Source organism: Corynebacterium testudinoris, from assembly GCF_001021045.1.
In the GTDB taxonomy this organism is placed as follows: Bacteria; Actinomycetota; Actinomycetes; order Mycobacteriales; family Mycobacteriaceae; genus Corynebacterium; species Corynebacterium testudinoris.
This window is the reverse complement of the sequence record NZ_CP011545.1, coordinates 2113988-2170904: the sequence shown is the minus strand read 5'-3', so window position 1 is coordinate 2170904 and position 56917 is coordinate 2113988. Positions and strand designations below refer to the sequence as shown.

Sequence of the window (56917 nt, the reverse complement as noted above, 5' to 3'; positions counted from 1 at the left end):
CCACTGCCGTCGGCGCGGGCACCAGTCGAATCCGGGTGGGTACAGCGGGAATCATGCTTCCGGCGCACCAGCCGCTCATTGTTGCTGAGCAAATCGCCACCCTGGAGGCTCTGTACCCAGGGCGAGTCGACGCCGGCATCGGCTCCTCTGTCGGCTTTACCGCCGACGTGCGGGCTGCGCTGCGCCAGGGGGATCCTGCCGAACTGAAGAAAGCCTACCCTGCGGACCTGCGGGAAATGCTCGGACACCTGGACACCGCCACTCCCATATGGCTGCTCGCAGGCTTCCGCTCTGTGCACCTCGCCGCTGAGCTCGGCCTCGGGGTTATCCTCGGCGGCCCAAACCAAGTAGATGCAGCCGACCTCTACCGCCGCGCCTTCCGTCCCGGGCTTATCGACGCCCCGCAGGTCATTCACTCCCTCAACGTCGCCGTCGCCGACACGACGGACGCGGCCCGCGACCTACTCCTTCCGGAGGCGTGGGCGCAGGCCCGCGCCCGCAGCACCGGAGTGTTTGAAGCCCTCCTTCCGGTGGATGAGCTCCCCGTGCCAAGCGACGCCGAAAGGCGCCGGATGGCGCAAACCTTGGAGATGGCGGTGTGGGGGACCCCGCGGGAAGTGGAGAAGCAACTGCGGGTAATGGGGGAGGTGCTGGTAACCGGCGGGATGAGTGACCTTGCTGGACGGGCCCGGTCGGAGGAGCAGCTGGCGGAGATGATGGACGCTTGATGCCGTGAGGACGCGTGTGAAAGGAGACTGCATGCAGTGCTTAGTGCGATTGTTTCAGGTGTGTGGGGACTCCGCTGGGAGCTGCAGAAACGCCACGCCAACGGACGCAGCCAACTGGTAATCCTGACTTAGGTCATTTGTGTGAGGCGTAAATTATATTGGCGCCTGCTGCGGGGGATATAGATCGCGTGTGAGGAATATTCCTGACTAAGCGGGTAGTAATGGGAGTGGTTGTAGGCTGTTGGCTATGTCTCTGCCACGGATCCGGACGGTGCCCACTGCGGGTGGCCGACGGACACCAATTGGGGGACATTTTCAATTAGTCTTGTGATTTGCAAGCTGAGCTCTAAGGAGAGGAATAGCCAGTCATCAAGAATGCGCCTTTCTCCTGGAATTGAAACCCATAGAAGACTTGCCATCTACGGATAGGACTGTACGTTGATCGAGTCACGCCAACTTCTGTATTTCTTAGCTGTTGCACGCGCTAAAAACTTCAGTCGCGCAGCGGAGGCACTAGAAATTTCCCAACCACCACTATCAAGGCAAATTAAATCACTTGAAGATCGCCTCGACACCACACTCTTCTACCGCTCGAGCCAGGGTGTCGAGCTCACGTCCGCTGGGGAATTCTTGGCCGAGCAAGCACCGGCATTGATCAATGAAATGAGAGATCTTGAACGAGATGTCCATGCTATAGGATCAGGCCGAGCCGGTGTGCTGCGCCTAGGGTTCGTGGGAACAGCAACCTTTCAGCTAATGCCGAAGCTTCTAGTAGAAATTAAGGACCGGCTCCCAAACATAGAAGTTCGCGTGAGCGGCGAGAAATTGACCCCGGAATTAGAGAATTTACTTTTAAAGCGAAAAATTGACGCCGCGATTCTACGACCACCTGTCTCATCTCACGAAATTGTGTTGGAGAGCTTTGGAATAGATGATTTTTCCTTAGCTGTTGGACCACACCATCCACTGTTAAAAATAGACGGGCCCGTGCCCTTCTCGTTGCTCGCCGAACACACAATTGTCGCTTTCCAAGAAGGTTCTGCGGCTGAGCAGATCACTCGACGGGCCGCAAATCGGGCTGGTTTTAACCTTCAGATTGCACAACACGCCCCGGAGACGTCGACAGTCCTGGCATTGGTTGCCTCAGGAATCGGTGTAGCAATCGTGCCTCGAGGTTCAATTCCAGAACCGATGGGTGTTTTGCGTATGCTTGATTTATCAGACGGTCCGAAGATCGGGCTTTCGATGGCCTGGCTGAAAGACAATCGGTCACCCATTCTGAGAAGGCTATTGCCCATGATCAAGGTTGCGGCACTAGAATCTCGCAAAGCAAAAATGCCATAAAGAGTCGGCGGCGAGGTAGACAAATTGGAGTATCACTATGCCACGAGGACCGATGTGAGCTAGCGGGGAGCTAGTGGACTGTCCGACTCAGTGGCGACTCACGAGGCACCATGGGAGGAAGATCGAGACACATCTACAACCGACCCCAATTCCACCCTTCCGTCCCCCCGTTCGTCGAAATACGCATCCTCAGCTTCCTTGGTGATACCACGCTTGACCTGCCATCGGGAGACGAATGCGACGAGGAACGGAGTGATGAAGGCGGTCACAACTACTGCCGCAGCAATCTGGGCCGTTGCCTCTCCCTGAATGACGGAAAATGAAGGGTCAATCGCAGAAATTGCCGCAGGAGTAGCGATTGCATTGCCCGCGACGGCGCTCTCTGCGATACCAGAAATAATGTTTCGAGCTGGTTTGGGCGTCCTGCGAGCTCTATGCCATAGATGAACACCAAGGATAGCAAAACCCCCAGAGAGAACCACCGTTACTAAACCAAGTACAATTCCTGCTAATCCTGAGGTAAGTAACACGCTAAAGTCAATGGATGCACCTATTGCGAAAGCGACGAACGGAATAATTAGGCTCTGACCTGGAGCCAAGAACGATCGTGCAATGGATGAAAAATTTCCTAGGACGAAGCCAAGTATCATGGGAAATATTGCCGCAAAGAGTGCAGTCACAGGAAACTGAGCTACTCCGGCCACTCCCAAGGCAATCATGGTAAGAAACGGACCATCATTGATTGACAGAACAGAAATTGCACCCTTATCGGTTTTCGATCCAAATTGCTGCATCAGCGCACTATAAAGAGAACCGTTAGAGTTAGACATTGCCGCTATGATCGCCAGAGGTAGAAGTCCCCATAACTCACCATTTGGGGCAAAAAATGCAACGGAGAGACCGACAATGGCCGCAACGCTAAACTTAGCAATGAGGAGTACTAGGCCCTTTTCCAGAGATGGTGCCGCAGTCTTTAGGCTAATCTGAGATCCCACCGCAAGGAAGAAAATTCCTATCAGCACTGCAGTTCCGTCACGAAAGAGTGCAGTTGTGAAGCTGCCAATACCAAGAATGCTAGGTATAAAGGTATTAATTATCGCACCAAAGAAGAGCGGGACAATCATCAGTGCACCTGGAATCCGACTAATAACGCGGAAGATAGAATCCAACATGGTTTCCCTTTCTTGCCATTGCCAAGGTGCACGCTTCTTGCGACCTTGACGCTAGCTGTAGGCTGTACGGAGCAAATCTTTTGATCTGTCTCATATATTGACGCCAAAAGGAAGAAATTGGAAATACTCAAACTGCATAGGGATCTCTGTTTTAGGTATTTACGCACTCCATGGCCCATTCTAGTGGGGGTAGAAAGGGGTGAATCTCTGAACAGCTTCATCGTGTCCCGGAAATGCAGCTTAGGATTAAAGCTAATGAGTTTGGCCTTGGTGATCGAACTGGCCTATTTATCGCGTCACCAAGTGTGCGAGTGGAGTCTCGAAGTTTCGCTTGAAATAGAGGCGTGGGGTCCCCAGGAGCCGGCATGAGCGAGAGGGACAGATTGAATTCCTTTACCCATCATTGACGCGACTTAGACCATTTGGGTGTAGCGCAGCTACTATTGATGCCCGGTGCGGGGGATACAGATCGCGTGTGATGCGCACTCCTGGCTAGGCGGGTTGTCAAGCTCGGGGTTCTCCACCCGACTCCACGTGCGGATACCTCGATTTAGCTGCACGAATGAGTCGTGTCCGAGGAAAATCTTTCAGGCGTCCTTGCGCTGCGCGGATAACGGATCCAAGCTCACCCACCGAGTAACCCGATGGATCCTTCAACGACTAGCGATTGACCGAATGAGTATCGCTGCGACAGCCACAGCACTCGGTGTGGGCTGGGAGCTGGTCAACCAGGTCGCCCTTAATGCCTGCCGCCAGCTTGTCTACGACAACCCCCACCACCTAGACGGTGTGCGGATCTTGGGGGTTGATGAGCACGTCTGGAAACACACCCGACAGCCAGGCCAACCATCATCGTTGGTCACCATCCTCGTTGACCTGCCCCCACTAGTCGATGGGCGTGGCCCTGCCCGACTGCTGGTCATCCGCCCCGGGCGCAGTGCTGAGGTTTTATGTAGCTGGTTGCAGGAACGAAGCGAAAGTTTCCGGCAGCAGGTGCAGGTGGTGACGATGGATGGGTTCACCGGCTATGCCAGTGTTGTCGACGAGGTCCTCCCAGAAGCGGTCAAGGTGATGGATCCTTTTCATGTGGTGCATTTGGCTGCGGACAAGCTCACCGGGTGTCGGCAGCGACTCCAGCGTGAGACTACTGGGCGTCGCGGGCGCTCAGACGATCCGTTGTACAAGCATCGCCGTACCTTGTTGACCAGGACGGATTTCCTGACGCAGCGGCAACGATACCACCTGGAGATGTTGTGGGCGGCTGATGATGAGTACGTGGCATTGGAAGTGACGTGGCTGTTTTATCAGGACTTGATTGCCGCGTATGGGCATCCGAAGAAGTCTGAGGGTAGGAAGCTGATGGAACGGGTCATCAACACGATCCGCAAGGGCGTGCCGGCGGGTCTAGAAGAGCTTGCTCAGTTGGGGCGGACGTTGTGGCGTCGGCGTGTGGATGTGTTGGCGTATTTCGGTGTTGGGGGGTCGAATGGGCCGGTGGAGGCGATCAACGGCCGGTTAGAGCATCTACGTGGGATTGCGTTGGGGTTTAGGAACCTGGACCACTACATCTTGCGGTGCCTGATTCATTCTGGGCAGCTACAGGGACGGATCAACGCACTCTAAATCGTGAAGAGCCTGTTTCGGACGCATAGGGTTATCGCTGATGGCTGCAGAAACACCACGCTACCGGACGCATCCAACTGGCACTGCTAAGGCTTCATTGATGCTCTTTCTTTCTGCAACTGGCGATGTTCGTCGTGGCCGTAAAAAACAGTCTATGGCGGCGATGGTTGTGTTCACGCAGATCCTGTCCCTCCCGGTCCTAGTTTCCATTGGCTTCTTTCTTTCGAACGGACGCTAAGTGGGCCTCTTCGTAGCCGGCGTAAGAAAGCTCCCACTGGGGCTCAGGATGTGTTGAGACGCGGCTATTCCTGGTCGATCGCAACGACGGTGTCATAAAGGCCATAGTGGAGAAGTCCCTTGTGGGACTCGATGCCGGTGTAGGATAGGGAAGAATCCTCGTAGCGGCGGAATGCGAAGACAGCCTGGTTCATGTGGGTGGCATTGAAAACTCCGAGGTTGACTAATGAGTTGAAGTCAGCCACGGTTAGGCCGGTGACGGCCTTGAACAGGTCGGGCTCCAACTTTGTGATTACATCTTGGAGGGTGTTCTCGCGGAAGTCCGTGAGATACATGAACGCGGGGATACGCGTCGCGAACTTGATGAGTTTCTCTTGGATTTGTTTGCGCTTCGACTTGTAGTCCTTTTCTTCCGCCGACAGCTCCCTTTTCTCCCTCGTGGTCAATTCTGCGCCGCGTTCCTTCTTTGTTGCCTTGACCTGTTCGGACTTGTTGACCACGGTCTCAAAGATTGCGGACCCGAGGGCGCGGAAGCCCTCGATGTTCATGACGGCGTTCATGGCATCCTCATTTCCCATGATGCGGCGTAGCGTATCGTTGTCCACGTTGACGAGGATCGCGGACTCCCATTTACGTGCCAATAGGGTGGCAGAGGTGCCGGACATCGCAATGTCGAGAATGCCGCCAGCATCGACCTGGGTCATGTTCGATCCGTCGTAGGCCAATACTGGGAGGAATTTCACTAACTCCTCGACCGCGTGCTCCGGGTTAGGTGCTTCGGGGGACAGGCCGATCCCATAGTCCGAGATCTGGCGTAAGGCCCTCGTGGGGGCGAAGTCGAAGACGAAGCAGGCGGGCTTAAGGATCAGCTCCTCACTCGGATCAACCCCATCGGGGTTCTTGATTGACCACGGGGACTGAACACGAAACGCCGCCTGGAAGTAAGTCTCAGGAGAGTTGAGATTGCGAAGCATGAGGATCGCCGACCACTGCTTGACCGTCACACCGGTCGTCAACTTCCCGCATGACAGGGTGATAGTCTTCGTCGTATGTCCATCCTTGATCGCTTCGCGCACCGGTGGCAATGCGCTTAGTCCGATACCCGCATCAGGACCGGCGACGGTGAGCACCTGGTAGTCACGCCAGAATACGTTTTGCTGCTCAGCGAGGAGGTTTTCCATGGCATGGCAGGCGGCTACGGTTGGCAGGAACCAGAACGAGTGCTGAAGATACGGGAGTAGCCGAGCATCCGAGTACGGGAACGGCGGACGGGTGCCCATACGCATGGCATCCAGCTGAGTGGGAATGTGGGCACCACGGATGATGTCCAGCCACTTTTGCACGTCCGTCTTGTGGGCGAACGCAGCCATCTTGCCAGCGCCGGATGCTTTAAAAAAGGCGTTTAAGTCGAACTCATCGAACTCACCCTGGCTGGCCACCGATACAAGTTCGTCGGGCATCTGGTAGGTGAACAGTCGCATCTCCGGCAACGCGCCATACGGGTTCCACTTTTCTGGATGGTCCGATGAGTACTGGGCTTTAGCACGTTGCTCGTCTGTGTAGGTCCAGTTGAAGATCTGTTCCTCAATGAACTCACCAGTCGCAAGGGCCTTGAACGGTGTACCCGATAGGTACAGGTACGCTCGGGTCGTGATGGGGAGGAAGTTATCTTCGTCGTTTCCCAACTCATCAAGTTCTTCATCGAAGGTGACCAGCCCATCGTGATACTCGGCGGCAATTTCCTTCTTGGCAACATTCTCATCCTCGCCTTCGAAGAGTTCTTTCGCAGACTCCCGCCAGGCCCCGAAGTGGTATTCGTCGAAGATCACCAGGTCCCACGGCGTGGTATGGACCCATTCGTTCTTAGGTTTGATAAGTCCGGTCTTCTTTTCCCTCCCAAGCAGGTCCTGGAACGATCCGAAGTACACGAGGGGACGATCGTGGTCCATTTGGTCAGGAGTGCCGCCTGTAGTCTGGGAGAGGTACTGCCACCCGTCGAAGTCTGCATGAGATTCGAGGTCCGTTTGCCAGGCGTCTTCTACTGCAGGCTTGAAGGTCACGACTAGGATCCGTCGGGCTTCCATTTTCTTGGCCAGCTGGTAGGAGGCGAAGGTTTTGCCGAACCGCATTTTGGCGTTCCACAAAAAGCGCGGGATATTTGTTGGGTCCTCAGCCCAAATCGATTCGTAATACTCGGTTGTTTTCTCTACGGCTTCTTTCTGTTCGGGACGCATGGCAAAGGTCTCGTGGTGTGTCCCGGACAGCTGGACTCCGGTGCGAAGCTCAGTGATCGTCGTGCGTACGTCGTCGGGTGTGCAGCGTATCCACTCGCGCGACGAACCGAAAACTGGGTTCTCAAAGCCTTTTGCTACTAGGCGACGTCGCACCTCCGTGTCGCGGAAGACCGAGCCATCTTCCCGTTCGGCGGGTTCATCAACGTGAAGGGTATAAGGATGTTGCATTTGACCTTGGGACTCGCGGATACGATCGTTGACATCTGATTTCTTCGTCTGCCCAACCTTGATGAGCCCCGCATAGTCGGTGGGTGGATTGTGAGGAGTCCAAGCATAGATCCGCAGCCGGGCCACCGGCTTCTGGGGAAATAGCTCCTCGTCTGGTCTACTCATCGTTCAATTCCATCGGCCGAATTCTTGACTCGATGTAGCTGGTCTCGCTGTCCGTCAGCCCGTACTTTTCGTAGAGTTCAGCGTCGGTCCACTCGCGATCCCATGCCTGTAGTGGCACCCATTGGTAGGTGGAGTGGGTAGCATCCTGTGTGATCTTCCGCAAGGAGACAAGGTAACGGAAGAATTTCGTCGCGTAGTACGAGCGTATGCTGCGGATCTCACTCTCCGTTTGTGCGTAAAAGAACAAAAATGACTGTGTGCAGACTGACGGGGATGGAGCAATTTGTGAAGGGCCCAGTACTAGGTCCACGCCAGACTTCTCGCGCTCTCGACCGGAGCCGGTCTTCGGGACGAGCAGCTTCCACGTGTCAATGAGCTCGGGACTTTTCGTCACCTCATTCTTTGCTATGTACCCCGTCCTGCGCTTCTTGGGCCCGGAGTCCCCGTTCTTGCCTTTCTTGGTGCCGATGTAGTAGAGGGCAACATCTCCTGATTTTTCAGATGAATGGAAACCAGTGAAGTTCGAAGTCCATCCGAACTCTTTGTCGTGTGCCAGAATTGTGTTGACCGAAGGCTCGGCTTGGGCGATTACCTTGCGGAGAATAGGAAGTGCTCTTGCGTCACGGATGAGAATGTCGAATTCATTGAGCTGACGTGACTCCGGACCGGTCGTCTCTCCACCCCATATGCTCGTTACGTTGCAGCGCCCTTCGTAGTTGAAGTCCCATAAAAAGTAGCATGCCCCTCCGTTTATACCCACTTCGGGAAAGACCTCGGCAGCATTAGGGTAGTCGATTAGATCCCTGATGCGAGTGTCGTTCAGCATCGATTTCCGGAATTCAGTCAGCCCGAGCCCGGTTGCCATCCATCTGGAGGGAATGACCATCGTGAGGAATCGGGGTTCAAGTCTCTTGGCTTGTTCCACGAAGTGCTGGTAGATTGGGACATCGCGTGTGTGATCGTCTGAGCCTAGCTGGTAGGGCGGGTTGCCGATGATCACGTCGAACTGCATGTTGTCTCCGAACAGCTCATTGATGCGAGCTTTGATGTCGTCTGTGTGGATGAATGCGTAAGCGTAAGTCTCTAGCTTCACGCCTCGGTTATACGAGTTTTCCTTGGCCCCGCAATACTGGCATTTGCGGTTTGTGTTGACGGCCTTTTGGTGACTAGTTAGGGGGTCGGTGCGGTACTCACGTTTGCCACCCGTCCATGTGTGTTCGGTCCTTTGGAACCAGATGTTCCCGTCCGGATTTTCGAAGGACGTCGCGATGGAGTGTGGACCGTTGGCGAACTTGGAGCAGTACACAGACCTGCGAGCCAGGAGGGCAGTGAGTTGAGTAATGCCAATACCGTAAACCTGGCGCTGGAGAATGTGGTTCACGCGCTCGGTCCTGTCCGGGATCTCGCGGTGTAGTCCGTCAGTGAGGCGGCGGGTGATCTCTCGTAGGAATACACCTGATTTGGTGAACGGGTCGAGGAACTTCACGCGTGGGTCGGCCCAAATATCAGCGCCGCCGTGAGAGTCGGACCACCGCTGTGCCAGGAGGTCGAGCATGGCGTTAGCCATTTCGGGTGGTGTGAAGACTTCATCATTCGATAGGTTTGCAATACAGGTCAGCACGTCTGGGTTGTGTCCGCGCAGTGCGAACGGGGCCCGAGTTAGACTCATTCGGAGTCCACCTGCCCCGCCAGGTCCGCTACCGTCATCGTTGGATAGGTCGTCTGCGGTGCGAAGAGGTCGGCTCCCATGTCCTCGAACAGAGATCCTTCAGACTCCCACGTGGAGCGCTTCGTCAGCTCATCGTAGCGGAAGTCGCGGCGCTGGAACTTTCCCTTGCCCAGGTAACCCCATTCGGCGAACATGATTCTAGCCCCATTGGGCGTCGTCATGGTGAGCGCGTCACCCCGTACGATATTGACCGCGAGGATGGCTCGGGCTGCTCGGGCCCACTCGTCGTCCGTATCGATGCCAAGAAAGGTATTGAACAAGGTCATTAGGTTGTCCCGGCACTCCTGAGCGTTGTCAGGCAGCAATTCAATTCCATAGATACACATCAATGCGAACAGGGCGTAGTGACGCTTTTCGAAGTCGTTTTTGCCATGCTTATTTGCCACGGTTAAGAGTTTGCGGGTGAGGACAGGAACCAAGAAGTTTCCCGATCCGCAGGCGGGTTCCAGAACTCGCGAGTCGATGCGCTCAGTTTCCTCCTGGACCAGGTCGAGCATGTCCTCAACCATCCACGTGGGGGTGAAGACTTCGCCGTGGTCGACAACGCGCTGCTTGGACTTGACCAAGCGTTCTGTCTCGCTGTTACTCATTGCTTTGCATCCTTTCTTTTGCAATAGTCACGGAAGGAACCCTCGCTTGCGCGGGAAGCGTCGCTGACTGCCGCTCCGATTCGGGCCCAGCAGTCGGCGGCCTCCATGGTTGACAGTTCCGCAAACAGCCGATCTTGTGGGCGCGCGGGCCCATGTCTGCGATCCGTGCGTTAACGGTGTGGTTGGTGAAACCAAGATACGTTGCGATCGCATCTGTGGAAAGGTATGGCAAACTCATGGTTCGCTCCTCCGGTGGGCCAGGCAGATGCCTTCATCTAAAATAAGAATACGGGTTGAGTGTGGCATGACCCTGATCTAGCTGGAAACGATAGTTATTGAGTGGCCCCGCTGCCGATCTGGAGCGAGACGATGGCTCAATAGTGCGAATCCTTCTTGCGACGGGGCAACTGACAGAAATCGCGTGTCCGGGCCGGCTAATCTTGAAGCGCAGGTTCCAGCAGCAAGCCCAAGTGAGGCTAAGAGTCCACTGCTAGGTCCGGTGTTGAGCTCTTCTCAATTGCGGCCGGATCATGCCCTGCACGGGATGCCCTGCCGGACAGAACTGAAACCAAGTTCTCGATGTCCTCGGTGTTCGCATCGTCGGGGAACATCCAGTGCAGGTCACCCTTCTCTGTAAGAACGTCGATCTGGCGACGGGCGCTGCTTTCCTGCTGGGTATGGCCTCGCACATATTGAACTGCGTCCAATGGGTAAACTGAGCTAAGGTCACCAAGTTTCAAGAGGTTCTCCGGGATAGCGGTAATGATTCGCCTGTCGGTAACCGCCACAAAGGTGCTCGATGCGACCTTTTCCTTGATCGGGCGGGCTAAACCGGGTGTGAGTGCGTCCCAGGAAGCATCGACTCTTCTATCGAGAATTTTTGAGGTTACACCAGCGGAGTTAGATTTACCTACTTCATACGGGAAGGCCACGCTGAGAAGTGTCTCTCCGTCTTCAAGAGAGAAACTTAGAGCATGCAGATATGGGCCGAGATCGAAGTCCTCTGGTGCGCACACGGCATCAGGGGCAGCTGGTATTTGGGCCTCCGGCTGGAGAATAGCAGCCAACGGGCCAATTGTATCTAGGAGCTCTTGACAGGTTAGCTTGGAAATCTTGGCTCCCTTCCGCTTTTTCGTGAGTGGAAGAGTTGCGCGACCGGGAAGTTCGGCGATCTTTCGTAGCTCGCGGACTAATGAATTTGTAAGTTGTCGGATTTCCTGGAGGGACTCTTCGATCTCGGCTGGAAGTTCCCGAGTGATCATTTCCAAGAGCTTTACTTCACTCTCGTCATTGATAATTCTCTTTTTTGTCATCGCAGCTCGGAGGGCCTGGTACTCCGCATAGACTTTTAGCGTTCTGAGCAGGGCGTAGGTGTCAAAAAAGATAGCTTCCGCATTATACTGGAGGTACTCGCTGCGAGCGTGGTCGCCAAGTTTTCCTAGCTCCTCGATGTGATCTTTAACATTCTTGCGGTACAGGTCTACTTGTTGGTCGATTTCAGATCCAATGGAGGCGATGGGCTCCCATACTGAATTGGTCACGGCATCGAGCTCGCAAGCTTCCTTCATGGCCCGATTTACGGACTTGACTAGACCTTCTAACTCCGCCCACTGCTTGTTTCGCATAGTTTTAAGCGTCTTGGCTGTCAGCTGGATATTAGATTGAACGAGGCTGGAAACCTCGCTGATCTGCATTTGGACTGCAATCATTGCCACAGCTGGTCCTATGGCTGCTAGGGCAGCAGCAGGAGTTAACGCGACTGGAATGAAACGGGCTTGTGCAACAATCTCTCCATTTCGGAGGATCGCCCCAAGCTTGGCGCCATCTTTCGCCGCCATTTCTCCGCCACTCTTCAGCAGAGTCAAAGTCGCATCGTTGACGCGAAACAGACCTTGTGCTCCAACTGCAGCTTCTCCAAGGTTTCCAGCAATTGTGACAGAATTCCCGAGGGAACCCAGAGCAGTAGATAGCTGGGATCGGTCGATAAAAGGAATCATGTCGAGGCTAATGAGTTCAAGGCCAGGGGGAATCTCGCCGAAAACCACTGCTACGCCGGGTGAGACCTCGATGAGGGTGGTGGAAGTTGGAAGATCAATCGCGTCGGAGTTGCTCTGACTGCCTTCCTCAGCTTCCGCGCCAAAGGTTTCATCCTTATCGGGCACGTCGCGTGCATCATCCATGGGGCTCTCCTTCTCGCCGGTGTGGTCGCCTGGTGCATCCTTTCGGCGGCGAGACTGAGCTTAACAGCCGCCCATGACATTGCCTTGGGTTTCGCTGGGCACCCTCCCAAATTGAGGTAGCTGGGAAGCGGGATTTGCTGCACTTTTGGTTCGATCCAGGTGGCGTGGTGACCATGGATGACACACATTTTCGATCGTCTGGAATGGTACCAACGGGAGTCGAAAGCCCGACGTCAGGAAGCGAAAACTCTTCCTGCGTGGCTAAACACGCCCCCGCTTCCAAGCAACCACGGAAGCAACCGATCCCACCACGAAAATGACAGTCCAGATAATCGTGCTGAGCAGGCTCGCAAAGCTGTAGCCGACTGGATCGGTCAGTGGGGCGTACATCGTCCACCCGAAGTCGGATTGCATTGGTGCCTGCGGAACTAGGCGGAAAACAGTCACGAGGGCTGCGAAGACGGTCACGGGGAAGGTGACCCAGAACCATGGAAACGTGGTGCTTTCCTGATTTCCTCGCCGCGGAAGGACGGACCGATACACTCCAACAACGATCAACACGGTGAGGACCAGCGCAGCAAAGAGGATGAGGTTGTCAAAGATCATGACGCCCATCTTGCCCCACAACCCCCAGATCCCACCGAAGAAACAACGAAGCAGTCCGCGGCAAGTTAAATGAATAACGAACCGCGGACTGCTCCTACTTTTGGGTGGCTGACGGGGCTCGAACCCGCGACACCCAGGATCACAACCTGGTGCTCTACCAGCTGAACTACAGCCACCATCGCTGCGCAATTGCAGCGTGATCAAGATTAACGCACAGAGCTGATTTTACAAAAACTGCTGGTAGGACTCGGTAGCGGCGTTGGCTTCGGTGGAGGCTTCGTCGGAGGTGGGGCCGGGGAGGTCGACGAAGATGGAGCGTCGGTAGTAGTCGAGTTCGCGGATGGATTCGACGATGTCGGCAAGCGCGCGGTGGGCGAGGCCCTTGGTGGGCTGGTTGAAGTAGGCCTTGGGGTACCAGCGGCGGGCGAGTTCTTTGATGGAGGAAACGTCGACCATGCGGTAGTGGAGGGCGGCGTCGAGACGCGGCATTTGTTCGCGGATGAACATGCGGTCGGTGGCGATGGAATTGCCGGCCAGCGGGGCGGGATGTTCGGGGGAGCAGTGGGTCGCGATGAGGTCGAGGACCGCGTCCTCGGCCTCTTTCATGGTGACGGTCGACTCGCGGATTTGGGCGGTGAGGCCGGAGTTGTTGTGCATGGTGGTGACGAAATCATCCATGTGCGCCAGCTCTTCCTCGGTGGCGTGGACGACGAGATCGACGCCTTCGCCGAGTATGTTGAGGTCGGCGTCGGTGACCAGCGCTGCGACTTCGACGATGACGTGGCGATGCACGTCGAGGCCCGTCATCTCCAGATCGACCCAGACGAGGCGGTCATTCTTGGCGGGTGTGGTCATGTCAGTTTCCCATCTTTGCGTAGAAATGCCCCATGAGCGGCGCGAGCAGCCCCGTCGGCGCTACCTTGGAGACAGCGTTCATCGCCTTGCTCAGCGGGCCGGGCACGACGCGCCGCTGGTTCTTCGACATCGCTTCGAGGGTCTCACGCGAGCACGATTCGTAAGTCGTCCACAGAAAATCCGGAACAACCTTATCGACGATCGATTTTTCCTCATCAGGCACCACAGCCTCCCGGACTGGCCCAGGGGCCAGCAGAGTGCAATGAATGCCCAATGGCTTCAACTCGTAGTGCAGGGCTTCGGTGAAGGCGTTGACGCCCGCCTTCGTGAAAACGTAGGTGGCATTGTTCGGGATCGGCACGTTGCCTGCCGCAGACCCGACGTTGCAGATCGCGCCATCCTTACGCTCCGCCATCCCCTTGAGCACCGCATGCGTCAGGCGGTGGACTGCCGTCGCATTGAGGTTGAACTGATCGACCTCGTAGTTCCAATCCTGCTTTAGCAGGGGCCCGAACGACGCAATGCCGGCGGAATTGATGAGGATGGAGACCTCGCGGGCGTCGATAAGCTCAATGAGGCGAGTGACCTCATGGTGCTTGCTCAAGTCGCACGCAACGACCTCCACCGTGACGCCGTGGCGGTTCTCCAACTCGGCGGCGAGTTCACGCAGCACCGCGTCGCGGCGGGCGACGATGATCAAGCTGTGACCCATCGATGCCAGGTCACGCGCCATCGCCTTGCCGATGCCCTGGCTGGCGCCGGTCACGAGCGCGCGGGATGTCGAGCTAGGGGAGGGGAGGGGCATACGAATTCCTGTCTGTCTAACACTGCTCACCAATGGCGATTTCTTGGTAGCCAGCTTAGGTGCTCGGCCCAACTTCGTCCGTGGCGCCCTCACCGAGTGCCGCAACCTTGTCCAGCACGCGGTTGGCTTTCGCGATCTCGTCGTCGCACCACTCGTCGGGGTTGGTGAGCACTTTGCGAGCGTTCTCGATGACGTCGTGTGGGACAGGAGTGACTTGCTTGCGGTCGAACATGTCTAGCAGGTCTTCCACGCCGTTTCGGTACTCGCCGTATCCCATGCTGATAGAGGCACGGTAAGCCCAGTCCGCATCGTCGGCATGGCGGAGCAGGGCGGCCTCGGCCGCGGCGTAGCGGTCTATTCCAGGAAGTAGCTCGTTGTTCATTACCACCGAGGTTAGGGTGCCGCACAGACATTGCCCGCTGTTCTTAGCTCGGCCGTTCGACGGGATGACGAAGAAATGACGAAAATTACCCCTACGCCCTAACCCTCCGGATCAAAAGCGCACCGTGGGGGCGGCCTGGTTTTATAGTGAGTCGCATGAATGCCGTCCTCATAGCCGTCCTCGTGATGCTCATCCTCGCTGTGTCCAGGGTCCATGTGGTCCTGGCCCTGTTCATCGGTGCCCTCGTGGGTGGCCTCCTGGGCGGTCTGGGCCTGGAGGGGACGATGGTCGCTTTCCAGGACGGGCTGTCGGGCGGTGCACAGATTGCGCTGAGTTACGCCCTGCTGGGTGCCTTCGCGATGGCGGTGGCGAGTTCCGGGCTACCAGCGCTGTTGGCCAATTGGTTGATTAATAAGCTTGATGTCAGTTCGGAGTCGGGGAAGAAGTCCCTGGTGGCGATGACGAAGTGGGGCATGGTCGCCGGTATTTTGGCGATGTCGATCATGAGCCAGAATCTTATCCCGGTGCATATTGCGTTTATTCCGCTGATCATTCCGCCGCTGCTGGCGATCTTTAATCGGTTGAAGATTGACCGTCGTCTCATTGCTTGCGTGCTGACGTTTGGCCTGGTCACTACGTACATGTGGATTCCGGTGGGCTTCGGCAATATCTTCCTCAATGATATTTTGCTTGGCAATATTGAGCGCGCGGGCATGGATACCAGCGGAATTAACATCATTTCCACGATGGCTATCCCGGCGATGGGCATGATTGTGGGTCTGCTCATCGCGGTGTTTTTCACGTACCGCAAGCCGCGCATCTACGCCGACAAGCCGATCATTGGCGGCACGGAGACCCACGAGGAGGAGATTTCTCGCTACCGGGTGACGGTTGCGATTATCGCGATCATCGCCACCTTCGTTATCCAGGTGGTCATGCAGGTCAGCGGCTCGGAGGCGAATTCGCTGCTCATCGGCGCCCTGACCGGCCTGGCTATCTTCATGGGAACCGGCGCAGTGCGGTGGAATCAGGCGGATGACATCTTCACCTCCGGAATGCGGATGATGGCGCTCATCGGCTTCATCATGATCACTGCACAGGGCTTCGCCGCTGTTATGAGCGCCACCGGAGAAGTGGAGTCCCTGGTCAATACCTCGGCGGAGATGTTCGCCGGGAACAAGGCAGCCGCGGCGATGGCGATGCTCATCGTCGGGCTCATCGTCACCATGGGTATTGGTTCCAGCTTCTCGACGCTCCCGATCATCGCCACCATCTACGTCCCGCTCTGCCTGGCCCTGGGTTTCTCACCCGTTGCGACGGTCGCCATCATCGGCACCGCCGGCGCCCTCGGCGATGCCGGTTCCCCGGCATCGGACTCCACGTTGGGCCCGACATCGGGCCTCAACGCCGACGGCCAGCACGATCACATCCGGGATTCGGTCATCCCGACGTTCATCCACTTCAACATCCCGCTGCTCATCTCCGGTTTCATCGCAGCGATGGTGCTTTAGCCTTCGACGCTGACGATCTGGAAGGTGCCACCTTGGGGGTCCGCGACCGTCGCCACGCGACCGAAGGGAGAGTCCATCGGACCGTCCAGGACCGCACCACCGAGCTCAACGATCTGGGCGGCCGTGGCATCGGTGTCTGAGACACCGATGTACGCGCGCCAGTAGCTGGGAACCTCGGCCGGGAGGAAGCTGTCGGCCTCGCAGAGCCCCGCCGAAGCCTCCTCACCTGCGCCGTTGGTGGCGTAGCGGATGCCTGAGGTCGGGGGCGAGTCAACCGGCTGACCATCCTCACCCATGTAGGCGAGGTTCCACCCGAGAGCCTCCTGATAGAAATCCGCAGCAGCCTGGAAGTCCTTGCTCATCTGCTCAAACCACACGGGCGTGCCCGGCTGGCCGTTGAAGGCAAGGCCGGGGAATTCCTTGGCCTCCCAGAACCCCACCCCGGCGCCGGCAGGATCGAAGAGAATGGCCATCGATCCCAGCTCACCGACCTCCATCGCCGGAACAACGACGGTCGCACCGGCCTTCTCCGCAGCCGCCACAGCTGCCGCGCAATCCTCCACCGCCAGGTAGACGGTCCACGCGGTCGGGTACTCCGGCTCCTCGAGCGGGCCATCGGGACCCATGAGCGAACTCATCATGCCGCCGACGGGAACGCCATTCTTGGTAGCGATGCGATATCCACCGAACTCCGCCGCACCCTCGGGAACATCCCAGCCGAACACTTGTGAATAGAAGGAGACGGACCCATCGATGTCGTGGGTACCAAGGTCAATCCAGATGGGGCTGCCGGTGCGTGCCATGGTCGAAGGCTCCTAGCTTGAGGGATCGGGGACCTTCGGGAGCGAAGGCCCACGCGATTCTACGCCCGGAAATGTGTGCTGTGCCACAGGGCCAGATCGCGGGGTTCGGGTTCCGGTCGTGATCAGGAAGTCGCGATCTACATGGATTCTCTAGGATGTAAAAACCAATTTGCTGCGACCTGCGGAAACGCGAAAGGGCCTGACGTATTCTAGAGAATCCTTGTAGGTAGGCCATGGCGGCTTTGAGCGCCCCCAGCAGTGTCTGATTCCCTAACACCGTTCCACCCACCACGAACTCGCAGTGGGGACGAAACTCGAGGGACGCCACGGAAGCGTCGAGGTCAGTCGATAGCAGTCTTACAGCTCGGATCAGCAAGGTGAAGAACGGTGAAGAACACTGCCATTGGCAGCTCCGATGGCTGGGGTAGTCGGGAGGCAGCATGACTCGGCCGTGGGGGAGTTCCGTTGCTCCCGCCGCATCGACCAGATTCGACCCACGTGAACCCGCACAAAAAAGGTTATGCCCCGAGCCATAGTAGGAACTATGTCTCGAGACATGACATGGTGCCCCCAGCAGGACTCGAACCCGCGACCAGCCGGGTAGAAACCGGATGCTCTAATCCACTGAGCTATGGGGGCTGTGCGGAAAAGAGTTTAGCGCACGATCCGCCGGAAGCAGAAAAGTTCCCAGCTAGTGACCAGTTTCACGCTGGCTATGACTTAGGTCATAAGGTGATTAGGGTAGGTCGCATGGCAGATCAGGATGTGGTGGGGAACGGGCGGGCGCAAATAACGCAAATAGGCAGCGCAACGAAGGCTGCAAAGGCGCGGCCGACGTGGCCGCTCTACCTGCTTTTCTTTGCGGTGGCCGGTGCGGTGGGCGCGACGATTTCCTATGGTTTCCTCGCGGGCTCGCTCGCGGCGCTGGGTATTCCGGATCCGGGGCGGATCACGACGGTGGGGCTGCCGTTTTTCCGGGCGGTGGGGTGGATGCTGGCGGCGCTGTCGGTGGGCTCCTTCATGTTCTCGTCGTTTTATATGGCGCCGTCCATTCCGGGCAACGATAATTCGCAGCTTGTGCGGGCGAAGCTCTCGGTTGATGGGCACTTGGCGGCGCGGACGGGCGCGGTGTCGGCGTTGTGTTTCGGCCTCGTTGCACTGCTGATGATCCCGTTGGTGCTTTCCGATGTTTCCGGTACCCCCTTCGCCAGAACCCTCGACGTGGCCAGCTGGTCGTTGGCCATCGAGCAGGTCGCGACTGCCCGCGCTTGGGCAGTTGTCGCAGCGATTGCGCTGGTTGTGGGCGTGGCGGGGTTGTTCTTCCGTTCGTGGGTCAGCCAATTGCCGTTGTTTATGGGCGCGATTGTCATGGTCGTTCCGCTGGGCCTGGAGGGGCATTCGGCGTCCGGCGGTGACCATGATTGGGGCACGAACTCCTACCTGTGGCACCTCGTGTTCATGATGGTGTGGGTCGGTGGGCTCATGGCGCTCATCGCGCACGGCCGCCGCCTCGGCCCGTACTTGGGCACGGGGCTGCGCCGCTATTCCAATGTGGCGTTCATGTCGGTCATCGTTATGGCGGTGTCGGGCCTTATCAATGCCGCGATTCGGGTGGAATGGTCGGATTGGCTGACTTCGACGTATGGCACGATTCTCATCGTCAAGACTATCGGCGTCGTGGTCCTCGGGCTGTTCGGTTGGGTGCACCGCCGGGTGACCATCCCGCAGCTGGATAGCAAGCCCGCGTTGTTCATGCGCTTCGCCATTGTCGAGATGATTGTTATGGCCGCGATCACCGGCGTGGCCATCACGATGGGCCGCACCCCGCCGCCCCCGCCGCGCAATCCCAATCTGTCGAACATGGCGACGCAGCTCGGTTTTGATCTCTACGAGAAGCCGTCCTTCTTCAATGTGTTCACGATGTGGCGTTTTGATGTCATGTTCGGCACCATCGCGATCCTGCTCACCGCCGGTTACCTCTACGGCGTGTGGCGGGTGCGCTGCGCGGGCGGATCGTGGAGCACCACCCGCACCGTGTTTTGGCTGCTGGGCACGTTGACGCTGCTGGTGACCATGAGTTCCGGGCTGGGCATGAACATGGGCGCGGCGTATTCCATCCACATGATCGTGCACATGATCTTGTCCATGGTTGTGCCGCTCTTCCTGGCGCTCGGCTGCCCGCTCACCCTGATCATGAAGGCCTACGCCTCCGGGGAGCCTGGCCAGCCCAGCGCGCACGACATCGTCTACGCCTACACGCAATCGCCGCTGCTGCGATTTGTCAGCCACCCAGTGGTCAACCTCGCGCAGTTCCTTTTCTTCTTCTACATCCTCTACCTCATCATCCCGCTGTATGAGGTGATGATTTCCGAGCACGCCGGCCACCTCATCATGAACTGGGTCTTCCTGATTTCCGGCTACCTCTACTTCTGGGAGGTCGTGGGCAAGGACCCGCTGCCGGTCCAGCGCCCCGCCGCGATCCGTCTCGCGTGGCTGGTGGGTTCCATGCCGTTCCACCTGTTCGCCGGCATTTATCTCATGCAGTTGACCACCATCATGGGCTATGACTTTTACATGTCCTTGGGCCTGCCGTGGGAGCTCAATCTGCTGGAGGATCAGCGCGTGGGCGGCGGTATTGGCTGGGCGTCGGGGTCCTTCCCCCTCGGCCTGGTGTTCCTCATTCTCTTCTTCGAATGGCGCCGCGAGGATCGGGTCATTGAGACTGAGTATGATCGGCGGGTTGACGCTGGTGAGGACGATGATTTCGAGGCCTACAACGAGATGCTCGCCCAGATGAACACCGGCCGCTACGCCACCGACGATGAGCTGCGCAAGCCCCCATCGCCTTAGGAGCGAATTCTGTGGATAACTCCACCCGGCCCGGAGCGGTTATCCACAGCTTATCGACGCCCCCGTGGTCACCGTCCTCCCGTCCTGTCACCCTGGGAGGTGCCAGGACAAACACACCACCAAGGGGGACCATTCACCATGGCTCATACGACCACCACCATCATCGGCAACCTCACCCACGACCCCAAATTGCAACGCTTCGAGCGCTCCGGCGCCCAGAAATGCAGCCTCCGCATCGCCTCTAGTCGCCGCGTGCAGGACAAAGACAACAACTGGATCGACATTGACCAGATGTACCTGAGCGTTGATGCCTGGGGACCACTGGCCATCAACTGCAAAAAGTCCCTGGCCAAGGGCATGCCCGTCATCGTTCACGGCATGTTGATCACTGACCAGTGGGTAGATGAGCACAACCAGAAGCGCTCCAAGACCCTCATGCGCGCCATCAGCGTGGGCCTGGATCTCAACAAGTACATCATCGGCTCCATGAAGGTGGACAATGCGGAGAAGAACCTCATCAACGTAGGTTTGCCTGACGCCAAGACTGCGGACACGCTCTATGACGCCATCGTGGCCGATCAGGGAGATACCACCGAGCAGCCGGCCAACCCTCCCGCGGAAGCGCCGCCGACCCCGCCGACCCCGGCGGCCGCTTCGGTGGGCGACGGCACGGAGGAAGGAACGGGTGAGCCTCCCTTCTAGCCGGGCCGGGGAGGTCATGTACCCTTGTGCGTGACGTCTGAGCATTGCGCGCCAGCAGTGCCAACAAGCAACACATAAGGGGAACAATGTCCGAGTTCATCTACACGATGAAGAACGTGCGCAAGGCCATCGGTGACAAGGTCATCTTGGACAATGTCACGATGGCCTTCTACCCGGGCGCCAAGATCGGTGTCGTCGGCCCGAACGGTGCCGGTAAATCCTCGATCCTGAAGATCATGGCCGGTCTGGATCAGCCCTCCAACGGCGAGGCTTTCCTCGACCCGGGTGCCACCGTGGGCATCCTCATGCAGGAGCCGCCGCTCAATGAGGAAAAGACCGTCCGCGAGAACGTGGAAGAGGGCCTGGGCGATATCTTCGAGAAGAAGAAGCGCTTCGAGGAGATCGCCGAGGAAATGGCGACCAACTACACCGACGAGCTCATGGATGAAATGGGCAAGCTCCAGGAAGACCTGGATGCCGCCGATGCGTGGGAGGTTGACTCCAAGATTGAGCAGGCCATGGAGGCTCTGCGCTGCCCGCCGTCGGATGAGCCGGTCACCCATCTTTCCGGTGGTGAGCGCCGCCGCGTCGCCCTGGCTAAGCTGCTGCTCTCCGAGCCTGATCTGCTCCTGCTCGATGAGCCGACCAACCACCTTGACGCCGAGTCGGTGCTGTGGCTGGAGAAGCACCTGGCTGATTACAAGGGCGCCGTCCTTGCCGTCACCCACGATCGTTACTTCCTCGATCACGTTGCCGGCTGGATCTGTGAGGTCGACCGCGGCAAGCTCTACCCCTACGAGGGTAACTACTCCACCTACCTGGAGAAGAAGGCCGAGCGCCTCGAGGTGTCCGGCAAGAAGGACCAGAAGCTGCAGAAGCGCCTCAAGGAGGAGCTCGCCTGGGTTCGTTCGTCCCCGAAGGCCCGCCAGTCGAAGAACAAGGCTCGCCTGGAGCGCTACGAGGAGATGGCTGCTGAGGCCGAGAAGTACAAGAAGCTCGACTTCGAAGAGATCCAGATCCCGACCCCGCCGCGTCTGGGCAACAAGGTCGTGGAGGTTAAGGAGCTGGAGAAGGGCTTTGATGGCCGCGTGCTCATCAAGGACCTGTCTTTCACTTTGCCGCGCAACGGCATCGTCGGCGTCATCGGCCCGAACGGCGTGGGTAAGTCGACGCTGTTTAAGACGATCGTTGGTTTGGAACAGCCCGATGCCGGTGCCGTCGAGGTCGGCGAGACCGTCAAGCTGTCCTACGTTGACCAGAACCGCGAGAACCTCGACCCGGAGAAGACGGTCTGGGAGATCGTGTCCGATGGGCTCGATTACATCATCGTCGGACAGAACGAAATGCCGTCCCGTGCCTACCTCTCCGCCTTCGGTTTCAAGGGCCCGGACCAGCAGAAGCCGTCCAAGGTTCTCTCCGGTGGTGAGCGCAACCGCCTCAACCTGGCGCTGACGCTCAAGCAGGGCGGCAACCTCATCCTCCTCGATGAGCCGACCAACGACCTCGACGTGGAAACGCTCGGTTCTTTGGAAAACGCTCTGCAGAAGTTCCCGGGCTGCGCCGTGGTCATTTCCCACGACCGTTGGTTCCTGGATCGCACCTGTACTCACATCCTCGCCTGGGAAGGCAATGTGGCTGAGGGGCAGTGGTTCTGGTTCGAGGGCAACTTCGGTGACTACGAGAAGAACAAGGTCGAGCGCCTCGGTGCCGACGCTGCTCGTCCGTCGCGCGTGACCCACCGAAAGCTGACTCGCTAAGCGCCGCTATGTGCCGGAACGCGGGCGAGAGGTATAGATTGGACGAGGACAAACACGGACAATTCGCTGCACTGACCCCGTGTACGCCAGAAAGGAACGAGCGCCCGTATGTACGGAATGACCGCTGACGATAACTCTCCACTTCATATCACTACGGTTCCGGTCCGGTGGTCTGATTTCGACCGCTACGGTCACATCATGAACGCGAACTACGTGGAGGTCGCCCAGGAGGCGCGCCTAAAGTTCGCCGAGGATGAATTCACGGCGCGGGGGCATGACTTCGCGGTTTTCGTCCGCCACTTGGATGTTGATTACTTGCGCCCGGTCTTGCCGGACACCACGGAGCTGGTCATTGAGACCCAGGTGGTGGAGATCGGTAACACGTCTTTCACCACTCGCCAGGAGATCAAGGACCGCCAGGGTCGCGTCGCCTGCATCGTGGAATGCGTGCAGGTTGCGGTTGATATGAACACTGAGCGTCCGCGGTCGATCACGGAGAAGGAAGTCAAGATCCTCACTCGTTCGCCCGATGTGGATCAGCTCGAACCGGGTGAATCCGACAAGTGACAACGGAGTCGTTGCAGGTTGTCGATGGTCGGCCGGGGTTGCGGTCACTCGTTGATCGCGCCGTCGGCCTCGACGCCTCCGCCTCCGCCCGCTTCCGTCAGCTCGATGAGCAGTCGGTCGATGTCTTCATCACCACTCCTTTCCAGGTCGTTGCGTCTAGGCGCATCACTGGTAGAGCCTCGCGCGATGGCGCGGTCGTCGCTGCGACGGACTTGCTCGATGCCCTTCACGCCGATTCCGAGACGATTGGTCCCGCCAGGGACCCGAACTGGCCTGGCGCGTTGCCGCCGGCGTCGGGTTTCGCGATCGTCGATACGCTTCCGGTGCAGGTGGTGCGTGAATTGGCCGACAAAGGCCAAGCTCTCGCCCGCCAGTTTTCCGGCCCCCTCGGGCCGCCCGCCAGCCTGCTCGACCAGGCGGTGATCACCCTCGACGGTACCGTCGACATTCCCATGCGGATGATCTTCGCCTGCACCTCGCTTGGCCTCATTCCGGGCTTTTCCGCCCCGATCGATATTCCCCGCCACCTGCGGGTATCCACCACTGGGCGGTGGGTGCGTATCGACGCCCCCTTTGGATCCGTCTACCGGTCCACCTCACTGTCGCTGTTCTAAAGCAGGGCAGCGCCCGCCAGCGCCGCTCCCGCGGCTACCAGCCACGGCGGGAGCTTCCACACCGCCAATCCCAACCAGCAGCCAGCGGCGATGGCAAGGCTCGCGGTGCCAGTGATGCCGTGGGTGATCACCGGGTCCCACAGTGCGGCACCGAGCAGGCCAACGACGGCGGCATTGATGGCGCCGACAGCCTTGCGGACACCGTTGAGGTGGCGCATGCGACCCCAGAAGTGCATCCCGCCGATCATGAGCAGTGCTGTCGGGGCGAAAATGGCAACCGTCGCCACGACGGCTCCCGCGACCCCGCGATCGACCGCCCCCAGGTAGGCCGCGAAGGTGAACAGCGGCCCCGGCACCGCCTGCGCTGCCGAGTACCCGGCGAGGAATTCTGCCTGGTCAATCCACCCGGTAGCCACCGTCAACCGTTCCAACAGGGGTAGGACGACGTGGCCGCCGCCGAACACCAGGGAACCGGCGTGGAAGTAGGCGGCGGCGCGGCCACCGAGAGACGCAGCGGCGGCGAACAGAGCGATGAACAGGCCGAGGGCGACGGCGGCGGCGCGTAGGCTCACCGGCCGTAGCCCCATGTCCTCGGAGTCCGTGGCGGGATCAGCGGGCAGCACCAGCACGCCGAGGAGCCCCGCGCCGATGATCACCACCAGGTGAGTCCACGATCCCGGCACGGCGAGCACGATGATGCCCGCTACCACGGCGATCGTGGCCGTGGCGCCGGTCGATGCCATGGCCTTCGCCATCCCGCTGACGGCATGGAAAACAACCGCGACCGCCGCGGCGAGCAAACCCCCAATCCACCCCTGCTGTGCATCGCCCGCCGTTAGGAACAGGCCGAAGGCGCCCAACGCAATCGCGGAGGGCAGAGTAAACATCAACCACGCCGCCATCATCCCGGCCCAGCCAGCGCGATGGTAGCCCAGGGCCATCCCCACCTGCGAGGACGCCGGGCCCGGGAGGAACTGCGCCAAGGCAACGACCTCTGCGTAGGCCTGCTCGCTTAGCCACTTCCGGCGCGCGACGAACTCCTCCCGGAAGTACCCCAGGTGCGCCGTCGGCCCGCCGAAGGCCGTGATGCCGAGGAGCCCGAAACTCCCGATGACCTCGATGAGCGGACTGCGCTGGCGTGTCATTGTTGTCATGCTAAGGCAGTTTCCTCACATCCGCTCAGCAAGGCGGCTCTCAGTTGTCGGGCAATGTGTGCCAAGCCACGTGTCGGGATCCTTCAGTACTGTGAGGAGTTATGCGCATCGGTATTCCACAAGAAGTGATGAACAGCGAGGGCCGCGTGGCCCTCAGTCCCTCTGCAGCCGGCACCCTGGTGGCAGAGGGGCATGACGTTATCGTCCAACAAGGAGCGGGGCTAGGAAGCTCGTTCCGGGACGAGGAGTATGCGGCCAAGGGGGCGCGGATAGTGCCCACCGCGGAGGAGGTCTGGGGCGACGCGGAGATGGTGCTCAAGGTGAAGGAGCCGCTGGAGCAGGAGTTTCCCTTGCTGCGCGAGGACCTGATCCTGTTCACCTACCTGCACCTTGCTTCCTCGCGGTCGGTGACGGAGGCGCTGCTCAACGCCGGCACCACGGCCTTGGCGTATGAGACGGTGACGGATCCCCGCGGCGGGCTTCCCCTGCTCACGCCGATGAGTCAGGTCGCGGGCCGCCTCGCAGTGCAGGAAGGCGCCCACCACCTCATGAGCCCGAAGGGCGGGCGGGGAGTCTTGCTCGGTGGCGTGCCGGGTACGTCCCCGGCGAAGGTGGTGGTGCTCGGTGGTGGGCAGGTGGGGGCGTCGGCAGTCGCGATCGCCCAGGGTCTGCGGGCCTCGGTCACCGTCCTCGACCTGGACCCGGGCGTGCTCGCCCGCTTCGATGACATCTACCACGGCAACGTTCGCACGATCATTTCAGATCAGCTCACCATCGAGGCTGAGCTACTCGACGCCGATCTGGTCATCGGCGCCGTCCTAGTCGCAGGTGCTAAAGCGCCGACGTTGGTCCCCGATAGCCTCGTTGACCGCATGAAGAGCGGGGCCGTGCTGGTGGACGTCGCCATCGACCAGGGTGGCTGCTTCGAGTCTTCGCGCAAGACCTCCCACGAGGAGCCCACCTTCCGGGTGGGGGAGACCTTGTTCTACTGCGTGCCTAACATGCCCGGTGCGGTGGCCAACACCTCCACCCGCGCGTTGACCTCGGCGACCCTGCCGTACGTCCGGGCGATCGCATCGCTGGGGGTTAAGGGGGCCGTCGATAAGCATCCCGGCCTTGCGCCGGGGCTGATGACCGAGGGGGGACGATTGATCAGTGAGCCCGTGCGGGCGGTGTTCCCGGATCTGGCTGATTAATCAGCATCGCCGCCACCCGCTGCATGTGATCCCAGATCGCATGCCGGTGGGCCGGCGGAATGGTCTCCTCATCGATCTGGGCTAGCGAATTCTCCATGAGATCGAGCCACCGAATCGCCGCGGCCCGGTCGACGGGGAACTCATGGTGCCGGCGCCGCAGCATCGGCGCGCCGCGCTGCTCATTGAAGGTCGTCGGCCCACCCCAATACTGGGCGAGGAACCACTTGAGGCGATTCTCCGCGCCTTCCCAATCATCCTCGGGGTACATCGGGCCGAGGATGTCATCGGTGCGCACCTGCGCGTAGAAGCCTGCGGCCAGGCGGGTGAAGGTGGCGTCGCCACCGACGGCATCATAAAGCGATTCACTCATGGCTCCACCTTAAAGCCGCCGACCCCGTGCGGGTACGGGGTGGTAATCCCGGCGGCCTGCATATCGGCCAGCGCCTGACTGAGCAGGCGACGCTGCACGGTCCACTGCTTCGCGGGCAAGGTCTTCACCGACAGCCGCAGACTGAGGTGATCGGGGGCGACATCGGTGATGCCGTTGAACGTGGGCTCGCCCAGAACAAAGTTGGAGATCGCGGGGTCTGCCACCGCTTTCTTCGCCGATTCGAGGATCACCTCCGCCGCCTTATCCGTGTCGTTGGACAGGCCAATCGGGACCTGAATGCGGGCGATGGAGTACTCGTCGGAGAAGTTACCCACGCGCAGGATCTCGCCATTGCGCACGTACCACAGGGTGCCATCGATATCGCGCAACGTGGTCACGCGGAGGGTGACCTCCTCCACCTCGCCGGTGATGCCATTGCCCACATCGACGGTATCGCCCACCCCATATTGGTCCTCCAGCAGCATGAAAATGCCGGAGAGAAAGTCCTTGACCAGCGATTGTGCGCCAAAGCCCAGGGCGACGCCCACCACGCCCGCCGACGCAATGATCGGGGCGACGTTGACGCCCAACGTGGAGAGGATGGCCAAAATCGCCCACGACCACACGAGGATCGCGGCAGCCGATTTACCCACATCAGCCAGGGTGCGGATGCGGGTGACGCGCCGGGCTTCCTGAGTTTGGCGCATCGCCTCGGCCTGGGCGGAGGAATCATCGGCCTCCCGCGAGCGACGGGTCAGCGTGCCCGCGATTCTGGGCAAGGAGATCGGCGTGGTCGCATTGTGGCGCGCGAGCCGATCGATGAGCCGCCGCAGCAGCCAGTGCGCGACGGAGGCCACGATGATGGTGAGGAGAATATGCAGCGGTTTTTCAATCAGCCACGATTGCGTCGCCGGCTCGTTCCACCAGGTGCTTAGGGTATTCAGTGTTGTTTCCATAGTCATCCGCCTTCGAGGGTAGCGCGGGGAGGTGGGGCTCGCTTTGCCGAGGGGTCCGTGAATATAAGTACGTCTGCAGGTTCGCCCCGAGTGAACCGCTTGGTCTATAGTTGCGGTCAGTTTGCCCGCCCCATTGACCACTAAGGTCGACCACCATAGAGAGGGACGAACCGACATGACCAACGGTTTCTCAACCGCCTCGATCCACGCCGGCTACGATCCCGATAGCCTCTTCGGCTCGATCAACACCCCGATTTACGCCTCGACGACGTTTGCCCAGAACGGACTCAACGAGCTGCGTGGCGGCTTCGAATACACCCGCTGCGGCAACCCGACCATCGACGCGCTGGAAAAGACCATCGCCGCCCTGGAGGGGGCCAGCCACGGCCGCGCATTTTCCTCCGGCATGGCCGCCACCGACGTCATCCTGCGCATCCTGCTGCGCCCCGGCGACCACCTCATCCTGGGCCATGACGCCTACGGCGGAACCTGGCGGCTCATCGACGAGGCCTACGGGGCATGGGGCGTGGAGTACACCGTGGTGGACACGACCGACGTCGCCGCCGTCGAGGCCGCCCTGCAGGACAACACCAAGCTCATCTGGCTGGAGACCCCGTCCAACCCGGCGCTCTCAGTCACGGACATCGCCGCTGTTGCCGCCATCAAGGGCAGCGCCGCGCTGGTGGTCGACAACACCTTCGCCTCCCCCTACCTGCAGCAGCCCCTCGCGCTGGGCGCCGATCATGTCCTTCACTCCACGACGAAATACCTCGGCGGGCATTCCGATGTCGTCGGTGGGGCAGTGGTTACCAACGACGCCGCCTTCGATGAGCAGCTGCTGTGGTTCCAGGGTGGGGTGGGCCCGATCCCCTCGGTCTTCGACGCTTACCTCACTGCCCGCGGGATCAAGACCCTGGCGGTGCGCATGGACCGCCACTGCGATAACGCCGAGGCCGTCGCTGCGCACCTGGACGCCGCCGATGTCGTGTCCAGCGTCTTGTACCCGGGTCTGGAATCTCACCCCGGCCATGAGGTGGCGAAAACGCAGATGAAGCGTTTCGGCGGGATGATCTCGGTGCGGTTCCAGTCCGAAGAGGCGGCCCGCACGTTCTGCGTGAACACCTCCCTCATTTGTCTGGCGGAATCCCTCGGCGGCGTCGAGTCGCTCCTCGAGCACCCCGCCACAATGACTCACCAATCCGCCGCGGGCTCGCAGCTGGAGGTGCCCCGCGATCTCGTGCGCATTTCCATCGGCATTGAGGACATTGAGGATCTGCTGGCAGATGTGGATGCCGCCTTGGACGCGGTGCGTGCGTTGGGCCGCTAAACACGGTTAAGCTGCAGGTATGACTAAGCCTGTAGCGATCGTCACCGGCGCGACCGGGGGAATGGGCCGGGAGATTGTGGCCGACCTCGTCCGCACCCACCACGTCTACGCCCTCGGGCGCAACGATGAGGCGTTGGCGGAGCTCGGCGCCTGGAAGAACGTCACCGCTGTGTCGACCGATCTCGTCCACGACCTTCTTGACGCCCCGAGTGAGCAGTCCAGCGCCCTCCAGCCGTTGCTGTACCTCACCAGCGTCGACGTCCTTGTCCACGCCGCCGCGATCGCCCACCGCCACAGCGTGGAAAGCGCCCGGGTCGCCGACTGGCGCACCCTGATGGACGTCAACGTCGTTGTCCCGGCGGAGCTCACTCGCTGCCTGCTTCCGGCGTTGCGGGCCGCGCGCGGCACCGTCGTCTTCATCAACTCCGGCGCCGGCCGTGGCGCCTTCCCCGACAATGTCGTCTACGCCGCCACCAAACATGCCCTCTATGCGGTGGCCGACGGACTGCGCACCGCTGAAGCGTTGGCGGGCATCCGCGTATCGACGGTCGCGCCAGGCCCCACCGACACCCCCATGCTCGCCGCACTCATGGCGCAAACGGGCACCGACTACCGCCCCGAGTTTTACATTGACCCCAGCGAGGTAGCCAAGGCCGTGCGGCTGGTTGTTGACGCCGGCGAATCGACCCAACTCACTGATGTCGCCGTGCGACCCCGAGTAGAGCTGGCCAATCGCAGGTAGAAAGGGGAGGTGAGGGGTGGTTTTGTGCGTCAAAGCTTAATATAACCCGGCCCCCATATGCGTTAGAGGATATGAATTAGCTAATGTAGGCCTAGTGAACATCCTCTCCAGACGTCCCCCCGCGTACGTGATGATCGCAGACCAACTGCGTGGTCGCATCGAACGCGGTCAGCTCCTTCCGGGCGATCGCCTCCCCGCGGAGCGAGAACTTGTCGACGAGTTCGGGGTAGCCCGCATGACCGTGCGTCACGCTTTGGACATCCTCCAGCTAGAAGGCCTCATTGACCGCCGCCGCGGGCGCACCGGAGGCACCTTCGTCCGGGGAATCCCCCCGGTCCTGGACCTCACCCGCATCGAGGGCCTCATGCCCCAGCTGCGCGAACGCGGACTAACCGTCACCTCGGTCGTCCTGGAAAAGACGCTCGAATCAGCCACCCCGGCCGTGGCGAACTACCTCGACCTCGACGTGGGGGAGCCCGTCTTCCGCGTCTCCCGCCTGCGGAGCGTCGATGGCACCCCGATGTTCATCGAAATCTCCTTCTTCCCAGCCGCCCTCGTTCCCGGCATGCTCGACGAAGACCTTTCCGAGTCGCTCTACGAACTCCTCCGCAGCAAGTGGGACCTCTATCCGGCCCGGAAATCCGAGACCATCACCCCGGGCATCGCCTCCGGATGGGAGCAGGACAAACTGCGCATCTCCCGGAACTTGCCCTTGCTGCGCATCTCCCGCGTCGCCGAGACCGCCGACGGCGCCAAGATCGAATACTCCGAGGATGCCCTGCGCTCTGACATCACCCAGATCCGCGTGATCACCGACACGACGGCGGCATCGGACTAGCCCCACCGAGTGCGCCTAATTTTCTCAGCCACCTGCGAAAATTCTAGGTACTACCTTACGTTCTAGAGAATTTGTGTAGGCCCTTCAGTCCTTGGCTTCAGCACAGCCGATAGCCGGAACCGCGAATCGTCTCCACCTTCTCCGCGCCGATCTTCTTGCGCAGTGTCCGGATGTAGACGTCCACGACGTTGGAGCCGGGGTCAAAGTCCATGCCCCACACCATGCTGAGCAGTTGGGCGCGGGAGAGGATCTGGCCGGGATGGCGCATGAAGGTCTCTAGGAGTCCGACCTCGCGGCGCGACAGGTCCTTCCACCGCGAATCCACTTGGACGCGCTGGGTGCGCAGGTCGAGGATGAGGTCACCGCGGGTGAGCTGGAATCCTCCGGTGCTGGCGTCACCGACCTTGTCGGCCAGGCGCAGCCGGACTCGCGCGAGCAGCTCGGCGAATTGGAAGGGTTTGGGCATGTAGTCGTCCGCGCCGCCTTCTAGCGAGCGGATGCGGTCTTCGATTTTGGTGCGGGCGGTGAGGACGATGATTGGCAGGCTGACGCGTAGGACTCGTAGTTGCTCGAGGACGTCGGCGCCGTCCATGTGTGGGAGACCGAGGTCTAGGATCATGAGGTCGAAGTCGCCGGAGCGGGCCATGCCGAAGGCGGCAGGGCCGGAGTCGACGACGTCGCAGGCGTATCCGGCGGCGGTGAGTCCGCGGTGGATGAAATCGGCGATGCCGCGGTCGTCCTCGGCGATGAGGATTCTGCTCATGGGAGTTCTCCTTCTTCGGGAGCGGGGATCTCAAGCCCGAAGACTGATCCCACGCCCACGGTGGATTCGACGAAGGCGCGCCCGCCGTGGGCTTCGCCGATGGCGTGGACAATGGATAGGCCCAGGCCAGCGCCGCCCGGGCGGGTGGTGCTGGTGTGCGAGCCCCGGGTGAATCGGCTGAACAGGCGCTCTTGCTGGGCCGGGGTAATTCCGGGCCCGCGGTCGCGGACCCAGATGCGGAAGATGCGGTCGGCACCGGCGCCGGAGTATTCAGAGGCGAGGTCGATGGGGCCGTCGCTGTAGCGGAGGGCATTGCCGTAGAGCTCGAGGATGGCTTCGGTGACGCGCTGTTCGTCGAGGACGACGGTGCCCTCGGCGACGCGGATGAGCGAGATGCGATCGCTGAGGACGCTGGCCTTGTCTTCGATGTCGATGGCGAGCTCGGCGACGTCGCAGTCGGCTGGGTGTAGGAATGAGCCGGAGTCGGCGACGGCGAGGGTGAGGAGGTCATTGACCATCCGGGACATGCGGTCCAGTTCTGCGGTGGCCAGTTCGATGGAGCGGGCGCGTTCCTCGGGTGGTGAGGATTCCAGTAGTTCCAGCTGCCCGCGCACCACGGTGATGGGGGTGCGGAGTTCGTGGCCGGCGTCGTCGACAAACTGCCGCTGGTCTTTGTAGGCGGTTTCGATGCGGTTGAGCATCGTGTTAAACGTCTGTGCCAGCTGGGCTGTTTCGTCGTGGCCGTCGACGGGGACACGCTGGGTGAGGTCGGTGTTATTGATGGTGGCGGCCACCTCGCGGACGCGGCGGAGCGGGGCGATGATCTGACCGGCAATGAGCCACCCGATGAGGATGGCGGCGACGACGCCGCCAACGCCAATGAGGCTGAGCATCCGCACCTGAGAGGCCACGGCGGCCCGCGCTTCGGCGGTGTAATACACCACGGCGAAGTGCGAGATTGGTTGGTCCTCGCCGGTGAAGAAGGAGATCCGTCCCCAGTGGGCGCGGCCGCGTTCGGGGTCTTCGTAGATGCCCGAGGCGAGAGCGGAGTCGAACACTTCGTGGACCAGGGGCTCAGATGGAACCAGGGGAGCGGGGTGGGTACCGCTCAGCGAGCTGAGATCCATTTGGATGAGCCGCCCATCGGTCAGGCCCACGATCGCTTCGTTGTCGTCGGGGATTTGGCGGGACAGGTATAGCTCGATGAGTTGCGCGGGGGACTCAAACGTGGTGTTGGTGGTGGGGTCTTGGCCCTCTTCCACGAATCGGAGGAACTCGCCGATCTCCTGCTCTACGGCTGAATTGGCGCTGTCTGACGCCTCGGAGAGCATGAGGGAGCGGGCGATGAAGATGACGCTGACGAGGGTCACCACCACGACGGCGGTGATCCATAAGACGATGCGCCATCGCAGAGACGCCGCGCCTTGGCGGATCTCCTTCCACGCGATTCTGGGCGGAGACATGGTTAGTCGTCGTCCTCATCGTCCCAGTCGTCGTCATCATCGTCGTCGTAATTTTGGACGTTCAACGGTGGCTGCGGGGCGGGGGCGGGTGCCTGCACGGGAGCCGGAGCAGGCACAGGAACCGGGGTAGGAACCGACTCCGGCTCCGCAGCCGGCTCCGGTTCCGAAGTCGGGGCAGGAGTGGAGGTCGGCGCCTGCATAGTGATCGTCGCTCGGGTGGAATCGATGCGCGGTCCCTGGTCATTGTTGGCTAGGGCGGCGCCGCCGAGTCCAACGAGGAACAGCAGACCCAGGATTGCGATGAGTGGTGCAAAGCGGCTGAAGCTGCTCATGGTGGCACGTCCTTCTCGTGGTGGAATGTCTGTTAGTTCCTATTGTTCGGCGGGGGCGTGAATCACCAGTGAGGTGCAGATGAAGGTTTCTTCATCTACACCTCACTTGCTGCTAGGCGGCGTCGACACCTCGATTGCGCAGGGCTCGTTCGACGCGGGAGCGTTCCTCGGAAACGGCGCGTCGCAGGCCGGATGGCAGGTCGCGGGCGAGGAAGCGGTCGGCGCGGGCGAGGCCTTCGGGGCTGATGTCCCAGGAGGGGTAGAGCCCGTTGATGGCTTGGAGGGCCATTTCGGTGGATAGTCGCGCCCACACGTCCTCGGCGACCTCGAAGTAGGGGTCGGTGAGGGGTGCGCAGGCGGCGGCGGAACCGGGGTAGCGCAGGCCTTCGAGCTTGTGGCGGGCGGCGAGGTTGGACAGCTCACCTGCGACGACGTCGTCGAACACGCCGCGCTTGACCTCGACGGTGTTCACGGCGGCCGCTGCCCGCAGCGCCGCTTGTTCGCCGGTGGCGGAGCGATCCTTGGATCGCTGTTCACCGATGTGCTTATCGACGTCCGCGATCGCCCCGTAGGCGATCAGCGCAGCCAATGCGAGCCAGCGCATGTCGGCGTCATCGGATTCGACCAAGACTTTCTGCAGGTAATCAGCGGTGACATCGTTCAGCGGTGCCTTGGCCAGGGCCTGCTCGAAGACCAACGACGCCTCGGGACCCGATTCGCGGACACCCGCGAGGAGGGCATCGGCGAGGAGGTCGCGGCCCTGCTCCTCAGCCCAGGCCGGATCGGCATAGGTGCGCAGCGCGGTCGTGGCTTGGGCGAGGATGCGCTCGAGGACGGCGAGCTCGGTTTCGGTGGGGGCACCAAGGACGACGAGGCGGATGAAGTCCCGCGCCTTCATGGTGCCGGCGCGGGTGGCTTCCCACGCGGCGGACCAGCAGAGAGTGCGGGCCATGGGGTCATCGATCTTGTCAATATTGTCGGCGACGAACCTCAGGGAGCCCTCATCGAGCTGCATGAGGCAGTAAGTGAGGTCATCATCGTTGACCAACACGATGTCGGCGGCCTCCAGGCCGACGAGCGCGTCGACTGAGGTCGACGCGCCGGTGACGTCGAGCTCGACGCGCTTGGTGCGGGTGACGCGGCCGTCGATAAGCGAGTAGAGACCAACCGCAATGCGATGGGTTCGCAGCTCACCCGCGCCGGGCTCGGCGCCGGATTGCTCGACGGTGAAGGTCGTGTAGCGGCCATCGCCGTCGACCTCGAAGACGGGGCTGAGCTGGTTGATACCGGTGGTTTTGAGCCACTGGTCAGCCCAGCCGGACAGGTCACGGCCGGAGGCAGTCTGCAAAGCGGCGAGGAGGTCATCAAAGGTGGCGTTGCCCCAGGCGTGATCGGCGAAGTGGCGGCGCACACCGGCGAGGAATTCCTCGCGGCCAACGTAAGCCTGGAGCTGCTTGAGCACGCTCGCGCCCTTGGCATAAGTGATGCCGTCGAAGTTCTGCTCGACCGTTTCAATGTCGGTGGCATCGGCCAAAATCGGGTGCGTCGAAGGCAGTTGATCCTGCTGGTAGGCCCAGGACTTCTCCACGTTGGCGAAGGTCACCCACGCCGTGTCATACTCCGTGGCCTCGGCCTGGGACAGCGCCGCCGCCCACGTGGCAAAGGACTCGTTGAGCCACAGGTCATCCCACCACCGCATGGTGACCAAGTCACCGAACCACATGTGAGCGAGCTCGTGGAGGATGGTGTCGGCGCGGCGCTCATAGCGATAATGCGTGGCCTTCGACGTGAAAACATACTCGTCGCGGATGGTCACCGCACCGGCGTTTTCCATCGCCCCCATGTTGTACTCGGGGCAGAAAATCTGGTCGTACTTGCCAAAGGGATACGCCATGCCGAAGTGCTCATGGTAGAAATCGAAGCCCTGCTTCGTCTCCGTGAACAGGCGATCCGCATCCAAGTGCGGGGCGATGGACCGGCGGCAGAAAATGCTCATGGGCACCTCCAGCTCCGTCGGCTCGCTCGCAGGGGTCTCGGCGTGGTGGGTGAGCTGGCCCTTCCACGTGGAGCGCACCTCGTGGTAGCGGCCGGCACAGATGGCGACCAGGTAGGTCGACAGCGGGTAATCAATCCGCGAGGTGTGAATCGCCGAATCCTCCTGCATTGTCGTGCGCTGCGGCGCGTTGGAAATAACCTTCCACGCGCTCGGGGTGCACACCGTCAGGTCATACGTCGCCTTAAGATCCGGCTGGTCGAAGCAGGCGAACACGCGCTTGGCATCAGCGGTTTCGAACTGGGTATAGAGGTAGACCTGGCTATCAGCCGGATCAACGAAGCGGTGCAGGCCCTCGCCGGTGCGGGAATACAGGCACTGCGCGTTAACGCGGAGGACGTGGCGGCCGACGGTGAGATCATTCAGCGCGATGCCAAAGTTCTCGTCGTAGCCATTTTTATCCAAGGTCAAGGCCTCGGAGCGAATATTTTTCCCATCCAGGTACACCCCATCGACGCGCTTGGCGCGCAAATCAATAAACGTCGACCCCGGCTCACGGACGGTGAACTCGACGGTGGTCAGCGAGGAAAACTCCGTGTCAGACTGGGTGAGGTCCAGGGCAATATCGTAATTGTCCACCGTGAGCAGCCGGGCCCGGTGCGCGGCTTCTTCTCTAGTGAGGTTCGTGGAGGTCATTGAGGCGTCTCCTTCGACGTCGACGGGCAAAACTCGATCAAGGGCAAGCGTGTCTTAGCGCCCAGCCTAATCTGCTCCTATCCTGGCGAGTATGACAACCAACACAGTATCTTTCTGGTTCGACGTGACCTGCCCTTTCTGCTGGCAAACTTCCCGCTGGATCAAGGAAGTAGAAAAAGTCCGCGATATCTCCGTCACCTGGATTCCCATGTCCCTCTCCGTGCTCAATGACGGCCGCGATCTCGACCCCAACTACGCCGCCGCCATGGAAGCCGCCTGGGGTCCCGCCCGCGTCTTCACCAAGGTCGCCATGGAAGAACCTGCGAAGCTCGACGAGCTGTACACCATCATGGGCACGATGATTCACGCCCAGAAGCAGGGCGGAAAGAAGGGCTACGGCGCCTACGACGAGGTCATCGAGGCCGCCTTGAAGGAGGCTGGCCTCAGCTCCACGTACGCCACCGTCGCCAACTCCGACCAAGTCGACGAGCAGCTGCGCGCCTACCACCAGAGCGCAATGGATGAAGTCGGCGACGATGTGGGCACCCCCGTAATCAAGCTCGGAGATACCGCCTTCTTCGGCCCCGTGATCACCCGCGTCCCCACCGGCGAGGAAGCCGGCGAGCTTTTCGACGCCGCCGTCCGTCTCGCCCAGTACCCCTACTTCTTCGAGATCAAGCGTTCCCGGACCGAAGGTCCGCAGGTCTAAGCAGATTGGGGGCCTTGGGTAGCAACTGGTGCGAATCTATTCTGGCTCCGCCAGTAGAGCATCGGTTCACCCGAGCAGGACCACTCGCCCGCGGTCGGGCCATCCGCTACCGGCTCGGCCCCTGACGAACGTCAACTCGGGCGACTGATGTCCGTCCGCCTCCCTGTTCCGCAGATTGTTTAAGAGATTTACGGGCTCATAGAGAATGCGAAAGTCAGGGTGCATGACACATAGTGCACGCAATACCTTAGTGTGATCCTTGACATGAACCTTTTCCTGCCATATTATCAAAATATCATTTTTCCACATGATCTCCTTCCTCTTGAAGGGGATCATGTGGCAATGGGATGCGCAGTTGTCGCGGCAGCGTTGTTTGTAATGTGATTTAAAAAGACAGGACTGGCGCCGTGTTTGAAGCTAAGCTCCCTAAAATCACATCCAGAAATGCCGAATAATTGAGTTGGGAGCGTTGTGGAAACAAATAGAAAGATTATCCCCTATAGTCGAGCGCTTATCCCGGTCTCCATTGCTATCGTAGCGGGCCTTCTCCATCTGGCGGGGCTACTGTCCGTCGAGTCTTTCTACGGTGTCGCGGGAGTTATGCTCTCTACGGCGCTGCTGCTTACCATCATCGCGGCGTGGTCCAAGCGGGCATCAGAGTAATCCGGTTGCACCCATGTGCGAGGGTGAATATTTTGCCCACGGCCAGGAGTTTTAGTCGGGAAGATAGGGCTCTTTCTAGGCCCTGGATGGTTGATTCCTTCATGTAAAAGACCCTGCCTCGTTGGCTTGTTGAGTTGCAGTCCGAAATCATAAAATCCCAGTCCCGATGCGTCGTAGTTCGCGGAGCGCGGTCAGTAGAACTGGCATAGGAAGATCTGCGGCATTCGAAGGGTAGATACAATGGATGGCTCAGAGATCATCATCGTAGAAAGAAGGGCGCCGTGAACTACCGTTGAGTAACAAGCTTTCAACTGCAACTGATGCTCCCATCAACGAAGTACTTCCCCTATTGAGGAATGATGCGCGACTCCAGGTGGAGATTGTTGAGTACGAAGTCCTTGGCCCTCATGACATGGTGTACTGGTTGCGGTCCAAAGACGGCCAACCCATCTGCGTGAATTATTCGCCAAAAAGTCTTGTAGATGAGATGGAGACATTCATCACGATCGACTGGGATGCGTCTACGCTGCAGGCGCACATCGTGGAACTCCTCCGACAGCTCCCCTACGAATGTCGCGCATATGACCAGGATGACGAGGAAACGGTATTCCGGCCTGATGGGGCGCTGCCGCCCGCTCCATGGACAGCGCCCTAAGGCGCCCACCGAAGGGATGACTGCTATATGGAAATTGTGTGGAGGTCCGGTCCTGTCGTTCGCAGGTGGTTGCTCACCCGCTATGACGCGTGGCGAGGTGCTAGGCACCGGTACGGATGTGCCGATAAAAGCGCTCCCGGGACCAAGCTCCACGGGGCTCATGCGTTCCGCTGAACATAGTTCTATCGGGGGTAGTGCGGGGGCAATCAGGGGTGGCAGAAGGAGAACGTTAGGTTATGCTAACATTCGTTGTCTAATCTGGAATTCAGTGTGATTTAAGGATTCCTCACGGATTAGACGTACCTTTTGCTCCATGCCACCAAATGCTCTGACAAGGGGTTTATCCATGCGCTTTACCACCCGCCTTGCCGCTACGGCCGTCGCTGCGTGCGGCCTGGCCGCCGGCCTCGTCGCCTGCGGTTCCGGCGATTCATCCAGCACTTCCGGCACGACTGCCGCGGGCGAAACTTCGTCAGCAGCCTCTGACGGCTCGCTGGTCATCTACTCGGGCCGCAGCGAGGACCTCGTTGCGCCGCTGATTGAGGATTTTGAAAAAGAGTCCGGGATCGACGTCGATGTCCGCTACGGCAGCACCTCCGAGCAGGCGCAGCTGCTGCTCACCGAGGGTGACGCCTCTCCGGCGCACGTCTTCTTCTCCCAGGAAGCTGGCGCGCTCGGCCTGCTCCAGGACAAGGGCATGCTGACCAAGGTGCCTGAGGAATCCTTGAAGAAGGTCCCGGCTGGCTTCTCCTCCGAGGAGAAGGAATGGGTCGGCGTGACCGGTCGTGCTCGCGTCGTGGCTTATGACAAGGAGGCCGTCGAGGAGGCGGACGTTCCCGACACCGTCGCTGAGATGGTGGACCCGAAGTGGAAGGGCAAGCTGGGCGTAGCCCCGACGAATGCTTCCTTCCTTGCCTTCGTCACCGCCATGCGCGTGACCGACGGCGAAGATGCGACCCGTGAGTGGCTGCAGAAGCTTGCCGATAATGAGCCCAAGACCTATGCCAAGAACGGCGACCTGCTCAAGGCCGTCGAGGCCGGCGAGGTCGAGCTGGGCCTCATCAACCACTACTACTGGTACGCCCAGGCCGCCGAGAAGGGTGCAGACAACCTGCGCGCCCAGATCAAGTTTGGCGCTGACGGCGACTTGGCTGCCCTCGTCAACGCCACCGGCGTTGGCATTCTCACCAAGGGTGAGGGCCGCGAGGATGCGAAGAAGTTTGTGGAGTTCCTGCTCTCTGCGGAGGGCCAGAAGTACTTCGCCGAGGAGACTTATGAGTACCCGCTCGTCGAGGGCGTCGATGGCCCCGAGGGCGTGCCGCCGCTGAGCTCCCTCAAGGTTCCTGACGTGGACCTGTCCAAGCTGGGCACGGTGGAAGAGTCCGCCGCCCTGATCGATGAGGCCGGTCTGACCGTCAATTGATTAACCGTTCTGACCTGAGCGGCCGACGTGCATCTGCGCGTCGGCCTCTTCGGCGTTTCTCGGGCACGTCCTACCCGGTGTTGGTGACGCTGGCTCTCCTCAGCGTGGGTGTGGTGGCCACGCCGTTGATTTTCCTCATCAGCGAAGCCATCGCCGCCCCCAACAGTCGCATTATCGACGCCCTCGTGCGCCCCCGCACCGTCACCCTCACCGTCAATACTTTGTTGTTGACGGCCGGAGCCACGGTGGGAACGTTGCTGGTCGGCGTGCCCAGCGCTTTCGCGCTGGTGCGCACCAATCTCATTGGCCGCCGGTGGTGGTGGGTTGCAGCCTCTCTGCCGCTGGCTATTCCTTCCTACGTCGCGGGCATGTCCTGGGTGAGCGTCGCACCGCTGCGCGGCTATTGGGGTTCGGTCCTCGTGCTCGTGTTGGTCTCCTCGCCGTATGTCACTCTGCCAGTCGCGGCTGCTTTACGCCGGGCCGATACGGCCGTGGAAGATGTGGCCCGCACCTTGGGCCTGGGCCCCGTCCGGGCTTTCTTGTCCATGACGCTGCCGCAGATTGCCCCCGCCGCCGGGGCGGGAGCATTGCTCGTGGCCTTGTACACCATCTCCGAATTCGGCGTGGTCGCCGTCATGCGTTATCCCTCGCTCACTCCCGCAGTGCAGGCAGCTTTCTCTGGCTCGTTCAACCGCGAGCTGGCGATGGTGCTCTCCCTGCTCCTGGTGTTCATGGCGCTGCTGGTCGTCGCCGCCGAACGCGCCCTGCGTCGACCGGTCGCGGCCATGCGAGTTCGGGTGAATACGACTCCCCGTGTCCATTTGAGTTGGCGTGGGCAGCTGGCAACGTGCGCGGGGTTGGGCACGGTCTTTGTCGCCGCGGTCGGCGTCCCTATCGTGGTGCTGCTGTATCAATTGTCGCTCAGTGTGGCCGGGCGCGAGGTCGATGTCGCCCGCTTGCTGGCGGCAGCCCGCACCACGGTTTTCCTCGGTTTCGCCGGGGCAGCGGTGGCCACCGTTCTCGCCTTGCCGGTGGGCATTCTGGCCGCCCGCCGCCGCACTAAGCTGGTCGCTGGACTGGAATCGGCCACGTTCCTCGGACATGGTCTGCCCGGCATCGTCTTGGGTCTGTCGATGGTCTACCTCGCCTTGGCGGTGTTGCCCTCGCTTTACCAAACCTTGGGCTTACTCGTCATTGCCTATGGCATCCTCTACGTGCCCAAAGCCATGGGGTCGGTGCGCACCTCCGTGGCCCAGGTTCCACCATCGTTGGAAGACGCTGCCCGCACCTTGGGCCGTTCGCCGGTGCGGACGTGGACGGACGTGACCGGCAAGCTCGCGTGGCCGGGCATCGCGGCGGGAGCGATGCTCGTGGCGTTGACCGTGATGAAGGAACTGCCAGCAACATTGATGATGCGTCCTACCGGGGTGGACACTCTCGCCACGCGGCTGTGGCAGCTCTCAGACATTTCCGCTTACGGGGCCGCCGCGCCCTATGCCCTCATGCTCATCGCCACAGCCAGCATCCCGGCGCTGGTGCTCGCCCGGAATCCAGGAGGATCTCGATGACGTCCGCTTTGACCGTCTCCGGACTGTCCGCCCGCTATCCCGGTTCCGCCGCCTCCGTGTTGCACGAGATCACTCTGGATGTCCCCGAGGGTGAACTCCTCGCCGTCCTCGGCCCCAGCGGTTGCGGTAAGTCGACCCTGCTGCGGGTGCTCGCTGGCCTCATGCCCGCCACCGCCGGCACTGTCGATCTCGCGGGCCGCCGCGTCGTCGATGGCGCGTCGGGGGTGGCGCCAGAGCACCGCAACATCGGACTCGTCCCCCAGGACCCCTCGCTGTTTCCGCATCTCGACGTCGCCGCCAATGTCGGCTTCGGGCTGCGAGCGCGTCGCCGCCCCGTCCCGGAGCGGGTCACCGAGCTTCTCGACGTCGTCGGTATCCCCGAACTCGCCCACCGCCGGCCGGACGAACTCTCCGGTGGCCAGGCCCAGCGCGTGTCCCTGGCCCGCGCGTTGGCGCCCAATCCAGACCTCGTGCTTCTCGATGAGCCCTTTTCCGCCCTCGACGCCACCCTTCGCCTGCGCCTGCGGGGAGAAATCCGCGGGATCCTCGCCGCGCGGGGAGCCACGGGGCTGCTGGTTACCCACGACCAGGATGAGGCTTTGTCCACCGCGGATCGGGTCGCCATCATCAATGCCGGTCGGATCATCCAATGTGGCACTCCGCAGGAGGTCTATTCGCGTCCCGAGACGGCCTGGGTGGCGGGGTTCGTGGGCACGTGCTCGCTCCTGCGCGGCTCCTCAGACGGGACGACCGTCACGTCTCTGCTCGGCCGGACTCCGGCTCCGCCGTCCTTGCCCACCGGCGAGGTCCTCGTCGTCGTCCGCCCCGAGCAGGTCCGGGTGTTGGGCCCCGGCCAGCCGGGAGTGGACGCGGTGGTGGAAGCCGTCGAATACTCCGGCCATTCCACCCGCTACGTGCTGCGCGCCGAGGCCACCGCGGAGGAGATCACCGCCCGCGAGCTTGGCCCCGCTCGTTTTGTCGCGGGGGAGCGGGTCGTGGGTGCGGTTAGCGAACAATTGCATGTGGTCGCCGGGTAGGATCAGCCCCATGCGCGTTTACCTTGGAGCTGACCACGCCGGTTTTGATATGAAAAACATCATTGCCGCTCACTTGACCACACAGGGCCACGACGTCATTGATTGTGGCGCCCACACCTACGATCCGGAGGATGATTACCCGGCTTTCTGCATCGAGGCTGCTTCCCGCACCGTCAACGACCCCGGTTCCCTGGGCATCGTCCTGGGCGGTTCGGGCAACGGCGAGCAGATCGCTGCCAACAAGGTCAAGGGTGCTCGGTGTGCTCTGGCGTGGTCGCCGGAGACCGCCCGCCTGGCCCGTGAGCACAACAATGCCCAGCTCATCGGTATCGGTGGCCGCATGCACTCCGAGGAAGAGGTCCTCGCGATCGTCGATGCATTCCTGGATCAGGAGTGGTCGAACGCGGAGCGTCACCAGCGCCGCATCGACATCCTCGTGGACTACGAACGCACGGGCATCGCCCCGGAACTCCCGGAGGACTAGGCAGCGTAGCGCTGCCGGACGAAATCTTCTCTACGCCCCGATACCGCGCACCCCAGCATGAGCAGCCGGAGGGCGCGCTCGGCGGCGTCGATAAGCAATTGACGTCCGTCCCGGACGGCATCCTCGAGGGCCATGGGCACCGTCATGATCGACTGGATCGCGCCGATGCCAACATCGTGGACCTGCGGGGCGCCCTTGCCCAGGGAACCGGCGAGCGCGAGAACCGGGACTCCGGTGGATTGCGCGCGGCGGGCGACTTCGGCGGGGACTTTCCCGCGCGGCGTCTGGAAATCGATGGCGCCTTCCGCCGTGATGACGAGGTCGGCGGACGCGACCAGCTCATCGAGGTCAGCCGGGGCGGGGAGATCGCCGAGCAGGACATCAAAACGATCCCGCGCGGTGGCCCCGAGGGCCATGAGCCCGGCGCCAAGACCACCCGATGCCCCCGATCCGGGCCCGAGGTGAAGGTCCGCATCGGGATCAAAGGTTGAGGTCAGCAGGTCAGCCCACCGGGTGAGAGCCTTGCCCAGTTGTTTGACCTGCTTCTTGCTGGCCCCCTTTTGGGGCCCGAAAACCTCCGCGACGCCGGTCGCGCCCGTGAGGACATTGTGGATGTTGCAGGCGAGGGTGATCTCGACGTCGGCAAGCTTGGGGTGGAGCCCACTGGTGTCGATGCTGACCGCCCCCGCGAGACCCGCGCCCCCGCGCGTGATCTCTACACCCTCGTCGTCGAGGATGCGGGCGCCGAGTGCGCTGAGCGCCCCGGCCCCACCATCGGAGGTGCCGGAATCTCCGCAACCGACGACGATGCGATCGACCCCGTGATCGAGGATCGTCGCGATGAGTTGGCCCACACCATAGGTCGTCGTGGCCGTCGGATCGCGCAGGTCACGCGGCACGAGGCTCAGCCCCGCGGCCGAGGCCATCTCGATGACCGCCACCGAATCCTCAGGAAACTCCAGCCACGTCGCCGTGACCTTTTTGCCCACCGGGCCGGTGACCCTCGTGGTGTGCACGACGGTGCCGGGGCGGGTGGCGAGGATCTCGATCGTGCCCTCACCACCATCGGGAACGGGATAGAGGTCGACGCGGACGCCCGGCAGGACGCGGCGAACGCCAGCGGCGATGGAGTCGGCGACGTCGACAGCCGACAAGGACTCCTTGAAACCGGACGGGGAAACGAGGACGCGTTCGGGCAGATACATAGTCATGATGTGAGCTCCTAAAGGAAGAGGGGAAGGCCGAGGAACGGCCAGATGAGAAAAGCGAACAAGGCGGTCACCGCCAAGTGCATCGGCGCGAGGAGAGCGGAGATGCGCATGAGATCGGCGGTGTCGTAATGCGGGCGGGACTCCTCGCCGCGGAAGATGGCGAGCGGCTTCGCCGAGGCCGGCAGCGTGTGGCAGAATCCGGCCGCGGCCGTGGAAATGAAGGCGATGGCGATCGCGCTCACCCCGAGCGACGGAGCGATGGCGATGACGATCGGCACCAACACCGCCGAGCGGGCCGAGCGAGACTGGATGACCAGGTGCGCCGCCGTCGACACCGCGATGACCAGCAGGACGAACACCCACCCCGGGGTCGTGCCCGTCAGCCCTGAGGCCAACAGGTCAGCGGCGCCCGATTGGGACAGCGCCTGGCTGATGGCGATGGTCGCTGTCATAAACAACAGCAGCGACCACGGCACCTTCTTCACCGTTGCGCCAAGATCCTCCGTGCCCAGATACGGCGAGGTAATGAGCAACGCCCCCAACACCGCGACCATCGCCGGCGGGATGCCATGGATGTCCTCGGTGAACCACAACGCGATGGACACCCCCAGGATCGACAGGGCGCGGGTCTCGGCGGAAGTCAACCGCGGGCGCAGCTCCACCGTGGTGGAAAGCCCCTCGCGGGTGATGTCGAGGGCGCTCTGACGCTGCGCGGACGAACTCATCGACAGATAAGTAATCTCCGCCGCCAGGTGCGAGGTGACCAGCGCGAAGGGCAACCCCAACACGAGCCAGCGGCTAAAGCTGAACCCTGCCATCCCCGCACCGCTAAGGATTTGGTCAGTGATGAGGTGGGCACCAGCCCCAATGAGCGACGCCACCGCCGACAACAGCACCACCCCGGGCAGCGCGATGGCGAGCACCCGGCGGTACCACCCCGGAAGCACCGGTGACAGCGCCAGAAACAACGGCAGGATGAGCGCGGCTCGACCACTTGTCGCCGGGACCGCGAAGGCGGTGCACACCGTCGCGAGCGTGAGCAGATGCAACAGAGTGCGCGGAGAGGAAATCCCGACGCTCAGCCACACCGCCGCCCGCACCGCCAACCCGGTGGACGTCACCGCCGAGGCGATGATGAACGCGCCGATGAGCAGCCACACGGTGTCATCACCCAGCGGCGCGAACAGGTCCTCCACGTCGATGATGCCGAGCACCACGATGATGCTCGCCGCACCGAGCGCGACGAACGTATCCGAGACGTGAGAAAACACCCAGAACCACACCGCCCCGGCGAACACCACGAGCGTGGTTCGGGCATCGGCGCTGACCTGATCCGGCAGGGGGACGACGGCTAGAGCGACGATGAGCGCCGCGGTGATGGTCTTGGCCACGTTCGGGGCAGTGAATGCCGGACGAGTCCACTGCCTACTGGCCCTGGGCAGCGGCGGGGGAGGGGTCGTGGAGATGTAAGTGCTCATTTCGCCACCTCCACGACGGGCAAGTCCACCCCGAGCGAGAGCCCAGCCTCGGCCTCCGATGCCACCCAAGCGTGCCCGCCGTAATGATCGGCCACCGCCCGCAGCAGCACCCCACCCAGCTCCCCGCCGCCGTCTGCTGCGGGCTGCCAATCAAACAAGCCCGCCAATTCGCTCGGCTCCAGGCGCGCCGGGCCGGTGAGGCTGATGCGCACGTGCGCACCGTGCATCGAGGCACTGACCTCCAGCGGAGAGTCGAAAAAGCGAGCACATTCCGCCAACGCCCGCGCAACGACCTCCCGGTCCACCGCGAGAGAGGCCTTCGGCAAAGGCCCCACCAGGCAGGCCGCAGGAATATGCGTGACGACGTCCCCGACCACCACCTCCGCAGCCACCGGCACCGTCGCGCGGTGGTCACCGCGCACCCCCGGCGGGAGATCCGCCAGTGCCGCCAAGGCCGCCGGATTCGGCTGGCGGGCTGCCCGGGTGAGGATGCCGCGGTAGGCGGCATCGGCGGCGTCGATACGCTCTTGAAGGGTGACCACCGCCTCGTCGTGAATCCGCCGAGCCACCACCCACGCCAACCCGGAGGCGAGAACCAACGCGCCGAGGCCGGTGAACAGCATCGCGCGCAAGGTCGCATTGACGGCCGCCGTATCCGTGTCCATGAAGCGGGCGACCAACAGCGTGGCATCCGAATCCGCGATCGTGACCGTGCCCCAATGAACCGCGCCGCGCAGCTCATCATCGACAACACCCGCAGCCTGCGGCGACGACAACGCCGCCTCCACCAGCGGCTCCCCCGCCAGCAGCGGGCGCGGACCAGCATCCATCTGCACCAACTGCCCACCGATCACCCCCACAAGCGCCTCATCGGGACTAGGAATCTGCCGCGAGAGGTACACCTGAAGCAGCCGGTCAGGAGAAGCGAAAGGCTCCGCGGTCTCCGGGTCACGGCCCTCCTCGGTGAACGTGACAAACTCCTCGATCTCCTGCACCACGTCCTCGTTCGCGGACTCAGCGACGCCGGACTGCAACACCGTCCGGGTCGTGAGAATCAGCGCGATGAGCGTGACCGCCACCAAGGCAATGAACCAGCCGATGACGCGGCGTCGGAAAGCAGTGAACGGCGCGGTAGGACGTGAACTCATATCTGTCATGGGAACCATGGTTGCCCGCTGCCGTGAAGGGACCATGAAACCGACATGAAAGAGCCTTCATGTGACTATTGTGAGCCTGTGACATGCAAAAACCGGCCCATGGGCTAAGAGCCCAGGGCCGGTATTTGAGGCTTGAAGCCTTAGAAATCGAAGTCGAAGCCGCCATCGAAGAAGCCACCGCCAGCGTCGCCGCCGCCGAAATCGCCGCCTCCCATGTCGCCCATGTCACCCATATCTCCGGCATCGCCCATGTCACCCATATCGGCTGCCTCGGTGCCGTCACCGGCACCGCTGGCGAATTCGTTCGCGCCGTAGTTCACGCCGGCCATGCCAGAGAACATCGCCGAGAACATCATCATCGACGCAGCAGTCCACATGCCGGTAGCCATGGCATCGGCCCACCACGGGCGCGAATACCAACCAGCCGGAACCGGACGACCAGCGACGTTGCCGCCGGGGTAGTAATTCGGGGTCTCGTCGGTCGCGACCGGAGACGCAGTCAGAACCTGACCGTCCTGCTCGATCGTGCGACGCTCAGTGACCTTGCCGGCATTACGCTGACCCTCAAGGAGAGGCAGCTCCGGGCCGGGGGTCATGCCCATGATCTCGCGAGCCGCATTCATGTAATGCAAACCCTCAAGAGCTGACTCGCGGGCCAGCTGGGCCTGGCGCACCGTAGTCGCAGTGGAAATAGCCGAGGCAGCAGCGTTGTAGCGCTCAGAAGCATCAGCGATCGCCTGCGTCGACGCCGTATCGTTGCCAGCAATGGTGAGCACCTGGGAACCAAGGCGCTCGATCCAGCGGCGGGCATCTGCCTGCGCGTCCTCCAGCTGGGCGGTCTCAATCTCCGCCGTTTTCTGCTTGGTGGATCGGGTGGACAGGTAGTACAAGCCGCCACCAATGATCGCGAGGATAAGAAGAGTTTCCAAGGAAAATCACTCCGGTCTGTAAGTAGTTGTCTCCCATACAACGCACAACCTGCGCACAAAGTTCCAGTTTTCGCGAACGGGTGTGGATGGGTTAAACTGGTCCAGCGCACGCAGGGGAATGTCGTATAGTGGCTAATACCTCAGCCTTCCAAGCTGAAGACGCGGGTTCGATTCCCGTCATTCCCTCCAAGAATATCAGCCCCTGACCTGGCACGATTGCCGGTCGGGGGTTGAGTCGTTCCCGGCGTGTGAGCGGGGCGGGACGCGTTTGGATACCCCAATGTATGCTCGCGTCAGGCGGACTCGCTAAACTTCGGTATCACCTACGGGGCGTGGCGCAGCTTGGTAGCGCACCTGCTTTGGGAGCAGGGGGTCGCAGGTTCAAATCCTGTCGCCCCGACGTAGGGGGTCACCTCGGTGGCCTCGTATAACTTTTACCTTCAATGTGAAACCAGGAGAGTTCTTCGTGAAGAGTTCCGTCGAGAAGCTGAGCGACACCCGCGTCAAGCTCACCGTCAATGTTCCTTTCGAGGAGCTGACCCCGGAGATCGACCAGGCCTACGCTGCCATCGCTCAGCAGGTCACCCTCCCCGGCTTCCGCAAGGGCAAGGCCCCGCGCCAGCTCATCGACGCCCGCTACGGTCGCGGTCCCATCCTCGAGCAGGTTGTCAACGACATGCTCCCTTCCCGCTACCAGGCCGCCTGCGAGGAAAATGACCTCGTCGTGCTGGGTCAGCCGAGCGTCGACATCACCAAAATCGAAGACAACGACTTCGTCGAGTTCGTCGCCGAGGTAGACATCCGCCCCGAAATTGAGGTCCCGGACTTCTCCGAGCTCTCCGTCGAGGTCCCGGCCATCGAGATCAACGACGAGGCCGTCGAAGAAGAAATCGACCGCCTGCGTAGCCGTTTCGGTGAGCTCACCGACACCGACCGCAAGCTGGCCGACGGCGACTTCGCCATCATCGACATCAAGGCCACCGTCGACGGCGAAATCGTCGACGAAGCCACCACCGAGGGCCTGTCCTACGAGATCGGCCAGGGCGACCTCATTGATGGAATCGATGACGCACTGCTCGGCCTGAAGTCCGACGAGGACGCCGAGTTCACCACGACGATCGTCGCCGGTGAGCACAAGGACAAGGAAGCCACCGTCGCCGTCCACGTCCAGCAGACCAAGGAGCGCAAGCTCCCCGAGTTCGACGACGAGTTCGCCCAGATGGCCTCCGAGTTCGACACCGCCGACGAGCTGCGCGAGTCCATCACGTCCCAGGTCGAGGACGCCAAGAAGGGCGAGCAGGCAGCTGCCATCCGCGACGAAGTCCTCAAGGCCGCACTGGCTAAGACCGATTTCGCTCTGCCGGAGTCCATCGTCGACGAGCAGGTCCACAACCAGCTCCACTCCTTGCTCGGCCAGATGGCCCACGACGAGGATGCCCTCAACGAGGTCCTCAAGTCCCAAGGCACCACGCGCGAAGAGTTTGACAAGCAGGTCCACGACGACGCCGAGAACGCCGTCCGCACCCAGCTGTTCCTGGATACCCTCGCCGAGCAGGAAGAGCCGGAGGTCTCCCAGCAGGAGCTCACCGACCACATCCTGTTCACCGCCCAGTCCTACGGCATGGACCCGTCCCAGTTCGTCAGCCAGCTGCAGCAGTCCGGCCAGATTGCCAACCTCTTCGCTGACGTCCGCCGCGGCAAGGCACTGGCCGCCGCCATCTGCCGCGTCACCGTCAAGGACGACCAAGGCAACGACGTCGACGTGACCCAGTACTTCGGTGAGGAAGACAACGCCTCCGACGACGCAGAGGCCGAGTCCGACGACTAAAACCTCGCCCCGCGCCTAACGCCTCGCCTACCGCTGACAGCGGTGAGCGGGGCGTTCGTCGTCAAGCAACAGCCATCGAACGCTGATAGCGAACAGGGAAGCGGATTGCCCGACTCCGCTTGTAATCTAGAGACACAAACGAGAACTACAGGAGTTTGACTGACATGACTGACCAGATCACAATGACCTCCCCCGGGGCAGGTATGAACCTGGGTGACTCGGTGTACGAGCGACTGCTGCGCGAGCGCATTATCTTCCTCGGCCAGCAGGTAGACGACGAAATCGCCAACAAGCTCTGCGCCCAGATCCTCCTCCTCAGCGCCGAGGATCCGACCCGCGACATCTCCCTCTACATCAACTCGCCCGGCGGCTCCGTCACCGCAGGCATGGCCATCTACGACACGATGAAGTACTCGCCCTGCGACATCGCCACCTACGGCATGGGCCTCGCCGCCTCCATGGGACAATTCCTCCTCTCCGGTGGCACCCAAGGCAAGCGCTTCGCCCTGCCCCACGCCCGCATCATGATGCACCAGCCGTCCGCCGGCGTCGGAGGCACCGCCGCCGACATCGCCATCCAAGCCGAGCAGTTCGCCGCCACCAAGCGCGAAATGGCCGAACTCATCGCCGAGCACACCGGCCAGACCTTCGAACAAATCACCAAAGATTCCGACCGCGACCGCTGGTTCACCGCCGCCCAAGCCAAGGAATACGGACTGGTCGACCACGTGGTCAACCACGCAACGGGCTCGATCAGCAACTAGGGAATTTTAGGAGACACAACATGAACAACGGATTCCAGATGCCCCAGTCGCGCTACGTCCTGCCCTCCTTCATCGAGCAGTCCGCCTATGGCACCAAAGAGACCAACCCCTACGCCAAACTCTTCGAAGAGCGCATCATCTTCCTGGGCACCCAGGTCGACGACACCTCCGCGAACGACATCATGGCGCAGCTGCTCGTCCTCGAAGGACTAGACCCCGACCGCGACATCACCATGTACATCAACTCACCCGGCGGATCCTTCACCGCGCTGATGGCAATCTACGACACCATGCAGTACGTCCGCCCCGACGTCCAGACCGTCTGCCTCGGACAAGCCGCTTCCGCCGCCGCCGTGCTGCTCGCCGCTGGCGCCCCCGGCAAGCGCGCCGCACTGCCCAACGCCCGCGTGCTCATCCACCAGCCCGCCACCCAAGGCACCCAGGGCCAGGTCTCTGACCTCGAGATCCAGGCCGCCGAGATCGAGCGCATGCGCCGCCTCATGGAGACGACCCTCGCCCGCCACACCGACCGCACCCCGGAGCAGATCCGCATCGACACCGATCGCGACAAGATCCTCACCGCCCCGGAGGCGAAGGAATACGGCATCATCGACACCGTCTTCGACTACCGCAAGCTCAACGGCTAGGTAGCCACGGACTAAGGGGCCCTTCGGGGCCCCTTTTTTCATGCCTAACGACGCCCACCTGCCTCACCGACTTGTAGTTGGTCCGCGACGAGCACCCTTGACACGTTCTGGCGTTTTTGGGGTTCGTGGTGACGGTGGCGCCGGATTGCACCCTGCGGGGTTCTAGTGTCACCGCGAACCCTGAGTCGGCGGGAGCCGCGGTGCTGGAGGCCACCCCACTTGGGGTTCATGGTGACGGTGGCGCCGGATTCCTCTCCGCCGTGTTCCAGTGTCACCACGAACCCTGAGTCGGCGGGAGCAGCGGTGCTGGAAGCCGCCCCACTTCGGGTTCGTGGTGACGCAAGCGGAGAATCCACCCCGCCAGGGTTCTAGCGTCAGCGCGAACCCTGAGTTCGAGCCTGCCGCGGTGCTTAAAGCCTCCCCACTTGGGGTTCCTGGTGACGCAAGCGGAGAATCCACCCCGCCAGGGTTCTAGCGTCACCACGAACCCTGAGTTCGAGCCTGCCGCGGTGCTTAAAGCCTCCCCACTTGGGGTTCCTGGTGACGCAAGCGAAGAATCCACCCCGCCCAGGTCCTAGCGTCACCACGAACCCTGAGTTCGCGCCTGCAGCGGTGCTGGAAGCCGCCCCACTTGGGGTTCCTAGTGACGCAAGCGGAGAAGCTACGCCTCCAGGGTTCTAGTGTCAGCACGAACCCCAAAAACCACACGACACCTACAGCTCGTCCAGGACTCGCGGCAGCTCGGTGCGCGTGCGAACGCCGAGTTTTCGGTACACGCGGGTGAGGTGGTACTCGACGGTTTTGGCGGAGAGGAAGAGTTCGCGGGCGACTTCGCGGTTGGTGGCGCCGTCGGCGACCATTTTGGCGATTTCTTCTTCTTGGGGTGTGAGTCCGCCGGCGCCGGTGGTTCGGGTGCCTAGGCCTCCGGCGCGGCGTTCGCGGTTGCAGCGCTCGACGAATTCGGTGGCTCCCATGGCGGCGAAGACTTCTCCGGCGCGGGCGAAGATTTCGTCGGCTTGGCGGCGGCGGCCGAGGCGGCGGAGGACTCGGCCGTATTCGTAGAGGATGCGGGATTGGTAGGAGGGCATGGCGAGGGAGTCGATGAGTTCGACGGCTTCCTCGAAGCGTCGGATGCCGCCTTCGATGTCGCCGCGGGCCATGAGGATGCCGGCGCGGGGGACGGCGAGTTTGGCGGTGAGGGAGGTGATGCCGGAGGAGGCGGCTTTTTCTTCGGCGGCGGTGACGATCTCGTCGGCTTCGTCGATGCGTCCGGCGAGGACGAGTTGTTGGCCCCAGACGTCTTCCCAGGGCCAGAAGCCAGGGTGGCTGGTGTCTGTTTCGCGGCCGATGTTGACGAGGGTTTCGCCGGCGCGGTTGACTCCGGCGCTGTCGCCTTCGATGGTGGCGATGAGCATGCGGCACATGGCGGAGGGGATGCGTTGGATGACGAAGGGGGTCTGCTGCACGATCAGGTGACAGTGGTTAGTCACGCAGCCTGATCGGCTGGTGTGGTCATGATTGTCTCGAACTCGATCGGGGTCAAGCGGCCTAGGGTGTGTTGTGAAAGGGTGTCCCGCCATCGGCGGGGCACCCTTTCGGTATGAGCGATCGAGATGTGATCACGGACGAGGTGTGGGCGCTGATCGGGCCGTGCTTCCCCGCGCCGAAGGCGACGGGTCGGCCGCCGATGGATCGGCGGCTGGTCGCGGAAGCGGTCGCGTGGAAGTTCCGGACCGGGTCGCCGTGGCGGGACGTGCCGGAGCGGTTCGGGAACTGGAACACGATCTACCGCCACTTCGACCGGTGGGCCAAGACCGGCGTGTGGGCGTGCGCGCTCGAGCGCGCCCAGCAGGCCGCCGACGCGCAGGGCGAGCTGGACTGGGTGTGCTCGATCGACTCGACGATCGTGCGCGCCCACCAGCACGCCGCGACCCTTCCCCGCCACACAGGGGGGCCCATCGAACTACAAGAATCTCGGGCCTGAGCCGGGCGACCACGCGATCGGCCGCTCCCGAGGCGGCCTGACCTGCAAGATCCACGCCGTCTCGGACGGGAAGGGCCGCCTGCTCGCCTTCGTCCTCACCGGCGGCCAGGCCGCCGACACGAGCCTGCTCCCCGAGGTCCTGGACCAGATCCGGGTCCCCAGGCCAGGCCCTGGCCGGCCCCGCACCCGCCCGGACAGGGTCCTCGCGGACAAGGGGTATCCCTCCCGCGCGAACCGGGCCTGGCTCGCCGAGCGCGGCATCAAGGCCACCATCCCCGACCGGCAAGACCAGGCCGCGCACCGGCGCCGACGCGGCTCAGCCGGCGGACGCCCGCCCGCTTTCGACCCCGAGGTCTACCGTGGACGCAACGTGATCGAGCGGTGCTTCGCCAAGCTCAAGCAATGGCGCGGCATCGCGATGCGCACCTGCAAGACCGCCCGCAGCTACGCCGCGGCCATCTCGCTCGCCGCGACCCTCCACTGGCTGACCAGCAAAGTTTGACAACACGCCCTAGGGGCGCAGTGCGTCGAGGCCGAGCATCGCCACCCTGCGCAGTTCCTCGGGTCGCATCCCCGACTGTGCAAGCACGCGGGTGCCGGAGATGATCGACACGACCAGCTGCGCCCCCTCGCGAGGCGGAACCGCGGAACGCACGGTGCCGTCGCGCTGCCCCACGGCAATGGCTTGACTCAGCAGAGAAAGTTGCCGGTCGAGGCTCCGGTCGAGCAGCCGCTCCACACGCTCGTCCCGATCCTGGACATCCGGGGTCATCCGCGAGCCGACCACCATGCAACCGGCCGCGTGACCCTCGGCGGCTGCCGCATCCTCCTCGGAGATGATGAGGTCGATGACTCCGCGCAGACGACCCATGCCGTCGAGCTCCACGTCTTCGAGCACCGCCGCCTGAGCTGCACCGGTGGTCTCGATGTAACGCTCCAGGGCGCGCACGAAGAGTCGATCCTTGGACTCGAACGTGTTGTAGAGACTGCTGCGGCGCACTCCCGCCGCATCGCAGAGCTGCTCCGTGGAGGTGTCTGCGAAGCCATGCACGCGGAACTCTGCGACCGCGGCGTCCAGGACGGCAGTCTCGTCAAACCCTCGATGCCTTGCCATGCGACAACCCTAGCAGATTCTGTACTTGCGAATACAGAATGACCGATGCAAAGCCTCTGAGCCTGCCAGCTCCTGCCCGTCAGGGAGGTCTCGCTCTGATGTTTCAGGTGCTTTATTCTGGTGAGGTGACTGATACGAATGCTGCATCGTTCTGCTTGCCGACTCCTCGTCGTGGTGAGGAGGAGTTCGTCGAGGACACTCTGGCCCGGCTCGGGTCGCATATCAAGGCGGCTGAGCAGGCGATGATCGCGGCGAAGACCGAGGCGCTGCGTCCGTTCGAGCTGACGGTGGCGCAGTACGCGGCGCTCATGTCGTTGTACTACGTGCCGGAGCAGTCCTCGGCCCAGCTTGCGCGGGTCGCGGCGGTGACGGCGCAGACGATGGGGCAGACGCTCGACAGGCTCGAAGCCAAGGGCCTCGTGACGCGGAAGCCTTCAAAGGTGCATCGCAAGGTGCTGGTCGTGTCCCTGACCCCTGCGGGTGAGGCTCTTGTGCTGCGTGCAGACGAGGCGCCGCGGGCGATCGAGCAGCGCCTGGGCGGGGCCTTCACCGATGCGGAACGTGCTCAGTTGCGTGACCTGTTGCGGCGGGCCACCGCCTCGCTGCGAGGCGAGTCCGTCGGCGCGGAGGACCCGCAGGCGCCTGGTCAGTAGCGGGAGCCGTACGCGACCGGAAGCTGATCGAGACGCAGCTGCTCCTCCTCGGTGAGCTGCAGCCCGGTGGCGGCGACGTTCTCCGTCAGGTGTGTGCCGCTGCGGGTACCGGGGATCGGGATGATGTTGCCCGACAGTCGGAGCAACCACGCCAGGGAAACCTGTGCTGGTGTCGCGTCATGTGCGTCGGCGATGCGGGCGACTTCGTCGGTGATCGCCTGGTTCCTGGCGAACGCCTCGGCTGCGAAGCGGGGGTTGGTGGCGCGGAAGTCGCCGTCCTCGAATCCCTCAGCGGTCAGGGTGCCGGTGAGGTAGCCGCGGCCGAGGGGCGCGAACGGCACGAACGCGACTCCGTGGTCCCGTGTCCAGGCGAGGAGATCGCCGCCGGCATCCGTTCCGGCCCCTGCCGAGCCTCCTCCTGATGCGTCGGCGGCCTGCTGCCCGAGGGGGTCGCGAGTCCACAGCGAGAGCTCGGACTGGATCGCTGCGACCGGGTGGATCGCGTGCGCGGCCTCCGCCTGCATGATGCTCACTTCCGAGAGCCCGAGGCGGCTGACCTTGCCCGCGGCCACGAGTTCGGCGAGGGCACCCCAGCTCTCTGCGATGGGCACGTCTGGGTCAACGCGGTGCAGGTAGTACAGATCGATACGGTCGACACCGAGACGGGAAAGGCTGTCCTCGACCTGGCGGCGCAGGGTCTCGGGTTGTCCGTCGCGGTGCATCTGCTTGGTGGCGAGGTCGTCGACGACGAGTCCGCCCTTGGTCGCCACGATCACCTCGTCGCGACGGCCTGCGATGGCGCGGCCGATGAGCCGTTCGTTGTGCCCGTCGCCGTAGACGGCAGCGGTGTCCAACAGCTCCACGCCCGCATCGAGGGCCCGGCGGATGACCTCGGCCGAGGCGTCGTCATCGCGGCGGCTCTCCGCGTAGCCCCAGCTCATCCCCATGCATCCCAGGCCGATGGGTGCCACCCGTAGCCCGTTGGTGCCGAGTTCGCGCTTGTCCATGGTCTCCTCCAGTCGGATTAGTAAGTAGGCTTATACTGTACAGGTTACTGATAGAACGAGGGAAGGATGCAGCGGATGAAGGCTGTGCAGATCACGAGCTACGACGGACCTGACGGGCTGAGCTACGACGAGATCCCCGCGCCTGAGCCGGCGCCGGGGCAGATCGCCATCGATGTCGAGTACGCGGGAGCGAACTACGTCGAGGCCCTGTTCGCGGGCGGGTTCGTGCCGAACCCGCTGCCGTGGGTGCCGGGCATCGAGGCTTCCGGCCGCGTGCGCGGGCTCGGCGAGGGCGTCACCGGGTTCGCGCCCGGTGATCGGGTCGCGGCGCTGACGATCAACGGTGGAGGCGGGTACGGGCAGGTCGCCGTCACTCAGGCAGGGCTCGTCGCGCCGCTGCCTGCCGGCATGGACCCGGCGCTGGCCTCGGTGGTGCCGTCGAACACGACCACAGCGCTCATCGCGCTCGAACGCATCGCGCACCTCCAGCCTGGTGAGCATGTGCTCGTGCACGCCGCCGCCGGTGGTCTTGGATCGCAGTTCGGGCAGGTCGCCCGCGTCCTCGGTGCCGCCCGCGTTGTCGGGGTCGTCGGCAGCGAGGCGAAGCGGCAGGCCGCACTCGACCTCGGATATGACGAGGTCTGGCTCCGTGCCGAGCTCGACAGCGCGGAGCCGGGCCAGTTCGACGTGATCGCCGACCCCGTCTCCGGGCCGGGCCGCCAGACCAGTCTCGGGCTGCTGCGGCTGGGCGGCCGCATCCTCGCCGTCGGGGACGCGGCGCAGGCCGGTGACCAGGAGATCAGCAGCAACACGCTGTGGTTCGGCGGCATCGGAGTGCTCGGGTTCAACCTCGGCGCCCTCTCCGCGGCCGAGCCCGACCTGGTCGGCACCTACCTGCGCCGAGCCCTGAACCTGGTCGCTACCGGCGAAGTCAACGTGCACGTCGCTGAACAGGCTCCGATCCAGGATGCCCCGCGCGTGCTCGCCGCGCTGCGCGACGGCACGACGGTCGGCAAGACCGTCCTCGTCCACGAGACCGCCTGAATCGGGACTCGTCACCATCCTCTCGTGCGGTGCGAGACGCACCCGCGCGTCTCGCACCGCACCGACCTCAGAAAGACCCTCATGCCCGAACCCTCTGACACTCGCCTCTCCCGCTCGGAGCGGTGGAAGCTGGTCGTCCTGCTCAGCGCGAGCTTCCTCCTCGCGGTCGACTTCTCCGTCCTCAACGTCGCCCTGCCCGAGATCGGCCGTGACGTCGGCATCGAGGTCGCCGGTCTGCAATGGATCATCACGGCATTCGCTCTACCCTCAGCGGGCCTCGGTCTCCTCTTCGGGAGGCTCGGCGATCTCGTCGGCAGGCGGCTGCTGTTCTTCCTCGGCATCGCCCTCCTCGGCGCCGGTTCCCTCATGGGCGGACTGGCAGACACGGCATGGTTCCTCATCGTCGGCCGCGTGATCCAGGGCCTCGGTGCCGCGGCGGTAGCCCCGACCGCCCTGTCGTTGCTGACGACCTCGTTCGAGGAAGGCCCGCGCCGTGCCCGCGCCCTCGGGATCAACGGGGCGCTCATCTCAGCCGGGTTCACCACCGGCGCGCTGCTCGGTGGCTTGCTCACCGCCGGCCTGTCGTGGCGGGCCGCGTTCCTCATCAACGTGCCCATCGCCGTGATCGTGCTGATCTTCACCCCGATCCTGTTCACCGAGACCCGCCCCGCCACTAAGCCGCGCCTCGATCTGGCCGGCGCGCTGCTCATCAGCGCGGGCCTCACCAGCCTCGTCTTCGGCCTCACCATCGCCGGCGACACCGGTCTCGCGCACCCTGATCCGTACCCGTGGCTCGCCGGAGCCATCGTGCTGTTCGTGGTGTTCTTCCTCGTCGAGGCCCGCACGAAGGAGCCGCTCGTGGCGGTTGCCGTGCTGCGACGCCGCACGGTCGCGTTCGGGAACCTGGCAGGGCTGACGACGTTCTCGATGATGTCGTCGCTGACCTACCTGCTCACCCTCTACCTCCAGGACGTGCTCCTGATGGGCGCCGTCCTCACCGGCGTGATGATCGCTGTCATCGGCGCCGTATCGGTCGTGGCAGCGAACTTC

The 56917-nt window shown here is 62.1% G+C and carries 50 protein-coding genes, 4 tRNA genes and 1 pseudogene (2 of these 55 cut by a window edge); 29 read left to right on the top strand and 26 right to left on the bottom strand.

The window, feature by feature from the left end; all coding sequences use genetic code 11:
- A protein-coding gene (locus CTEST_RS10405; protein WP_047253673.1) for an MsnO8 family LLM class oxidoreductase crosses the window boundary here: on the top strand, positions 1–728 show its 3' portion. 178 nt of this gene lie to the left of the window's left edge; 728 of the gene's 906 nt are visible here — the last part of the coding sequence; its start codon lies beyond the left edge, outside the window; its stop codon occupies positions 726–728.
- 438 nt (positions 729–1166) lie between these two features.
- Entirely contained in the window at positions 1167–2072 is a 906-nt protein-coding gene (locus tag CTEST_RS13445; RefSeq protein WP_083985569.1) for a LysR family transcriptional regulator, read from the top strand.
- Positions 2073–2170: 98 nt separating this feature from the next.
- Here the strand turns inward: CTEST_RS13445 and CTEST_RS10400 are convergent, their stop codons facing one another.
- Complete coding sequence (locus tag CTEST_RS10400; protein ID WP_083985567.1) at positions 2171–3244, bottom strand: 2-keto-3-deoxygluconate permease; 1074 nt, start codon at positions 3242–3244, stop codon at positions 2171–2173.
- 483 nt (positions 3245–3727) lie between these two features.
- Between CTEST_RS10400 and CTEST_RS10395 the strand changes: the two are divergent.
- Together CTEST_RS10395 and CTEST_RS13605 are read left to right on the top strand one after the other, a co-directional pair.
- Positions 3728–4867, top strand: a pseudogene (locus CTEST_RS10395) (ISL3 family transposase); the annotation flags it as partial.
- A gap of 40 nt (positions 4868–4907) precedes the next feature.
- Positions 4908–5105: a hypothetical protein gene (locus CTEST_RS13605; protein ID WP_144413270.1), complete on the top strand. Its 198-nt coding sequence runs from the start codon at positions 4908–4910 to the stop codon at positions 5103–5105.
- 64 nt (positions 5106–5169) lie between these two features.
- On the opposite strand, the gene CTEST_RS10390 is transcribed toward CTEST_RS13605, so the two are convergent.
- From CTEST_RS10390 to CTEST_RS10350, 9 genes are all read right to left on the bottom strand, one after another.
- A complete protein-coding gene (locus CTEST_RS10390; protein ID WP_047253672.1) occupies positions 5170–7731 on the bottom strand; it encodes a DEAD/DEAH box helicase family protein in 2562 nt (853 codons plus the stop codon).
- Positions 7724–9298 carry an Eco57I restriction-modification methylase domain-containing protein gene (locus tag CTEST_RS10385; protein ID WP_236686085.1) on the bottom strand — a complete coding sequence of 525 codons (1575 nt, stop codon included), beginning with the start codon at positions 9296–9298 and terminating at the stop codon, positions 7724–7726. The genes CTEST_RS10390 and CTEST_RS10385 overlap by 8 nt, the downstream gene beginning before the upstream one ends.
- Before the next feature lie 98 nt (positions 9299–9396).
- Complete coding sequence (locus tag CTEST_RS10380; protein ID WP_047253670.1) at positions 9397–10050, bottom strand: N-6 DNA methylase; 654 nt, start codon at positions 10048–10050, stop codon at positions 9397–9399.
- A gap of 476 nt (positions 10051–10526) precedes the next feature.
- On the bottom strand, positions 10527–12230 hold the full coding sequence (locus tag CTEST_RS10375; RefSeq protein ID WP_047253669.1) for a hypothetical protein: 1704 nt from the start codon (positions 12228–12230) through the stop codon (positions 10527–10529).
- Positions 12231–12491: 261 nt separating this feature from the next.
- Positions 12492–12836 carry a hypothetical protein gene (locus tag CTEST_RS10370; RefSeq protein ID WP_144413269.1) on the bottom strand — a complete coding sequence of 115 codons (345 nt, stop codon included), beginning with the start codon at positions 12834–12836 and terminating at the stop codon, positions 12492–12494.
- A gap of 103 nt (positions 12837–12939) precedes the next feature.
- Positions 12940–13012, bottom strand: a tRNA-His gene (locus CTEST_RS10365).
- Between the two features lie 49 nt (positions 13013–13061).
- A complete protein-coding gene (gene orn, locus CTEST_RS10360) occupies positions 13062–13691 on the bottom strand; it encodes an oligoribonuclease (protein ID WP_047253667.1) in 630 nt (209 codons plus the stop codon).
- Between the two features lies 1 nt (position 13692).
- Positions 13693–14496 (bottom strand): mycolate reductase, encoded by an 804-nt coding sequence (cmrA, locus tag CTEST_RS10355; RefSeq protein ID WP_047253666.1) that lies wholly within the window; start codon positions 14494–14496, stop codon positions 13693–13695.
- Between the two features lie 55 nt (positions 14497–14551).
- Positions 14552–14878: a hypothetical protein gene (locus CTEST_RS10350; RefSeq protein ID WP_047253665.1), complete on the bottom strand. Its 327-nt coding sequence runs from the start codon at positions 14876–14878 to the stop codon at positions 14552–14554.
- A gap of 155 nt (positions 14879–15033) precedes the next feature.
- On the opposite strand from CTEST_RS10350, the gene CTEST_RS10345 reads away from it, so the two are divergent.
- Positions 15034–16389: a Na+/H+ antiporter family protein gene (locus CTEST_RS10345; RefSeq protein WP_047253664.1), complete on the top strand. Its 1356-nt coding sequence runs from the start codon at positions 15034–15036 to the stop codon at positions 16387–16389.
- Here the strand turns inward: CTEST_RS10345 and CTEST_RS10340 are convergent.
- Entirely contained in the window at positions 16386–17192 is an 807-nt protein-coding gene (locus CTEST_RS10340; RefSeq protein ID WP_047253663.1) for a VOC family protein, read from the bottom strand. The genes CTEST_RS10345 and CTEST_RS10340 overlap by 4 nt on opposite strands.
- Before the next feature lie 562 nt (positions 17193–17754).
- A tRNA-Arg gene (locus tag CTEST_RS10335) sits at positions 17755–17831 on the bottom strand.
- A 111-nt stretch (positions 17832–17942) separates the two neighbouring features.
- Between CTEST_RS10335 and CTEST_RS10330 the strand changes: the two genes are divergently transcribed.
- The 5 genes from CTEST_RS10330 to CTEST_RS10310 all read left to right on the top strand — a co-directional run bounded on the left by CTEST_RS10330 (position 17943) and on the right by CTEST_RS10310 (position 23682).
- Complete coding sequence (locus CTEST_RS10330) at positions 17943–20042, top strand: cytochrome c oxidase assembly protein (protein WP_083985564.1); 2100 nt, start codon at positions 17943–17945, stop codon at positions 20040–20042.
- Between the two features lie 138 nt (positions 20043–20180).
- Positions 20181–20744, top strand: coding sequence for a single-stranded DNA-binding protein (locus CTEST_RS13135; RefSeq protein ID WP_052844375.1), 564 nt, complete (start codon positions 20181–20183; stop codon positions 20742–20744).
- An 86-nt stretch (positions 20745–20830) separates the two neighbouring features.
- A complete protein-coding gene (gene ettA, locus CTEST_RS10320; RefSeq protein WP_047253662.1) occupies positions 20831–22501 on the top strand; it encodes an energy-dependent translational throttle protein EttA in 1671 nt (556 codons plus the stop codon).
- Between the two features lie 117 nt (positions 22502–22618).
- Positions 22619–23068 carry an acyl-CoA thioesterase gene (locus CTEST_RS10315; RefSeq protein WP_047254403.1) on the top strand — a complete coding sequence of 150 codons (450 nt, stop codon included), beginning with the start codon at positions 22619–22621 and terminating at the stop codon, positions 23066–23068.
- Positions 23065–23682, top strand: a complete 618-nt coding sequence (locus tag CTEST_RS10310) for a hypothetical protein (RefSeq protein WP_047253661.1) — start codon at positions 23065–23067, stop codon at positions 23680–23682. The genes CTEST_RS10315 and CTEST_RS10310 overlap by 4 nt, the downstream gene beginning before the upstream one ends.
- On the opposite strand, the gene chrA is transcribed toward CTEST_RS10310, so the two are convergent.
- Entirely contained in the window at positions 23679–24827 is a 1149-nt protein-coding gene (chrA, locus tag CTEST_RS10305; RefSeq protein ID WP_047253660.1) for a chromate efflux transporter, read from the bottom strand. The genes CTEST_RS10310 and chrA overlap by 4 nt on opposite strands.
- Positions 24828–24937: 110 nt before the next feature.
- Here chrA and ald point away from each other — a divergent pair, with 110 nt between their 5' ends.
- Positions 24938–26032, top strand: a complete 1095-nt coding sequence (gene ald, locus CTEST_RS10300; protein WP_047253659.1) for an alanine dehydrogenase — start codon at positions 24938–24940, stop codon at positions 26030–26032.
- Here ald and CTEST_RS10295 read toward each other — a convergent pair.
- On the bottom strand, positions 25989–26402 hold the full coding sequence (locus CTEST_RS10295) for a globin domain-containing protein (protein ID WP_047253658.1): 414 nt from the start codon (positions 26400–26402) through the stop codon (positions 25989–25991). The genes ald and CTEST_RS10295 overlap by 44 nt on opposite strands.
- Positions 26399–27358 (bottom strand): mechanosensitive ion channel family protein, encoded by a 960-nt coding sequence (locus CTEST_RS10290; protein ID WP_236686084.1) that lies wholly within the window; start codon positions 27356–27358, stop codon positions 26399–26401. Before CTEST_RS10290 ends, CTEST_RS10295 begins: the two co-directional genes overlap by 4 nt.
- A 175-nt stretch (positions 27359–27533) precedes the next feature.
- Here CTEST_RS10290 and CTEST_RS10285 point away from each other — a divergent pair, with 175 nt between their 5' ends.
- The 3 genes from CTEST_RS10285 to CTEST_RS10275 all read left to right on the top strand — a co-directional run bounded on the left by CTEST_RS10285 (position 27534) and on the right by CTEST_RS10275 (position 30265).
- On the top strand, positions 27534–28685 hold the full coding sequence (locus tag CTEST_RS10285; protein WP_083985563.1) for a cystathionine gamma-synthase: 1152 nt from the start codon (positions 27534–27536) through the stop codon (positions 28683–28685).
- Between the two features lie 19 nt (positions 28686–28704).
- Complete coding sequence (locus CTEST_RS10280) at positions 28705–29427, top strand: SDR family oxidoreductase (protein ID WP_047253655.1); 723 nt, start codon at positions 28705–28707, stop codon at positions 29425–29427.
- A 130-nt stretch (positions 29428–29557) separates the two neighbouring features.
- The gene (locus CTEST_RS10275; RefSeq protein WP_052844374.1) at positions 29558–30265 is read left to right on the top strand and encodes a GntR family transcriptional regulator; all 708 of its coding nucleotides are present in this window, start codon (positions 29558–29560) and stop codon (positions 30263–30265) included.
- A gap of 97 nt (positions 30266–30362) precedes the next feature.
- Here CTEST_RS10275 and CTEST_RS10270 read toward each other — a convergent pair whose 3' ends face one another.
- The 4 genes from CTEST_RS10270 to pepN all read right to left on the bottom strand — a co-directional run bounded on the left by CTEST_RS10270 (position 30363) and on the right by pepN (position 35512).
- A complete protein-coding gene (locus CTEST_RS10270; RefSeq protein WP_047253653.1) occupies positions 30363–31028 on the bottom strand; it encodes a response regulator transcription factor in 666 nt (221 codons plus the stop codon).
- Positions 31025–32491, bottom strand: a complete 1467-nt coding sequence (locus tag CTEST_RS10265; RefSeq protein WP_047253652.1) for a sensor histidine kinase — start codon at positions 32489–32491, stop codon at positions 31025–31027. The genes CTEST_RS10270 and CTEST_RS10265 overlap by 4 nt, the downstream gene beginning before the upstream one ends.
- A 2-nt stretch (positions 32492–32493) precedes the next feature.
- The gene (locus CTEST_RS10260; RefSeq protein ID WP_047253651.1) at positions 32494–32823 is read right to left on the bottom strand and encodes a hypothetical protein; all 330 of its coding nucleotides are present in this window, start codon (positions 32821–32823) and stop codon (positions 32494–32496) included.
- A 112-nt stretch (positions 32824–32935) separates the two neighbouring features.
- Positions 32936–35512 (bottom strand): aminopeptidase N, encoded by a 2577-nt coding sequence (pepN, locus tag CTEST_RS10255; protein ID WP_047253650.1) that lies wholly within the window; start codon positions 35510–35512, stop codon positions 32936–32938.
- A 91-nt stretch (positions 35513–35603) separates the two neighbouring features.
- Here pepN and CTEST_RS10250 point away from each other — a divergent pair, with 91 nt between their 5' ends.
- The 6 genes from CTEST_RS10250 to CTEST_RS10215 all read left to right on the top strand — a co-directional run bounded on the left by CTEST_RS10250 (position 35604) and on the right by CTEST_RS10215 (position 42051).
- On the top strand, positions 35604–36221 hold the full coding sequence (locus CTEST_RS10250; protein WP_047253649.1) for a mycothiol-dependent nitroreductase Rv2466c family protein: 618 nt from the start codon (positions 35604–35606) through the stop codon (positions 36219–36221).
- A 471-nt stretch (positions 36222–36692) separates the two neighbouring features.
- Positions 36693–36884, top strand: a complete 192-nt coding sequence (locus CTEST_RS10240) for a hypothetical protein (protein WP_047253647.1) — start codon at positions 36693–36695, stop codon at positions 36882–36884.
- A gap of 1001 nt (positions 36885–37885) precedes the next feature.
- Positions 37886–38962 (top strand): iron ABC transporter substrate-binding protein, encoded by a 1077-nt coding sequence (locus tag CTEST_RS10230; RefSeq protein ID WP_201774809.1) that lies wholly within the window; start codon positions 37886–37888, stop codon positions 38960–38962.
- An 83-nt stretch (positions 38963–39045) separates the two neighbouring features.
- On the top strand, positions 39046–40530 hold the full coding sequence (locus CTEST_RS10225) for an ABC transporter permease (RefSeq protein ID WP_201774808.1): 1485 nt from the start codon (positions 39046–39048) through the stop codon (positions 40528–40530).
- On the top strand, positions 40527–41567 hold the full coding sequence (locus CTEST_RS10220) for an ABC transporter ATP-binding protein (RefSeq protein WP_047253643.1): 1041 nt from the start codon (positions 40527–40529) through the stop codon (positions 41565–41567). The genes CTEST_RS10225 and CTEST_RS10220 overlap by 4 nt, the downstream gene beginning before the upstream one ends.
- Positions 41568–41577: 10 nt before the next feature.
- Positions 41578–42051, top strand: coding sequence for a ribose-5-phosphate isomerase (locus CTEST_RS10215; protein WP_047253642.1), 474 nt, complete (start codon positions 41578–41580; stop codon positions 42049–42051).
- Here the strand turns inward: CTEST_RS10215 and CTEST_RS10210 are convergent.
- The 4 genes from CTEST_RS10210 to CTEST_RS10195 form a co-directional block, all read right to left on the bottom strand.
- Positions 42048–43262, bottom strand: coding sequence for a glycerate kinase family protein (locus tag CTEST_RS10210; protein WP_047253641.1), 1215 nt, complete (start codon positions 43260–43262; stop codon positions 42048–42050). The genes CTEST_RS10215 and CTEST_RS10210 overlap by 4 nt on opposite strands.
- An 11-nt stretch (positions 43263–43273) precedes the next feature.
- A complete protein-coding gene (locus tag CTEST_RS10205) occupies positions 43274–44740 on the bottom strand; it encodes an SLC13 family permease (protein WP_047253640.1) in 1467 nt (488 codons plus the stop codon).
- The gene (locus CTEST_RS13130; protein ID WP_052844373.1) at positions 44737–45888 is read right to left on the bottom strand and encodes a hypothetical protein; all 1152 of its coding nucleotides are present in this window, start codon (positions 45886–45888) and stop codon (positions 44737–44739) included. Before CTEST_RS13130 ends, CTEST_RS10205 begins: the two co-directional genes overlap by 4 nt.
- Positions 45889–46037: 149 nt before the next feature.
- Positions 46038–46826 carry a hypothetical protein gene (locus tag CTEST_RS10195; protein ID WP_047253639.1) on the bottom strand — a complete coding sequence of 263 codons (789 nt, stop codon included), beginning with the start codon at positions 46824–46826 and terminating at the stop codon, positions 46038–46040.
- A gap of 114 nt (positions 46827–46940) precedes the next feature.
- Between CTEST_RS10195 and CTEST_RS10190 the strand changes: the two genes are divergently transcribed.
- From CTEST_RS10190 to CTEST_RS10170, 5 genes are all read left to right on the top strand, one after another.
- Positions 46941–47015 (top strand) — tRNA-Gly (locus tag CTEST_RS10190).
- Positions 47016–47152: 137 nt separating this feature from the next.
- Positions 47153–47226, top strand: a tRNA-Pro gene (locus CTEST_RS10185).
- Between the two features lie 66 nt (positions 47227–47292).
- On the top strand, positions 47293–48654 hold the full coding sequence (tig, locus tag CTEST_RS10180; protein ID WP_047253638.1) for a trigger factor: 1362 nt from the start codon (positions 47293–47295) through the stop codon (positions 48652–48654).
- Positions 48655–48818: 164 nt separating this feature from the next.
- Positions 48819–49418: an ATP-dependent Clp protease proteolytic subunit gene (locus CTEST_RS10175; RefSeq protein ID WP_047253637.1), complete on the top strand. Its 600-nt coding sequence runs from the start codon at positions 48819–48821 to the stop codon at positions 49416–49418.
- Between the two features lie 20 nt (positions 49419–49438).
- Positions 49439–50065: an ATP-dependent Clp protease proteolytic subunit gene (locus CTEST_RS10170; protein WP_047253636.1), complete on the top strand. Its 627-nt coding sequence runs from the start codon at positions 49439–49441 to the stop codon at positions 50063–50065.
- Between the two features lie 713 nt (positions 50066–50778).
- On the opposite strand, the gene CTEST_RS10165 is transcribed toward CTEST_RS10170, so the two are convergent.
- A complete protein-coding gene (locus CTEST_RS10165; protein ID WP_047253635.1) occupies positions 50779–51555 on the bottom strand; it encodes a helix-turn-helix transcriptional regulator in 777 nt (258 codons plus the stop codon).
- Positions 51556–51665: 110 nt separating this feature from the next.
- Here CTEST_RS10165 and CTEST_RS13440 point away from each other — a divergent pair.
- Positions 51666–52551, top strand: a protein-coding gene (locus CTEST_RS13440; protein ID WP_376701809.1) for an IS5 family transposase whose coding sequence is annotated in 2 segments (ribosomal slippage) — positions 51666–52012 and positions 52011–52551 — 888 coding nt in all. Because the reading frame shifts where the segments join, the coding sequence is not laid out codon by codon here.
- A 9-nt stretch (positions 52552–52560) separates the two neighbouring features.
- Here CTEST_RS13440 and CTEST_RS10150 read toward each other — a convergent pair.
- Positions 52561–53163 (bottom strand): TetR/AcrR family transcriptional regulator, encoded by a 603-nt coding sequence (locus CTEST_RS10150; protein ID WP_047253632.1) that lies wholly within the window; start codon positions 53161–53163, stop codon positions 52561–52563.
- A 98-nt stretch (positions 53164–53261) separates the two neighbouring features.
- On the opposite strand from CTEST_RS10150, the gene CTEST_RS10145 reads away from it, so the two are divergent.
- The gene (locus tag CTEST_RS10145) at positions 53262–53816 is read left to right on the top strand and encodes a MarR family winged helix-turn-helix transcriptional regulator (protein WP_047253631.1); all 555 of its coding nucleotides are present in this window, start codon (positions 53262–53264) and stop codon (positions 53814–53816) included.
- Here the strand turns inward: CTEST_RS10145 and CTEST_RS10140 are convergent.
- A complete protein-coding gene (locus CTEST_RS10140) occupies positions 53810–54823 on the bottom strand; it encodes an aldo/keto reductase (RefSeq protein WP_047253630.1) in 1014 nt (337 codons plus the stop codon). The genes CTEST_RS10145 and CTEST_RS10140 overlap by 7 nt on opposite strands.
- A 75-nt stretch (positions 54824–54898) precedes the next feature.
- On the opposite strand from CTEST_RS10140, the gene CTEST_RS10135 reads away from it, so the two are divergent.
- Together CTEST_RS10135 and CTEST_RS10130 are read left to right on the top strand one after the other, a co-directional pair.
- Positions 54899–55867 (top strand): quinone oxidoreductase family protein, encoded by a 969-nt coding sequence (locus tag CTEST_RS10135; protein WP_047253629.1) that lies wholly within the window; start codon positions 54899–54901, stop codon positions 55865–55867.
- Positions 55868–55948: 81 nt separating this feature from the next.
- On the top strand, positions 55949–56917 hold the 5' portion of the coding sequence (locus tag CTEST_RS10130) for an MFS transporter (protein ID WP_047253628.1). The gene runs 480 nt beyond the window's last position; the window shows 969 of its 1449 coding nt (coding positions 1–969); the start codon lies at positions 55949–55951; its stop codon lies beyond the right edge, outside the window.

Excerpts from the sequence above, each read along its gene's own strand:
- CTEST_RS10400 (WP_083985567.1), bottom strand. The coding sequence starts at position 3,244 with ATGTTGGATTCTATCTTCCGCGTTATTAGTCGGATTCCAGGTGCACTG.
- CTEST_RS13605 (WP_144413270.1), top strand. The coding sequence starts at position 4,908 with ATGGCTGCAGAAACACCACGCTACCGGACGCATCCAACTGGCACTGCT.
- CTEST_RS10390 (WP_047253672.1), bottom strand. The coding sequence starts at position 7,731 with ATGAGTAGACCAGACGAGGAGCTATTTCCCCAGAAGCCGGTGGCCCGG.
- CTEST_RS10385 (WP_236686085.1), bottom strand. The coding sequence starts at position 9,298 with ATGGCTAACGCCATGCTCGACCTCCTGGCACAGCGGTGGTCCGACTCT.
- CTEST_RS10380 (WP_047253670.1), bottom strand. The coding sequence starts at position 10,050 with ATGAGTAACAGCGAGACAGAACGCTTGGTCAAGTCCAAGCAGCGCGTT.
- CTEST_RS10375 (WP_047253669.1), bottom strand. The coding sequence starts at position 12,230 with ATGGATGATGCACGCGACGTGCCCGATAAGGATGAAACCTTTGGCGCG.
- CTEST_RS10370 (WP_144413269.1), bottom strand. The coding sequence starts at position 12,836 with ATGATCTTTGACAACCTCATCCTCTTTGCTGCGCTGGTCCTCACCGTG.
- orn (WP_047253667.1), bottom strand. The coding sequence starts at position 13,691 with ATGACCACACCCGCCAAGAATGACCGCCTCGTCTGGGTCGATCTGGAG.
- cmrA (WP_047253666.1), bottom strand. The coding sequence starts at position 14,496 with ATGCCCCTCCCCTCCCCTAGCTCGACATCCCGCGCGCTCGTGACCGGC.
- CTEST_RS10350 (WP_047253665.1), bottom strand. The coding sequence starts at position 14,878 with ATGAACAACGAGCTACTTCCTGGAATAGACCGCTACGCCGCGGCCGAG.
- CTEST_RS10345 (WP_047253664.1), top strand. The coding sequence starts at position 15,034 with ATGAATGCCGTCCTCATAGCCGTCCTCGTGATGCTCATCCTCGCTGTG.
- CTEST_RS10340 (WP_047253663.1), bottom strand. The coding sequence starts at position 17,192 with ATGGCACGCACCGGCAGCCCCATCTGGATTGACCTTGGTACCCACGAC.
- CTEST_RS10330 (WP_083985564.1), top strand. The coding sequence starts at position 17,943 with ATGGCAGATCAGGATGTGGTGGGGAACGGGCGGGCGCAAATAACGCAA.
- CTEST_RS13135 (WP_052844375.1), top strand. The coding sequence starts at position 20,181 with ATGGCTCATACGACCACCACCATCATCGGCAACCTCACCCACGACCCC.
- ettA (WP_047253662.1), top strand. The coding sequence starts at position 20,831 with ATGTCCGAGTTCATCTACACGATGAAGAACGTGCGCAAGGCCATCGGT.
- CTEST_RS10315 (WP_047254403.1), top strand. The coding sequence starts at position 22,619 with ATGACCGCTGACGATAACTCTCCACTTCATATCACTACGGTTCCGGTC.
- chrA (WP_047253660.1), bottom strand. The coding sequence starts at position 24,827 with ATGACACGCCAGCGCAGTCCGCTCATCGAGGTCATCGGGAGTTTCGGG.
- ald (WP_047253659.1), top strand. The coding sequence starts at position 24,938 with ATGCGCATCGGTATTCCACAAGAAGTGATGAACAGCGAGGGCCGCGTG.
- CTEST_RS10295 (WP_047253658.1), bottom strand. The coding sequence starts at position 26,402 with ATGAGTGAATCGCTTTATGATGCCGTCGGTGGCGACGCCACCTTCACC.
- CTEST_RS10290 (WP_236686084.1), bottom strand. The coding sequence starts at position 27,358 with ATGGAAACAACACTGAATACCCTAAGCACCTGGTGGAACGAGCCGGCG.
- CTEST_RS10285 (WP_083985563.1), top strand. The coding sequence starts at position 27,534 with ATGACCAACGGTTTCTCAACCGCCTCGATCCACGCCGGCTACGATCCC.
- CTEST_RS10280 (WP_047253655.1), top strand. The coding sequence starts at position 28,705 with ATGACTAAGCCTGTAGCGATCGTCACCGGCGCGACCGGGGGAATGGGC.
- CTEST_RS10275 (WP_052844374.1), top strand. The coding sequence starts at position 29,558 with ATGATCGCAGACCAACTGCGTGGTCGCATCGAACGCGGTCAGCTCCTT.
- CTEST_RS10270 (WP_047253653.1), bottom strand. The coding sequence starts at position 31,028 with ATGAGCAGAATCCTCATCGCCGAGGACGACCGCGGCATCGCCGATTTC.
- CTEST_RS10265 (WP_047253652.1), bottom strand. The coding sequence starts at position 32,491 with ATGTCTCCGCCCAGAATCGCGTGGAAGGAGATCCGCCAAGGCGCGGCG.
- CTEST_RS10260 (WP_047253651.1), bottom strand. The coding sequence starts at position 32,823 with ATGAGCAGCTTCAGCCGCTTTGCACCACTCATCGCAATCCTGGGTCTG.
- pepN (WP_047253650.1), bottom strand. The coding sequence starts at position 35,512 with ATGACCTCCACGAACCTCACTAGAGAAGAAGCCGCGCACCGGGCCCGG.
- CTEST_RS10250 (WP_047253649.1), top strand. The coding sequence starts at position 35,604 with ATGACAACCAACACAGTATCTTTCTGGTTCGACGTGACCTGCCCTTTC.
- CTEST_RS10230 (WP_201774809.1), top strand. The coding sequence starts at position 37,886 with ATGCGCTTTACCACCCGCCTTGCCGCTACGGCCGTCGCTGCGTGCGGC.
- CTEST_RS10220 (WP_047253643.1), top strand. The coding sequence starts at position 40,527 with ATGACGTCCGCTTTGACCGTCTCCGGACTGTCCGCCCGCTATCCCGGT.
- CTEST_RS10215 (WP_047253642.1), top strand. The coding sequence starts at position 41,578 with ATGCGCGTTTACCTTGGAGCTGACCACGCCGGTTTTGATATGAAAAAC.
- CTEST_RS10210 (WP_047253641.1), bottom strand. The coding sequence starts at position 43,262 with ATGACTATGTATCTGCCCGAACGCGTCCTCGTTTCCCCGTCCGGTTTC.
- CTEST_RS10205 (WP_047253640.1), bottom strand. The coding sequence starts at position 44,740 with ATGAGCACTTACATCTCCACGACCCCTCCCCCGCCGCTGCCCAGGGCC.
- CTEST_RS13130 (WP_052844373.1), bottom strand. The coding sequence starts at position 45,888 with ATGAGTTCACGTCCTACCGCGCCGTTCACTGCTTTCCGACGCCGCGTC.
- CTEST_RS10175 (WP_047253637.1), top strand. The coding sequence starts at position 48,819 with ATGACTGACCAGATCACAATGACCTCCCCCGGGGCAGGTATGAACCTG.
- CTEST_RS10170 (WP_047253636.1), top strand. The coding sequence starts at position 49,439 with ATGAACAACGGATTCCAGATGCCCCAGTCGCGCTACGTCCTGCCCTCC.
- CTEST_RS10150 (WP_047253632.1), bottom strand. The coding sequence starts at position 53,163 with ATGGCAAGGCATCGAGGGTTTGACGAGACTGCCGTCCTGGACGCCGCG.
- CTEST_RS10145 (WP_047253631.1), top strand. The coding sequence starts at position 53,262 with ATGTTTCAGGTGCTTTATTCTGGTGAGGTGACTGATACGAATGCTGCA.
- CTEST_RS10140 (WP_047253630.1), bottom strand. The coding sequence starts at position 54,823 with ATGGACAAGCGCGAACTCGGCACCAACGGGCTACGGGTGGCACCCATC.
- CTEST_RS10135 (WP_047253629.1), top strand. The coding sequence starts at position 54,899 with ATGAAGGCTGTGCAGATCACGAGCTACGACGGACCTGACGGGCTGAGC.